This is a genomic window from Streptomyces sp. NPDC007164, assembly GCF_040634135.1.
GTDB lineage: Bacteria > Actinomycetota > Actinomycetes > Streptomycetales > Streptomycetaceae > Streptomyces > Streptomyces sanglieri.
This window is the reverse complement of sequence record NZ_JBEYFB010000043.1, coordinates 1-57,671: the sequence shown is the minus strand read 5'-3', so window position 1 is coordinate 57,671 and position 57,671 is coordinate 1. Positions and strand designations below refer to the sequence as shown.

Sequence of the window (57,671 nt, the reverse complement as noted above, 5' to 3'; positions counted from 1 at the left end):
GGCGAGCCTGCGGACGAGCGGGCCTTCCACGGTCAGCTCGCCCCGTACCGCCACCGCCGCCGCGTAGCCCCGGTCCACCGGTACGTCGAGCAGGGTCCAGCCGGACGGCGGGTACGGGCCCTCGGGGCGTCCCGAGCCGACGTAGTCGAGCGAGGGGTCGCGGCCCAGACCGGTGCCGAGGCCCTTGAGGTAGGCCTCCTTCCGGGTCCACAGCCGGGCCAGGGCCCGGGGCCTGGCCGGCGGGCTCAGCGCCGCCAGTTCGGCCTGCTCGTCCACGTGCAGCATCGCGGCGAGGTCGGCGGTGCCGTCCTCGTCCGGCACCAGTTCCACATCGACCCCGATGGGGGCCGCCGCGGTTCCGACGACGGCGAGATCGCCGCGGTGGGACAGCGAGAAGAACAGCCGGTCGTCGGCGTCGAGCACGGTGGGCCGGCCGTGCGGTCCGCCGCAGCAGGGGCAGGTGTCCCGGCCGAAGTGGACCTCTTCGGGGCGCAGGCTCAGGTACGAGCCGAGCAGCCGGCGAAGGGCGACATGCGCGGCCGTGAACCGGGTCCGGTCGGCTGCGTGCATGAGGGTGGCGGCACGCTGACGCTCGGTCGCGTCGAGTACCTGTTCGTCCAGGATGCCGATGGGGACATCCGAGACCCTCAGGAGCCAGAGGTCGAGCGAGCCAGGGGGTGGCAGCTCACGGACGACCCACGGCAGGGTTTGTTCCACGGGGTCTCTCCTGTTCGTACGAGAGTGACAGGCGAGTCGGGTCTCACGGCGTGGCCGGCGCGACCGGCAGGTCGCGCCTCCGGCGCAGCGGCCCGATCAGCAGGAGCAGCGGGGTCAGGGCGAGTCCCGCGGTGAGCAGCCACAGGGTGGGCCGCAGGCCGAGGGCGGTGCCGAGGATCCCGCCGAGCAGTGAACCGAAGGGAATGGCGCCGAAGTTCGCGACCGAGACGCTGGCCGAGACGCGGCCGAGCAGCTGGGGCGGACAGTAGCGCTGGCGGAACGCCCCCTGGATCACGTTGGCGAGTACGACGCCGAGCGAGAGGACCGCACTGCCGACCACCAGTGCGGACAGGGTCCAGTCCATCCTTGTCAGCGGGATGAGCAGGGCGAACGGGGCGCTGGCGATGGTGGCGACCAGCAGTCCGCGGGCCGATCCGAACCGTGCGATCAGCCGTTTCGCGGTGGTGGCCCCGAGGATCCCGCCGATGCTGCTCGACGCGAGGAGCCAGCCGGTGGCGCCTTCGGGTACCCCGAGCTCACGGATGATGAAGACCGGCAGGATCGCCGCCTCGGCCGTCAGCAGCAGATTGGTGGCGGTGCCGTACAGGGTGAGGACGCGCAGGTAGGGGTCCTTGAAGGTGTAGTGCAGGCCCTCCTTGATGTCCTGTCGCAGCGCCCGGTGCCGCTCGGGTTTCTCCGGGAGCGGTTCCTTGCTCCGGATGCCGAGCAGGCACAGCGCGGAGACGAGGAACGTCACCGAGTTGACGAGGAGACCGGAGGCGGCGCCGAACGCCTGGGCGAGCAGGCCGCCACCGCCGAGCCCCGCGACCTGGGCCACCGACTCGCTGCCCTGGAGTTTGGCGTTGGCCTCCTGGAGGTCCTCGGGTCCGACGATGGAGGGCAGGTAGACCTTGTACGAGATCCCGAAGAACACCGCGGCGAAGCCGTTGATCAGTGCCACGGCCAGCAGTTGGGTCATCGTCAGGACCCCGAGCCAGCCGGCCAGCGGAACGCTTGCGAGCAGCACCAGCGGGACCACGTTGCAGATCAGCATGATCGGCCGGCGCCGCATCCGGTCCACCCAGGCACCGGCGGGCAGGCCGATGAGCAGCCAGGGCAGCCAGGGGGCGGCCGCCAGCACGCTCACCCACAGGGTGCTCGCGTCGAGCGTCACCACGGCCACCAGGGGCATGGCGACCCCGGTGATGTTGATCCCGACGCGGTTGGTCGTCTCGCCGAGCCACAGCAGCCGGAAGTCGTGGTGGCGCACAAGTCCGCTGCGCGGCGGCCGCTCGTCCTCCTTGCCCTGGGCGCGTTCGGTCACTCGGGCCGACATGACGTCACCGCCTCGGCCACGGCGCGTGCCAGCAGCGCGGCTGCGTCGGACCAGCGGGTGCGCCGCTCGGCCGACTCGGCCTTCAGCGCGTCCCGTCGGGCGTTCAGGGCGCGGATCCCGTCGGCCGTGGCGCCGGGTCCGCCGCCGTGGGCACATGCCTCGACGACCCGGTCGGGGGCCAGTCCGCCGTCGTCCACCGCGGCGAAGCGGGCCGCGTCCACCAGCGAGCGGCCGGATTCCAGGGCTCCGAGCACGGTCTCGCCGACCAGATGGTGCGCGGCCCGGAACGGTGTCCCGTCCAGGACGAGCCGCTCCGCCAGGTACGTGGCCGAGGTGAAGCCGTCCACGGCCCGGTCCGTCATGCGTTCGCGTTCCGGTTCGGTGCCCGCCACCACCAGGCTCAGCAGCGTCACCGCGTCGGTGGTGCTGCTCAGTCCGGGCCGGAGGTGCCGTACGGCCTCGGTGCCGACCGCGATGGCGTTGGTGTAGCCGCCGGTGGTCATCGCGGACGCCGCGCCGACGAAGGCGCCGAGGCTCGCGGTGGACCTGCCCTGGATGTGTTCGAGGAGGAACGGGTTGCGCTTCTGCGGCATCATCGAGCTGGAGCCGACGAGGGTGTCGCCCACCCGCAGCAGCCCGAACTCCTCCGAGGTCCAGGTGCTCAGGTCCCGCCCGGCCCGGGCCAGCGTGACGCCGAGGACGGCGGACGCGGACAGCAGGTCCAGTACGAAGTCCCGGGAGGCCACCGCGTCGACCGAGTTGGGGGCGGCGGAGCTGAAGCCGAGCAGTTCGGCGGTGCGGCGGGGGTCGATGGGTACGGAGGTCCCGCCGATCGCGCCGGCGCCCAGCGGGTTGACGTCGAGCTGGCGGCCGGCGTCCAGCAGCGCCTCGTACGCGCGCAGCACCGCGCCGGCGACACCGGCGAGGTAGTGGCCGTAGCTGATCGGCACGGCCGGCTGGCCGTGGGTGTAGGCGGGCATGACCACGTCGCGGTACTCCTCCGCCTTCGTCAGGAGCACCCCCGCGAGCCGGTCGACCGCGTCGAGCAGGGCCAGGTAGGGGCCGCGTGTCTTGAGCCGGGTGGTGGTGGCGTTGAGGTCGTTGCGGGACCGGCCGGTGTGCAGGATGCCGCCGGTCTCGTCGCCCAGCTTCCCGATGAGGTGTCCCTCGTAGGCGAGGTAGACGCCGCGCGGCATCGGGGTGGCCCTGACCGGTGCGAAGTCCTGTGCGCGCAGCTCCTCGACGGCGCTCAGCAGGGCGGCGGCCCGGTCGGCGTCCACGATGCCGCGCTCGGTGAGCATGATCAGGTGGGCGCGGTCGACCTCGCTGATGCGGCGCAGCTCCTCGCCGAGCCCGTCCTCGGTGTCCGGCAGGTACTGGTCGTAGACGATGCGGTGCGCCTCGGCGTCGAGCGCGGCCTTGAGCCGGCCGGTGTCGACGCCGTTCGCGGTCGCTGCGGTCATGCGAATGCCTCCTCTGTGTGCAGATCCGCGTAGGTCACGGCCTCGCCGAGCAGCGCGACGGCACGGTCGGCGGCCTCGGCCGCCCGTACCGAGCGGTCGGCGACGGCGATGGCGTGTCCGACGCGGCCCCGGAAGTCCTCGGCGGGACCGACGGGTTCGCCCGGGGCGCGGTAGAGCACCGCTTCGACGGCGCCCGGGACCGTGCGGGCCCTGGCCATGGCTTCCGTGAGTGCGGCGGAGTGGGCGAGGATGCCGTCCTGTTCCGCGGTGAGGAACCGGATCGAGGCGCGGGCGTAGCCGCCGCGTTCCAGTTCGGGGGCGGTGCCGAGCGCGGCCAGCACCTGGGCGCGGACCAGGTCGATCCCGCAGGCCCTGCGGACCAGTTCGGGGATCATGCCGCCGGCCAGCCGGGGGTTGACCTCGATGACCCGGGCGGTCCGGGGCCCGGTCAGCCGGAGCTCCACATGGGCGGCTCCCCAGCCGAGGCCGAGCGCCCGCACGGCGCGTACCGCCGACTCGCGCAGGGCGATCTCCTGTTCGCCGGGCAGCGCGGCCGGCACGTCGTGGCCGATCTCGACGAAGACCGGCAGCGCGCCGACGTGCTTGGCGACGGTGACGACGGCGTCGGTGCCGAACACCTCGACGGAGTACTCCGGTCCGGTCAGGTACTCCTCGATCAGGATCCGGCTGGGTGCGGCGATGCCCCGTTCGTTCACGGTGGCGGCCAGCAGCGTCCCGGCGTGCTCGGCGACCTCGTCGAGGTCCGTGCAGAGCCGTACGCCCAGGCTCCCCGAGCCCTGCACGGGTTTGACCACCACGGGCAGTCCGATGGAGCGGGCCGCGGCGAGTGCGCCGGTGACTTCGCGGACGACGGCGAAGTCCGGCGATCCGACGCCCGCGTCGGTGAGCATCCGGCGCTGTTCGGCCTTGTCGCGGCAGGCACGTACGGCTTCGGCCGACGGGCCGGGCAGGCCGAGCCGGTAGGCCAGTGCGGCGGCGGTCGGCACGTAGTACTCGGAGCTGGTCAGGACGCCCGCGACGGCGGCCTCGTCCTCCAGTTTCCGCACGGCCGCCCACAGCGCGGCCTCGTCGGAGGTGTCCACGACGACCGTCCGCAGCCGGTCCTCGGCGGCGTACGGGTAGCGGTCCGGGTCCGCGCACAGCAGCACGGGCACCACGCCGAGTTCGGCCGCGCGCGCGGCGAACAGCCGTCCCGTGCCGGTGGTGTTGCTCTCCACCAGGAGCAGCAGGTGCTCGTTCATGAGCCGACCACCGGCATCACCACGTCGTCGAAGCCGCGGCGGGCCCACAGCAGCCGGGACCAGGCGGCGGGGGCGTCCAGCGGGTGCTCGACGGTGAGCGGGCCGTCGACGGCGGGGGCGGGGACGATCCCCTGCTCGTTCAGCCAGCTGTCGTTGTAGACGGTGGACTGGTAGCGGTAGCCCTCGTCGGGGAGCACCATCACGACGGTGCTCCCCGGGTTCTGCTCGGCCCACCAGGAGGCCACCTGGAAGGAGGCGCCGCTGGTCGGGCCCATGAACAGGCCGTGTGCGCGGTAGAGCTCGTGGGTGGCGTGGAACGCCTCGGCGGCGGTGACCCAGTGGACCTCGTCGTACGAGGCGTGCTTGACGTTGCCCGGGTGGATGCTGCTGCCGAGCCCGCGCAGCATGCGCGGTCCGTCCGGGCTGCCGAAGATGATGCTGCCCTGGGTGTCGACGCCGACCAGGTGCAGTGCGGGGCCGGTCTGCCGCAGCGCGGCGGCGAGTCCGCCGGTGGAGCCGCCCGAACCGACCGGGCCCACCAGGCAGTCGACGGCGCCGACGGTGTTGCCGATCAGGTCGGCGACGACGCCGTACGCGCCCGGGTTGTCGGGGTTGTCGTACTGGCCGGGGACGAAGGCGTCCGGGTGCTGCCGGCGCAGCTCGGCCACGCGGGCGAGGCGCGCGCCCTGGATGCCGCCGGGCTGGCCGGTGTGCTCGACGATCTCCACCGTCGTGCCGAGCATTTCGAGCCGGGTGCGCAGGTCCCGGTCGATCGCCGAGTCGCCGACGATGGTCAGCGGGTAGCCGCGCAGCCGGCAGACCATGGCCAGGCCCAGGGCGAAGGTGCCGGAGGAGGTCTCGATGATCCGGGTGCCCGGGGAGATCAGGCCGGCGGCCTCGGCCCGGTCGAGTATGTAGCGGGCGGGCAGCAGCTTCATCAGGCTGAAGGCCGCCGCGTAGAGGTTGTCGGTCACCTTGATGATGCGTGGCAGCTCCGTCGCCTCCACGATCGAGGAGTGAGCCTTGGGCAGAGTCGTCGTCATGTCAGTCACCCGTTGTGTAGTTCCACTGCTCGTGAATTCCGAGCTCTTGCAGGAGGTCCTGGGCCAGGCCGGTCCGCGCCTCGACCTCGGGGTCGTCCCGGTCGAAGAGGAGTCCGGCGATGTCCCCGCTGTGTGCCGCCTGTACGCCGACGGCTCCGGTGGTCCGCGCGATGTCCCGGATGCGGTCGAGGTCCGGGATCGGCAGGTGACGCTGGTTGATCTCCGTGCTGGCCGTGGCCACCGAGCCCAGCAGGGCCACGTCCTTCATCTGGATGGCCTCCCGGAGCATGGCCTGCAGCCGGGTGAAGAGGTCGATCTCGTCCTGCCCGTAGCGGGCCGGTGCGAGGGTGAGTGTGTCCACGCCCCGTCCGCCGCCCTCGGGGCGTGAGCCGAAGCCGAGGACCCGCAGGGCCGGCATCGGGTAGCCGAAGTCCTCGATGACCGTGCCTTCGCGCTGGGCGAAGAGCACGGTGGATTCCTCGAACATGAGGGAGTCGGAGGCGGTTTCCGCACGTACCGCGATCCGGGCGACGTCCTGCGGCGGCAGCGGGCTGACGAACGCGTCCTTCACCGCCCAGATGGCCGCGAGCACATCGCTGGTGGAGGAGCCGAAGCCCCGGCACAGCGGTACGTCGCCGGTGAGGTCGAGGTGCCCGCCCGGCAGCTCGTCGCCCGGCGGCGTCACGGCGCGTACCGCGAGTTCGGCCGCGCGCCTGGCCTTGCCCTTCCAGTCCGGCGTGACGGTGACCTCGGCGCCGGGGGCGGGGATGAAGGTCGCGCGGGTCGCGTGAATGGTGCAGGGAAGTGTGACGAGACCTCGGGTGAGCCCGCCGTCACCGGTGAACACGCCTTGCAGGATCTCGCCGTGGTGGACGGGGGCTGAAGCTACCCCGACACGCCAGCCGGAATGATCAACCATTTCCTTGACTTTCTGTTGCCGGGAGCCGTGGCCTGCGGATGGCTTCACGCTATGCAGGCCGGAACTCTTCGCCCGGCGGCATGAGCGGCAGCCCGCGGGCAATTGGAGGCCCGGGGCGGCGGCGCACGCGAAGGTGCCCGGGTCCGCCGTCGTGGGCGGTCCCGGGCACCGGTGGGTCGAGGGATCAGTGGCGCACTCCGCGCAACTCTTCCGCGAGCACCTTTCCGATCTCGCGGAGCGGTTCGGCCGTGGTCATGTCCCAGTGCTCGCAGTCGATTTCGTGTTCCTCGACCCGGCCCGCGACGTGGGGGGCCCAGGCTTCGGCGCCGCCGGCCGCGGCGGGTGTGCGGGCGGCGTCGAAGAACACCGCGTCGCCGCCGAACCGCCGCCGGGGAACGTACCGGTAGCGCATCTCCAGGTTGCCGGCCGTGGCGGCGACGACCGCCGCGGCCTGGGCCGGTTCCAGGGCGCCCAGGATCGCGTCCTCGGCGCGCAGCACGGCGGCCAGCTCCTCGGTGTCCGGGGCGGTGTCGGCGCAGCGGACGGCGAGTTCGGCGCCGCGGCCGCCGAGCAACGCGGTCAGCACCTCCCGGCCGGTGATGGCAGGTGGCCGGTATCCGTCGGGCAGCGGGTAGGAGTCGAGCAGCGCGAGGAGGGCCACCTGCTCGCCCTGCTCCTCCAGTCGGGCGGCGATCGCGTGGGCCACCAGTCCGCCGAACGACCAGCCGAGCAGGTGGTACGGGCCGTGGGGCTGGACGGAGCGGATCTCGGCCACGTACCCGTCCGCCATCTCCTCGATGCCGGCCGGCCGGTCCGAGGGGCTGGTCAGCTCCTTCGCCTGGAGCCCGATCAGTGGGCGCCGCCCGCCGATGTGCCGGAGCAGACCGGCGTACGACCAGCTCATCCCGGAGATCGCGTGGACGCAGAACAGCGGGGCCTCGGTGTCGGTGGCGGTCGCGGCCCGGATCGGCAGCAGCGTCTCCATCGGGTCGCCGCCCGTGTTCGTGGCGATGTGTTCGGCGAGCAGTACGGGTGTCGGGTACTGGAACAGGTCCCGGATGGTGACGCGGGTGTCCCAGATGGACCGGATCCGGCCGATCAGCCGGGTGGCGAGCAGCGAGTGGCCGCCGAGTTGGAAGAAGTGGTCGTCGATGGTGACCGACGTCAGTCCGAGGACCTCCGCGAAGAGGCCGCACAGCACTTCTTCCGCCGGGGTGCGGGGCTCCCGGCCGCCGGCGGTGTCGGCCTGCGGCGGTTCGGGCAGTGCCCGGCGGTCGAGCTTGCCGTTGACCGTCAGGGGCAGTGCGTCCAGCGGCACGATCGTGGCGGGCACCATGTATTCGGGCAGGGCCGCCACCGCGTGCCGGCGCAGTTCGGGAAGGTCCGGCCGGCTGCCTTCGGTGGGTACCACGTACGCCACCAGCCGTCTGTCTCCGGGCCGGTCCTCGCGGATCAGCACCGCCACCTGGGCGAGGGTGGGGTGCCGCAGCAGCGCCGATTCGATCTCACCCGGCTCGATGCGGAAGCCCCGCAACTTGATCTGCTGGTCGGCCCGGCCGAAATACTCCAGCGCCCCGTCCTGGCTCCAGCGGGCCAGGTCGCCGGTCCGGTACATCCGCGAGCCGGGGGCGCCGTGGGGGTCGGCGACGAACCGTTCGGCGCTGAGTGCGGGCTGTCCGATGTAGCCGTGGGCGAGGCCGTGTCCGGCGACGTAGAGCTCGCCGGGGACACCGGGGGGCACCATCCGGAGGTTCTCGTCGAGGACGTAGGCGTGCTTGCCCGCGATCGGCCGTCCGATCGGGATGGCGGGCGCCGGTCCGGTGAGGGTGTGGGTGGTGGTGAAGCCCATGCTCTCGGCCGGCCCGTAGCCGTTGACGAGGTGGAGGTGGGGGTGGTCGGCCAGTGCCTTGGCGGTGTGGGCGGGCGAGGCCGCCTCACCGGCGGTCATGGCCTCCTTGATCCGGGAGAAGACGGCCGGGTGCTCGTCGAGCATGTGGTTGAACAGGCTCGCCGACATCTGCAGGGTGGTGATGGCGTGCCGTTCCACCAGCTCCGCGATCTGGTGCGGGTCGGTGTGCTGGCCGGGTTGCAGGACGCAGACGCCGCCGTGCAGGAGCGGTCCGAAGACCTCCAGGGCGAAGGCGTCCCAGGACACCGGGGAGCTCTGCAGATAGGTCTGCCCGGGTCCGAAGTCCAGGTAGTCGGGGCCGATGAAGGTGGCGGCCAGCGCCCGGTGCGAGGCCGCGACGCCCTTGGGGGTTCCGGTCGATCCGGAGGTGAACATCACGCAGGCGATGGACTCAGGGTGTCCGCCCGTCTCCACGGGGGTGCCCGGCAGGGTGCTGATCGCGGGTATCTCCGCGGTGAGGTCGATCAGGGTGGCCGGGGTCGACAGGGCTGTCAGGTGGGCCTGGGTGACCAGTGCCGCCGGGTCGGTCTGGCCGAGCACGGTGTTCAGCCGGCCGGCCGGGAACTGCGGGTCGAGCAGGGTGTATCCGGCGCCGGCCTTCAGGGCGGCGAGCAGTGCGGCGATGAGTTGCGGGGACCGCTCCAGGTGGATGGCGACGATACTGCCGGGGGTGACCCCGCGCGCGGTCAGGTGGCGGGCCAGCCGGTTGGACCAGATGTCCAGCTCCTGGTAGGTCACCCGCTGTTCCTCGTGGACCAGCGCCGGCTCGTGCGGGGTGCGGGCGGCCTGCGCCGTGAACAGCGCGTCGAGTCCGAGGCCGGGTGCCGGGGACTGTGCCCCGCTCCACTCCCGTAGCCGGTCCCGCTCCTGCCCGGAGACCGTCTCCAGCTCCGCGAGGGGCAGATCGGGGGTGGCGACGGCACCGGTGAGGAGCCGGACCAGGCGGTCCGCCGTGGCCTCGATGGTGCGTGCGTCGTACAGGTCGGTGGTGTACTCGATCATGATATCGAGGCCGTCGGGCCGGCCGTCGGCGGCGCGGTTCTCGGCGAACGCGAAGGTGAGGTCGAACTTGGCGACGGAGACCGGCGGGATGGCGAACTCGCTGTCCAGCCCTGCGAGTCGGGGCGCGTCGTTGCTGGTGTCGCCGACGGTGAGCATGACCTGGAAGAGGGGGTGCCGGGCGGTGGTGCGCTCGGGGTTGAGCGCTTCGACCAGCCGGTCGAACGGCAGGTCCTGGTGGGCCCAGGCGGCGAGGTCGGTTTCGCGGACCCGGGTGAGCAGTTCGCGGAAGCTGGGGTCGCCGCTGGTGTCGGTGCGCAGGACGAGGGTGTTGACGAAGAAGCCGACGAGGTCGTCGAGCTTCTGGTCGGTGCGGCCCGCGACGGGTGAGCCGAGCGGGATGTCGTGGCCGGCGCCGGAACGGGACAGCAGGGTCGCCACGGCCGCCTGGGCCACCATGAACAGGGTGGTGCCGGTGTCCTGGGCCAGCGACATCAGCGCGGTGTGCAGTCCGGCGGGGCAGTGCACGGCGTGGGTGCGGCCCCGGTTGGAGGCGACGGCGGGGCGGACGTGGTCGGCGGGCAGGGTGGCTTCCTCCGGCAGGTCGGCGAGCACCTCGCGCCAGTGGTCGAGCCGGCGTTCCTCGTCGCGTTCCAGGATCCGCTGCTGCCAGAGGGAGTAGTCGGCGTACTGGACCGGCAGCGGCTCCCACGCGGGGGCGGTGTCCTCGATCCGGGCCTCGTAGGCCATGGCCAGGTCGCGGAAGAGCGGTCCGTTGGACCAGCCGTCGGAGGCGATGTGGTGGATCACCAGCATGAGCACGTGATCCTCGGCGCCGACCTTCAGCAGCTGTGCCCGGTACGGGAGTTCACCCGCCAGGTCGAAGGTCCGCCCGGCCTGGACGGCCAGCCGCCCGGCGAGCTCCTCCTCGGTGGTGTGGATCAGGGGCAGGTCGGCGGTGGCCGGCGGAAGGATGTGCTGGTGGGGGGTGCCCTCGTGGATCGGGAAGACGGTGCGCAGACCTTCGTGACGGGTGGCCACGTCGGTGAGGGCGAGCTGAAGGGCCCGGTGGTCCAGTGCGCCCTTGAGGCGCAGGGCCAGGGGGATGTTGTAGGTGGCGGACGGGCCTTCCATCTGGTCGAGGAACCACAGCCGCTGCTGGGCGGACGACAGTGGCACGATCTCCGGCCGCTCCCCGGCCGTCAGCGCCGGCCTCCGCTCGCCACTGCTCTCGGCGGCGATCCGCTCGGCCAGTTGCGCGACCGTGGCGTACTGGAACAGATCCCGGATGGTGATCTCGGTTTCCCAGACGGACCGGATGCGGCTGATGAGGCGGGTGGCGAGCAGGGAGTGGCCGCCGCGCCGGAAGAAGTGGTCGTCGATGGTGACCGACGGCAGTCCGAGAACGGCCGCGAAGAGGCCGCACAGCACTTCCTCGGCGGGCGTACGGGGCGCGCGCCCGCCGGTGTCGGTGCTCTGCCGGGGTGCGGGCAGGGCGCGTCGGTCGACCTTGCCGTTGGTGGTGAGCGGAATCCCGTCGAGGACGACGAAGGCGGACGGGACCATGTACTCGGGCAGTGCGCCGGAGATCTCCCGGTGCACGGCGTCGGTGTCGATCCGGGCGCCGTCGGCGGCGACGAGGTACGCGGCGAGCCGCTTGTCGCCGGGCCGGTCCTCCCGCACCATTACGGTCGCCTGGCCCACGCTCTCGTGGGCGGTCAACGCGCTCTCGATCTCGCCCAGTTCGATGCGGAAGCCGCGGAGCTTGACCTGCTGGTCGGCGCGGCCGAGATATTCGAGGGAGCCTTCGAGGTTCCAGCGGACCAGGTCACCGGTCCGGTACATCCGCGCACCGGACGGGCCGTACGGGTCCGCGACGAAACGCTCCGCCGTCAGCGAGGCGCGGTTGAGATAGCCCTGCGCCAGGCCGGCTCCCGCGATGTACAGCTCCCCGGGAGCGCCCGGCGGAACCAGCCGCAGGCCGGCGTCGAGCACGTACAGGCGGTGGTTGTCGAGCGGCTCACCGATCGGGATCGCACCCGCGTAGTCCAGTGGCCGGTGAATGCGGTGGGTCGTGGCGAAGGTGGTGGTCTCCGTCGGCCCGTATCCGTTGACGACCGTGATGTCCGGGCAGTTGTCCATGACCCGGCGCACTGCCTCCGGCGGCACCACGTCACCACCGGCCCACACCTCGCGGACTCCGGCGAACGCCCCGGGCGCCTCCTCCGCCATGACCCGGAAGAGTCCCGCGGTCATCCAGAGCGCGGTGACCCGGTGTTCGGTGAGCAGCCGTCGGTAGTCGGCGGGGGCGAGGTGGCCACGCGGTGCGACCACGACCGTGCTGCCGTTGAGCCACGGCACCCAGATCTCGTACGTGGAGGCGTCGAAGGCGGCCGGCGAGTGGAACAGCACGCGTCGGTGGTTGCCGCCCGCGTACATGGTCTGCGCGGCCAGGTCCGCCACGTTGCGGTGGGTGACCGCGACGCCCTTGGGCACGCCCGTCGATCCCGAGGTGAACATCGCGTACACCGGCTGGTCGGGGTGGATGGTGTGGGTGGGAGCGGTGGTGGGCAGCCGGTCGAGGTCGGTGGTGTCGCCGAGGACGATGACCCGCGCGTCGGCGTCCAGGACGACCTGGTGGTCCGAGAGGGCCTGGTCGGTGAGCAGGACCGGTGCCTGTGTGTCGGCCAGGATCTGGACGAGGCGGCTGTCCGGGTCGGTGGTGTTCAGCGGGGCGTACACGGCACCGGCCTTGACCACGGCGAGCAGTGCGGTGAGCAGGTCGGTCGAGCGCTCCATGAGAACGGCGACCACGTCGTGCCGCTCGACTCCGGCGTTGATGAGGTGGTGGGCCAGCCGGTTGGTGGCCTCGTCGAGTTCGGCGAACGTCAGATCGCGGTCCTCGTCCACCAGGGCGATCGCGTCCGGGGTCCGGGCTGCCTGGGCGGCGAACAGCTCCGCCAGGCTCGTCCCGGACGTGCCGGTGTCGGTGCCGCCGCGCTCCTCCAGGAGCAGTCGCCGCTCGTGCTCGCCGAGCAGGTCGAGGACGGAGAGCGGGGTGTCGGGCGAGGTGACCACGGCCTCCAGCAGGCGGTTCAGCCGTGCCATGAGGGCATCGATCGTCCGGGCGTCGTAGAGGTCGGTGGCGTACTCGATGGTGATGTCCAGGCCGTCGGGACGGCCGTCGCGGGTGCGGTGCTCGGCGAAGCCGAAGGTCAGGTCGAACTTGGCGATCTGCAGGGCGCTGTACTCGGTCCGGGCGTCGAGCCCCGGGAACCCGATGACGTCCGAGCCGGCCTCGCCCATGGTGAGCATCACCTGGAAGAGCGGGTGGCGGGAGGCCGAGCGCTCGGGGTTCAGCACCTCGACCAGCCGGTCGAAGGGCAGGTCCTGGTTGTCCCAGGCCGCCAGGTCCGTCCTGCGGACCCGGGAGAGCAGGTCGCGGAAGCTCGGGTCGCCGGTCAGATCGGTGCGCAGGACGAGGGTGTTGACGAAGAAGCCCACCAGGCCGTCGAGTGCCTCGTCGATGCGGCCGGAGACCGGGGAGCCGATCGGGATGTCGAGGCCGGCGCCGGAGCGGGAGAGCGCGGTCGCCACGGCGGCCTGGACCGCCATGAACAGGGTGGCGCCGGACTCCCGCGCGAGGTGGGTGAGACCGATGTGGATGTCGGCGGGCAGATGCACATCGCAGGTGGCGCCGATGTACGAGGCGGAGGCCGGGCGCGGCCGGTCGGCCGGCAGGGTGGCCTCCTCCGGCAGGTCGGCCAACACTCCGCGCCAGAACTCTAGTTGGCGGGATCCCGCACTGTCCGGGTCGTCGCCCTCGCCGAGCAGTTCCTGCTGCCAGAGGGTGTAGTCGGCGTACTGGACCGGCAGCGGCTCCCAGTCGGGCACGACGCCCCGGGCTCGTGCCTCGTAGGCGGTGGCGAGGTCCTGGAGCAGGGGCGCGGTCGAGCCGCCGTCGGACACGATGTGGTGCATCACGATGAGCAGGACGTGCTCCTGCTCGCCGAGGGCGATCAGGCGGGCCCGGACCGGCAGATCGGCCGCGAGGTGGAAGACCTGTGCGGATTCCTCGGCGAGAACGGCCGGCAGCGTCGCGGCGTCGGCCGCGACGACCGGGAGCGGGAGCTCCACGTCCTCCTCGGCGAGGATGTGCTGGTACGGGGTGCCGTCCTGGTCGGGGAAGAGGGTGCGCAGGCTCTCGTGTCTGCCGACCAGGTCCAGGAGGGCCGACCGGAGGGCCGGGCGGTCGAGTTCGCCGTTGAGCCGCACGGCGAGCGGGATGTTGTAGGTGGTCGACGGCCCTTCCATCTGGGCGATGAACCACAGCCGCTGCTGGGCGAAGGACAAGGGAATCACTTGGTCACTCCCATCCGGCGCATCGGCCGAAGTCTGGGCCGCGCGGCCTCGGCGCCGTCGAGCTTCTCGACGAGCGTGGCCACGATCGGGTTTTCGAAGAGGGTCGCCACGGAGAGTTCGACCCCGAGTACGGTGCGGATCCGGCCGGCGAGCCGGGTGGCGAGGAGCGAGTGCCCGCCGAGGTTGAAGAAGTGGTCGTCGATGGTGACCAACGGCACTCCCAGGATCTCGGCGAAGAGGCCGCAGAGGACTTCTTCCTTGGCGGTGCGCGGGGCGCGCCCGGTGGCCTCGTTGGTGAGCCGGGGTGCGGGCAGGGCGCGTCGGTCGACCTTGCCGTTGACGGTGAGCGGGATCTCGTCCAGGACCACGAAGGCGGACGGGACCATGTAGTCGGGCAGCAGCCCGGACACCTGCTTCTGTACGTCCCCGGGTTCGATCCGGGCGCCTTCCTCGGCGGTGAGGTAGGCGACGAGGCGCTTGTCGCCGGGCCGGTCCTCCCGGACGACGACGGTGGCCTGGGCCACGCCCGGCCGGCCGGCGAGGACGGTTTCGATCTCGCCGGGTTCGATGCGGAAGCCGCGGAGTTTGACCTGCTGGTCGGCGCGGCCGAGGTATTCGAGGGAGCCTTCGAGGTTCCAGCGGACCAGGTCACCGGTCCGGTACATCCGGGTACCGGAAGGGCCGTACGGGTCCGCGACGAACCGGTCGGCGGTCAGCGCCGGACGGTCCAGATACCCCTGCGCCAGACCGGCACCCGCGATGTACAACTCGCCCGGCGTACCCGGCGGAACCAGCCGCAGCCCCTCATCCAGCACGTAGAGCCGGTGGTTGTCGAGCGCCTCACCGATCGGAATCGCACCCGCGTAGTCCAACGGACGGTGAATGCGATGGGTGGAGGCGAACGTCGTCGTCTCCGTCGGACCGTAACCATTGACGACCACGACGTCCGGGCAACGGTCCATGACTCGCCGCACCGCCTCCGGCGGCACCACATCACCACCCGCCCACACCTCACGCACCCCGGCGAACGCCTCCGGCACCTCCTCCGCCATCACCCGGAACAGACCGGCCGTCAGCCAGAGCGAGCTGATCCGGTGCTCGGACAGCAACCGCTGATAGTCGGCGGGCGCCAGGTGTCCTGCGGGGGCCACGACGAGGGTGCCCCCGTTCAGCCACGGCACCCACATCTCGTACGTCGAGGCATCGAACGCCATCGCGGAGTGGAACAACACCCGGGAGTGGTTGCCGTTCGCGTACATCGTCTGCGCGGCCAGATCCGCCACATTGCGATGCGTGACCGCAACACCCTTCGGGACCCCGGTGGAGCCCGAGGTGAACATCGCGTACACCGGCTGATCCGGATGCACCGGCACACCAGGATCCGAGGTGTCCGAGGAACCATCCAGCACCGGACCCAGCACCCGAACACCCGCCGGCAGCACCAGCGAACCCGGATCCCGGTCCGTCACCACATGCGTGACACCCGACTCCCCCACGATCAACTCCACCCGATCCGCCGGATACCGCGTATCCAGCGGCACATACACCGCACCCGCCTTCACCACAGCCAACGTCGCGACCACCGCAGCCACCGACCGCTCCAGGAACAGGGCGACCCGACCACCCGGCCGCACACCCTCCAAGATCAACCGACGCGCCACACCATTGGCCAGACCGTCAAGCTCCCGATACGACAGCTCACGCCCCTCACCCACCATCGCAACCGCATCCGGCGTCCGCACCACCTGCGCCCCGAACAACCGCCCAAGACCCTCACCCGGCGAACCGCTCACCGCACCGGCCCACTCCCCCAACAACACCCCACGCTCACCCGCCGACAACAACTCCAACTCACCCACCGGCACATCCGGCGCCGACGCCACAGCACCCAACAACCGCACCAGACGCTCACCCGCCAACTCCACCGAACGCGCGTCATACAGATCCGTCGCAAACTCAATCGTGATGTCCAGCCCACCAGGCCGACCATCCACCGAACGACGCTCCGCGAAGCCGAAGGTCAGATCGAACTTGGCGATCTCCACCTTCGAGAACTCGTACGCCGCTTCCAGCCCCGGGAGTTCGGGGGCATCGGCGGACATGTCGCCGACGGTGAGCATGACCTGGAAGAGGGGGTGCCGGGCGGTGGTGCGCTCGGGGTTGAGCGCTTCGACCAGCCGGTCGAACGGCAGGTCCTGGTGGCTCCAGGCGGCGAGGTCTGTTTCGCGGACCCGGGTGAGCAGTTCGCGGAAGCTGGGGTCGCCGCTGGTGTCGGTGCGCAGGACGAGGGTGTTGACGAAGAAGCCGACGAGATCGTCGAGGGCCGGGTCGGTGCGCCCGGCGACGGGCGAGCCGAGCGGGATGTCGTGGCCGGCGCCGGAGCGGGACAGCAGAGTCGACACCGCGGCCTGGGCCACCATGAAGAGTGTGCTGCCGGTCTCCTGGGCCAGTGAGCTGAGCGACTCGTGCAGGTCGGCCGTGCAGTGCACGGTGTGGGTGGTGCCACGGTTGGATGCGGTGGCCGGCCTGGCCCGGTCCGCAGGGAGTGTCGCTTCCTCCGGAAGGTCCGCCAACGCATTGTGCCAGTAGTCGAGTTGGCGTTCCTCGTCGCTGCCGAGGAGGCGTTGCTGCCAGAGGGAGTAGTCGGCGTACTGGACCGGCAGCGGCTCCCAGGCGGGGGCGCTGCCCTCGATGCGGGCCTCGTAGGCGGTGGCCAGGTCACGGAAGAGCGGTCTGTTGGACCAGCCGTCGGAGGCGATGTGGTGGATGACCACCAGCAGGATGTGCTCCTGCTCGCCGAGCGACAGCAGGTGGGTGCGAACCGGCGACTGGACGGAGAGGTCGAAGGTGGCCGATGAGAGGTCGGCCAGTCGTGCGGTGAGCTCCTCCTCGGTGGTGTGGATCAGGGGGAGGTCCATGGCGGTCGGGGGAAGGATGTGCTGGTGGGGAGTGCCCTCGTGGGTCGGGAAGACGGTTCGCATACCTTCGTGGCGGGTGGTGATGTCGGTGAGGGCGAGCTGAAGGGCCCGGCGGTCGAGCCGGCCCTTGAGACGGAGTGCGAGGGGGATGTTGTAGGTGGCGGACGGGCCTTCCATCTGGTCGAGGAACCACAGCCGCTGCTGGGCGGACGAGAGCGGGACGATCTCCGGCCGCTCCTCGGCCATCAGCGCCGGCCGGGGCAGTTCGCCGCTGCCCGCGGTGACACACTCCGAGAGCGCGACCACCGTGGGATTGCGGAACAGGTCCTTCACTCCGAGCTGGACGCCGAACGCCCGCCGGATGCGGCTGATCAGCCGGGTGCCGAGCACCGAGTGGCCGCCGCGGTGGAAGAAGTGGTCGTCGATGCCGACCGACGGCAGTCCGAGGACGGCGGCGAAGAGGCCGCAGAGCACCTCTTCCTGTGGTGTGCGCGGGGCGCGCCCGCTGGTGGCGTGGGAGACCTGGGGTGCGGGCAGGGCGCGTCGGTCGACCTTGCCGTTGGTGGTGAGGGGGATCTCGTCGAGGACCACGAAGGCGGACGGGACCATGTACTCGGGCAGGGCGTCCGAGGCGTGGCCGCGCAGTTCGGCCACGTCGATCCGGGCGCCGTCGGCGGCGACGAGGTAGGCGACGAGGCGCTTGTCGCCGGGCCGGTCCTCCCGCACCATTACGGTCGCCTGGCCCACGCTCTCGTGGGCGGTCAGCGCGGTCTCGACCTCGCCGGGTTCGATGCGGAAGCCGCGGAGCTTGACCTGCTGGTCGGCGCGGCCGAGATATTCGAGGGAGCCTTCAGGGTTCCAGCGGACCAGGTCACCGGTCCGGTACATCCGTGCACCGGCCGGGCCGTACGGGTCCGCGACGAAGCGCTCCGCCGTCATGCCCGGCCGGCCGAGGTAGCCACGGGCGAGACCGGCACCGGCGATGTGGAGCTCTCCGGGGGTACCCGGCGGGACCAGTCGCAGCCCGTCGTCCAGGACGTAGAGCCGGTGGTTGTCGAGCGGCTCACCGATCGGGATCGCACCCGCGTAGTCAAGCGGACGGTGAATGCGGTGGGTGGAGGCGAACGTCGTCGTCTCCGTCGGACCGTAACCATTGACGACCACGACGTCCGGGCAACGGTCCATGACCCGCCGCACCGCCTCCGGCGGCACCACGTCACCGCCCGCCCACACCTCACGCACCCCGGCGAACGCCTCCGGGACCTCCTCCGCCATCACCCGGAACAGACCGGCCGTCAACCACAACGAGCTGATCCCGCGCTCGGTCAGCAGCCCGCCCAGCGTCCCGGGGTCGAGGTACCCCGGAGGCGCCACCACGACCGTGCCCCCGTTCAGCCACGGCACCCAGATCTCGTGCGTGGCGGCGTCGAAGGTGTGCGGTGAGTGGAAGAGCACCCGGGAGTGGTTGCCGCCCGCGTACATGGTCTGCGCGGCCAGGTCCGCCACATTGCGGTGGGTGACCGCGACGCCCTTCGGCACACCCGTCGAACCGGACGTGAACATCACGTACAGCCACTGATCGGGGTGGGCGTGGGGGGCCGGGGGATTCGAGGGGAGGTGGGCGAATGCGGCGGTCCCGTCGAGCACGACCGTCTCCGCTCCGGTCCGGGCCACGATCGGGTGATCGGCCAGTGCCCGGTCGGTGAGCAGGACGGGCGCCCCGGTCTCCGCGAGGATCCGCAGCAGACGGGTGTCGGGGTCCGCGGTGTTGAGCGGGGCGTAGACGCCTCCGGCCTTGACCACCGCGAGGAGCCCGGTGAGCAGCTCCGCCGACCGCTCCATCAGCACGGCGACGACGCTCTCCGGCCGGATGCCGAGGCCCACGAGGTGGTGGGCGATCCGGTTGGTGTCCTCGTCCAGCTCGGCGTAGGTCAGCTCCCGGTCGCCGTCGACCAGGGCGATCGCGTCCGGGGTGCGCGCGGCCTGCGCGGCGAACAGCTCCGCGAGGCCGGCGTCGGAGGAGCCGGTGACCGCACCGTTCCACTGCTCCAGGATTCGGTGACGCTCGTCCGTGCCGATGAACTCCAGCTCGCCCACGGGGATTTCGGGGCGTTCGACGGCGTCGCCCAGCAGCCGCACCAGTCGGGCGGTGACTGCCTCGACGGTGCCGGCGTCGTACAGGTCGGTGGCGTACTCGACCCTGATGTCCAGCCCACCTGGGCGGCCGTCGGCCGTGCGGTGCTCGTGGAAGGAGAAGGTCAGGTCGAACTTGGAGATGTCCAGTGCCGTGAAGCCCGACTCGGCTGTGATTCCCGGGAGTTCGAGGGTGGGGGTGACGGCCTCCTGGAGGGTGAGAACGACCTGGAAGAGAGGGTGCCGGGCGGTGGAGCGCTCGGGGTTGAGGGTCTCCACCAGCCGGTCGAAGGGCAGGTCCTGGTGGGCCCAGGCCGCCAGGTCGGCGTCCCGGACCCGGGTCAGCAGCTCACGGAAGCTCGGGGCGCCGGCCAGATCGGTGCGCAGCACCAGAGTGTTGACGAAGAAGCCCACCAGGTCGTCGAGGGACTGCTCCGAGCGGCCCGCGATCGGGGCGCCGATCGGAATGTCCTCCCCCGCTCCGGAACGGGACAGTGCGGTGGCGACGGCGGCCTGGGCCACCATGAACAGCGTGCTGCCGGTCTCCCGGGCCAGCCGGGTCAGCCCGTCGTGCAGCTCCGCGGGAACGTGGACGCTATGGGTGTTGCCACGGTAGGTGGCGACCGCCGGGCGCGGGCGGTCGGCCGGCAGGGTGGCCTCGTCGGGGAGCCCGTCCAGTGTGTGGCGCCAGAACTCGGACTGCCGCTCCCCGTCCGCCGCGAGCAGCTCCTGCTGCCAGAGTGTGTAGTCGGCGTACTGCACCGGCAGCGGCTCCCACGCGGGGGCGATGCCCTCGGCACGGGCGGTGTAGGCGGCTGCCAGGTCGCGCAGCAGCGGGGTGGTGGACCAGCCGTCGGAGGCGATGTGGTGCATCACCACCAGCAGTACGTGCTCCTGATCCCCGATCGCGAACAGGGTTGCCCGGACGGGGAGTTCGGATTCCAGGTCGAAACTGCGGGCGGCGTGTCCCGCGAGCTCCGCCTCCAGGTCGGCCCCGGTCACCGTGAGGACCGGCAGTTCCACCCGGACTTCGGCGGCCGGGAGCTGCCATTGGCAGGCGGTGTCGTCGGCCATCCCGAAGAGGGTGCGCAGCGATTCATGCCGCACCACCAGGTCGGTGAGCGCGAGCTGGAGGACGTCCGGGTCGAGCGCTCCCGTGAGGCGCAGGGCCAGCGGGATGTTGTACGTGGCCGACGGACCCTCCAGGTGGTGCAGGAACCAGAGGCGCTGCTGGGCGGAGGAGAGCGGCACCCGATCGGGCCTGACCGCCTCCCGGAGCGCGGGCCGCTGCACGGCGTCGCCGCCCGCTTCGACGTACTCGGCCAGTGCGGCCACCGTGGGGCCCTGGAAGAGGTCCCGGACGGTGATCTGGACGCCGAATGCCTGCCGGATCCGGCTGATGAGGCGGGTGGCGAGGAGCGAGTGCCCGCCGAGGTTGAAGAAGTGGTCGTCGATGGTGACCGAGGGCAGTCCCAGGACCTCCGCGAAGAGGCCGCACAGGACCTCCTCGACCGGTCCCCGGGGCGCGCGCCCGGCGGTGTCGGCGCTCTGCCGGGGTGCGGGCAGGGCGCGTCGGTCGACCTTGCCGTTGACGGTGAGCGGGATCTCGTCCAGGACCACGAAGGCGGACGGGACCATGTACTCCGGGAGCACGCCGACGATCTCGCGGCGCACCGCGTCGGTGTCGATCCGGAATCCGTCGGCGGCGACGAGGTACGCGGCGAGCCGCTTGTCGCCGGGCCGGTCCTCCCGGACGACGACGGTGGCCTGGCCCACCCCCGCCTGTGCGGTCAACGCGGTCTCGATCTCGCCGAGTTCGATGCGGAAGCCGCGGAGCTTGACCTGCTGGTCGGCACGGCCGAGGTATTCGAGGGAGCCTTCGAGATTCCAGCGGACCAGGTCACCGGTCCGGTACATCCGGGTGCCGGAGAGGCCGTACGGGTCGGCCACGAACCGGTCGGCGGTCAGCGCCGGCCGGTCCAGATACCCCTGCGCCAGACCGGCACCCGCGATGTACAACTCGCCCGGCGTACCCGGCGCGACCAGTCGCAGCCCCTCGTCCAGGACATAGAGCCGGTGGTTGTCGAGCGGCTCACCGATCGGAATCGCACCCGCGTAGTCCAGCGGCCGGTGAACGCGATGGGTGGAGGCGAAGGTCGTGGTCTCCGTCGGACCGTAACCATTCACAACGGTCAGCTCCGGGCAGCAGTCCATCACGCGGCGCACCGCCTCCGGCGGCACCACATCACCACCCGCCCACACCTCACGCACCCCGGCGAACGCCTCCGGCACCTCCTCCGCCATGACGCGGAACAGGCCAGCCGTCAACCACAGTGCGGTGATCCCGTGTTCAGCGATCAGGGCCTCGTACGCCGCCGCGTCGAGATGCCCGGCGGGGGCCACGACGAGGGTGCCGCCGTTCAGCCACGGCACCCACATCTCGTACGTCGACGCATCGAACGCCATCGCGGAGTGGAACAACACCCGGGAGTGGTTGCCGTTCGCGTACATCGTCTGCGCGGCCAGATCCGCCACATTCCGGTGCGTGACCGCAACACCCTTGGGGACCCCGGTGGAGCCCGAGGTGAACATCGCGTACACCGGCTGATCCGGATGCACCGGCACACCAGGATCCGACGCCGAGGAATCACCGCCGGACAGCGGGCCCAGCACCCGAACACCCGCCGGCAGCACCAGCGAACCCGGATCCCGGTCCGTCACCACATGCGTGACACCCGACTCCCCCACGATCAACTCCACCCGATCCGCCGGATACCGCGTATCCAACGGCACATACACCGCACCCGCCTTCACCACACCCAACGTCGCAACCACCGCAGCCACCGACCGCTCCAGGAACAACGCCACCCGACTACCCGGCCGCACACCCTCCGCAATCAGCCGACGCGCCACACCATTGGCCAGACCGTCCAACTCCCGGAACGACAGCTCACGCCCCTCACCCACCACCGCAACCGCATCCGGCGTCCGCACCACCTGCGCCCCGAACAACCGCCCAAGACCGCCGTCCGGGGAGCCCGTCACCGCACCGGCCCACTCCCCCAACAACAACCCACGCTCACCCACCGACAACAACTCCAACTCACCCACCGGCACATCCGGCGCACAAGCCGCAGCACCCAACAACCGCACCAACCGCTCACCCGCCAACTCCACCGAACGAGCGTCATACAGATCCGTCGCATACTCGATCGTGATGTCCAACCCACCCGGCCGACCATCCACCGAACGACGCTCCGCGAACGAGAACGTCAGGTCGAACTTGGCGAACCGCAGCCAGGTGAACTCCGACTCGGTGTCCAGCTCTTCGGCGACGAGCGTCGGTGTGGCCGCGTCGGTGAGTGTCAGCATCACCTGGAAGAGCGGGTGCCGGGCAGCGGACCGGTCGGGGTTGAGGGCTTCGACCAGCCGGTCGAACGGCAGGTCCTGGTGGCTCCAGGCCGCGAGGTCGGTCTCCCGGACCCGGGTCAGCAGCTCGCGGAAGCTCGGGTCGCCGCTGGTGTCGGTCCGCAGGACGAGGGTGTTGACGAAGAAGCCTACGAGGTCGTCGAGGGCCTGGTCCGTTCGGCCTGCGATCGGTGATCCGAGCGGGATGTCGTGGCCCGCGCCGGAGCGGGACAGCAGGGTCGACACCGCGGCCTGGGCCACCATGAAGACCGAGACTCCGGACTCTCGTGCCAGTTCCGCGAGTGAGGAGTGGATCTCCTCGGGGCAGTGCACGGTGTGGGTGGCGCCCCGGTAGGAGGCGACGGCCGGCCGCTGCCGGACGGCGGGCAGGGTGACCTCTTCCGGGAGGTCGGCCAAGGTCCGCCGCCAGTAGACGAGTTGGCGGGAGGCGACGCTTTCCGCGTCCGCCGGGTCACCGAGTACGCCGCGGTGCCAGAGGGTGTAGTCGGCGTACTGGGCGGGCAGCGGCTCCCATGCCGGGCGCTCACCGCGTGAGCGGGTCGCGTAGGCGGTGCTCAGGTCGCGCATCAAGGGCTGGTAGGACCAGCCGTCGGACACGATGTGGTGCATGACCACGAGGAGTACGTGGTCGTGCTCGCCGAGGCTGAACAGCCGTGCCCGGAACGGCAGATCGGCCGCCAGGTCGAAGATCCGCTCGGACTCGGCGGTGAGCAGTGCGGCGACCTCCTCCTCGGTCGCCGGGATGACCGGCAGTGCCACGCGGACACTGTCGGCGGGCAGGATCCGCTGGTACGTCTGCCCTTCCGCCTGGCCGAAGACGGTGCGCAGGCTCTCGTGGCGTCCCGCGACATCGGTGAACGCGGACTCCAGGGCGGCGACGTCGAGGTCACCGCGGACCCGGACGGCGAGCGGAATGTTGTAGGTCGCGGAGGGACCCTCCAACTGGTCGAGGAACCAGAGCCGTTGCTGTGCCGCCGAGAGCGGCAGCGGTTCGGGCCGCTCCTGGGCGGTCAGGGCCGGGCGGGCGGACTCCCCGCCGCCGGTTGCGACGTACCCGGCGAGCAGCGCCACGGTCGGGTACTCGAAGAACTGCCGCAGCGTCAACTGGACGTCGAGGACGGTGCGCACCCGGCTCACCAGCCGGGTCGCCAGCAGCGAGTGTCCGCCCACGGTGAAGAAGTCGTCGTCGATGCCGATCGTCGGCAGGCCGAGGGAGTGGGCGAACAGACCGCAGAGGACCTCCTCGACGGGGTTGCGCGGGGCCCGGCCGTCGCCTGCCGCGCCGGCCCGGGGTGCGGGCAGTGCGCGCCGGTCCAGCTTGCCGTTCGGGGTCAGCGGCAGGGTTCCCATCGGGACGACCGCCGAGGGCACCATGTACTCGACGAGCTGCTCCCCCGCGTACCGGAGGAGTTCGGCTCCGTCCAGGACGCCTTCCTCGGCGGGTACGGCGTAGGCGACCAGGCGCTTGTCGCCGGGCCGGTCCTCGCGGACGATGACCGCGGCCTGGGCCACGGAGGGGTGGCGGACCAGCACGGTCTCGATCTCGCCCAGTTCGATGCGGTTGCCGCGCAGCTTGACCTGCTGGTCGGCGCGGCCGAGGAAGACGATCTCACCGTGTTCGTTCCAGGCGGCCAGGTCTCCGGTGCGGTACATGCGGCTGCCGGCCGGTCCGTAGGGGTCGGCGGTGAACCGCTCGGCGGTCAGGCCGGGCAGTCGGGCGTAGCCCTGGGCGAGGTGCGGTCCCGCGACGTAGAGCTCGCCGGTCCCGCCCTCGGCGGTGTGGTGGAGTTCGCCGTCCAGGACGTACATGGCGGTGTTCGCCATCGGGATGCCGAGGTGCAGCCGGTCGAGGGTGCGGACCTCGGGGGTGAACGCCTGGTAGCTGCAGAAGACGGTGGCCTCGGTGGGGCCGTAGACGTGCACGAACGTGGTGTCCGGGCAGTGGTCGAAGGCCCGTTGGAGGGCGGAGGCGGACAGCACGTCGCCGCCGGTCCAGATCTCGCGCAGCTGCCCCAGGGCGTCGATCGCCTCGCTGGCCATGGCGTCGAAGAGGGCGGTGGTGAAGTAGGCGGCGGTGGCCCGGTAGCGGGTGATGGCGTCGGCGAGCTCGCCGATATCGACCTTCGGGGCGGACAGCACGACGGCCAGTCCGCCGCGCAGCAGCGGCACCCACAGTTCGTAGGTGGAGGAGTCGAAGGGCAGCGGCGAGTAGGCGAGCACCCGCTCGTGGGCCGCGGCGCCGAAGCCCGGGTCCAGGGCCAGTTCGACGACGTTGCGGTGGGTGTTCACCACACCCTTGGGGGTGCCGCTGGAGCCGGAGGTGAACATCATGTACAGCGGCTGGTCCGGGTGGACCGTGACCTCGGGTGCGGTGGCTGCCGAGTCGGCCGTGGCGCTCGTGTCGTCGAGCCGCAGGGCGGGCAGGTCTCCGGCGAAGCCGGTCTCCTCGGCCGGGCGGTCGGTCACCAGCAGGCCGGCCCCGGTGTTGCCGAGGATCAGGGCGAGGCGCTCCTCGGGCTGGCGGGGGTCGAGGGGCACGTACACGCCGCCGCTCTTCAGCACGGCGAGGACCGTGATGACATAGGCGAACGAGCGGTCGAAGAGGAGGCCGACGGCGTCGCCGGGCCGTACGCCCTCGGCGACGAGCCGGTGTGCGAGGGCGTTGGCCGCGCCGTCCAGCTCCCGGTAGGTGAGGCTGCGGTCCTCGCGGACGAGTGCGACGGCCTGCGGGGTGCGGGCGGCCTGCGCGGCGAAGAGAGTGTGCAGCGCACCCTCGGGGAGGTTCTCGGCCGTGTCGTTGTACGCGGCGACGTGCGCGGGAACGACGACGCCGAGGGAGAGAGCTGGATCTGCTTGCGGCTGGGACATCTCGACACCTTCTTGGTAGCTCGGATCTCGTGGTCTCGCGGCGTGCCGGGAGACCGACGGAGCCACGGTGGATGACGTGCGGATGGGGCGAAGTGGGGCGGCTGGGCAGTGGTGCGGTGGTGCTGTGAGCGGGGAGTCAGCCGGTACGGGAGGCCTGCGCGGCGTTGTCCGGCAGCAGGACGTCGTCCGCTTCCAGCGCGTTGGCGTGGTACTTGCCTACGGAGCTGATCAGCAGCCGGAGTTCCAGGGCGATGGACTCGGCCAGCCGGACCAGGCCGGCTTCGGCGTCCTCGTCCACGGCGAGCAGTGCGGCCCGGCCGAGGCCGACGGCGCGGGCGCCGAGCGCCAGTGCCTTCGCGGCCCTGCTGCCCTCCCAGATCCGCCCGCTGGCGAGCAGGCAGTGGTCGGTGCGTCCGATGCGGGTGAGGCACTCACCGAGCGGGAGTCCCACCTGGCCGAGGAAGGCGGTCGGCGCCCATGCGGTGCCGCCCTCCGCGCCGTCCACGGTGACGGAGTCCGCGCCGGCCGCCCAGGCGGTGGCCGCGGCGTGGGCGATGTCGCGGCCGGGGTGCAATTTCACCCACACCTTCACGCGGGGGAAGTTGTTCCGCATCAGCCGGATCTGCTGGCGCAGGATCTCCTCGGTGAAGGTGCCGGGGCTGCTGATCCGCAGCACCGATGCGCTGTCGGCGCCGAACACCGGGTCCATGGCGTACTGTTCGGCGACCCTGTCGCCGGCCTCGCGGTCCAGGACGGTGAGCCCGCCGAGCCCCGGTTTGGCACCCTGGCCGACCTTGAGTTCGAAGGCGAGCCGGCCGGTGGCGAGCAGCGGTTCGGACACCGGGTCGCTGTAGACCAGGTTCCACACTTCCGCGTCGGCGTCCTCGGTGGACTGCTGCACCACCACGCCGCCGTGCTCGTCGTCGGCGGCGGCCGTGTAGGCGGCGATCCGGCCGAGCAGCGGGGAGACGCCGGAGTCGGCGGCGGCGCGGAAGCCGTTGACCGGCACCACATTCTCCCCGATGACCATCGGGATGCCGAGCTGTCCGGCCTGCCGCCCGGCCGCCTCGCCCAGGTCGTGGCTGGCGACCTGTGTCGAGCCGAACGCGGACACGTAGAGCGGCAGCCGGGAGGCGAACCCGCCGACCCGTGTGGCGAGTTCGACATCCGTGTACAGCGGCTCGCGGGCCAGGTCGATGAGCTTCTTCAGCCGCTCCGGCATGAACACCGGGGGCACGATCCTGGCCCGCTCCAGCAGGTCGTGCGGGTCCTGGCCGGCCGGGACCGCGCCCAGCAGGCTGCTGCCGTAGGACTCCAGCGCGGGGAAGGCCCCCGCCGCGCCGGTCCTGGCCCGGTGCCGCACCTGTTCCTCGGGGAAGCCGGCGGCGCTCAGTACGGTGCTCATGCCGACACCACTCCGGGGAGCTTCGGGTAGGCGCTGGCCTCCCAGGCGGCGGTGCGGCCGGTGACGTACCGGGTGAAGCGCTCCAGGCCGATGCCGAACCCGGAGCTGGCGGGGATGCCGCGGCGGGCCAGGTCGAGGTACCAGCCGTACTTCGCGGGGTTCTCGCCGGTCTCGCGCATCCGGGTGACCAGGGCCGCGTAGTCGTGCTCGCGCTCGCTGCCGCTGGCCAGTTCGCCGTAGCCCTCGGGGGCGATCAGGTCGAAGTTGCGGAGGATGCCGGGGCGGTCGGTGTCCTCCTGGTCGTAGAAGCCGCGCGAGCCCTTGGGGTAGTCGACGACGAAGAACGGGCGGCTGCTCTTCGCGGAGAGGATCTCCTCGCCCTCCCAGTCGATCTCGGCGCCGGGGTCCTGCGGGTGGCCGAGCGCCACCAGGTCCGCGGTGGCCTCCTTGTGCGTGGTGCGGCCGAACGCCCCCCGGACCACCTCGCGGAAGGCGTCCCGATCGCGGCCGAGGAGCTCCAGGTCTCCCGGCATCTCGCGGACGACCTCGTCGACGACATGGGCGACGAGCCGCTCGGCGAGCTCCATCGCGTCCTCGCGGCGGGCGTCGCGGATCTCCACGTCGATCTGGTGGAACTCGGCGAGATGGCGGTGTGTGACGGCCGTCTCCAGCGGTTCCAGACGGACGTTGGGCGCGATGTAGAAGATCTTGTCGAAGGCCAGCAGCGAGGCCTGCTTGTAGAGGATGGCGCTGGTCATCAGCTTGTACTTGTGGCCGTAGAAGTCGACGTCCACCTGCTTGGAGCCCCGGATGCCGGGGTCGGTGACCGGTCCGATGACCGGCGGCAGCAGCTCCTGGAAGCCCTGCGCGGTCAGGAAGGCGCGGGTCGCCGCGAGCATGCGGCTCTGCACCCGCAGCGTGGCACGGGTCGGCTCGGCGATCAGGTGCTGGTCGGGAGAGGACGGGAACGAGGGCGCGACGCGGCCGTCGGACTCGGCGATCGTGCTGGTCATGGTGCTACCTCCTGGGTGTGCTGCCGATGGGCTGCCGGGCGACGGGTTGCCGGGGGAAGCGGGGAGCGGAATGCGTGCTGGGGAATGACGCGGTCGTGCCGGCGCTGTACGAACGACAGGGCGTCGAACAGCCCGGCGGCGGTGAGCCGCCGGCCGCGGTCGCGGACCGGCCCGAGGGGCATGGCCCCGATCTCGGACCAGGTGAGGCGGCCGGACCCGTCGATGTGGCTCCGGGTGCGGCCCGCGTTGTCGGGGTGCAGGCAGTAGGGGACGTCGAGGTATCCGCGGGCGAAGGCCTTCAGCAGGGCCTGGCCCAGGTCTTCGTCGAGGTTCAGCACCGCGTCGACCAGGGCGCGGGCCTCGGCGTACACGGCGTTGTCCGCCGGGTCGGTGTGCGGGGCGGGGGCGTGCCCGGGGGGTGCGCCGGTCGCGGCGCGGTGCCGGGCGGCGGCCCGGGCGGCGACCCGCAGGGCCTCGACGTTCTCCGCCACGGTCGGGATCCGGTGTGCCTCGGCGGCCGTCTTCACGATCAGCCGGGCCGCCCCGGTCTCCACGGCGAGTTCGGCCGAGCGTTCCAGGAGTTCCAGGGATCCGTGCCGGGTCTGCGGATAGAGCCCCATGTAGGTGTAGAGGACGATGTGCCAGTCGGTGTCCGGCAGGAACTCGCCGGCCAGCCGGTGCAGGGCGTGCATGGCGTCGCGGTCCTGGGCCGCGTTCGTCTGCTGGGCGTAGCTGAGCGAGATGCTGCGCAGCCCCGCCCGGTGGAAGAAGAGCGCCTCCAGCGCGCTGATCGCGACGAGCAGTCCGGGCGGGCAGAGCTGGCCGAGCATGCAGCCGCCGAAGGTCTCCAGATGGGGTTCCGCCCCGGTGGTGCGGAGTCCGGCCAGGACGTCGCAGCTCTCCCGCCAGTTGCGTACGGAGTCCAGGAGCGGGGTGCGTCCGTAGGGCAGGCAGTAGGAGACCGGGCCGCCCTCCGTCGCGTCCAGGCCCAGTTGGGCGAGGGCGGCCACGATGCGCTGGGGGCGTGCCGATCCGTGCCGGATCTGTACCGGGAAGCCGGCGTCGCGGACCCCGTCGAGGACCCAGCGCGAGGTGTGCGGGCTGTAGGAGGTGATGGGGAATCCGTTGAGCGGGACACCGCTGTCCAGCGCACGCGCCGCGGACGCCTCGTCGTTGACCCGGGTGTAGCTGTCGATCGTCATGGTGCCGACGACCGCGTCGGCCGCTCCCTTGGTGGCGAGGAGGCCGGCCCGCATCAGCGCGGGGTCGGAGAAGCCCATGCGGGGCTGGACCACGAGGGTGCCGCGGGCCTGCGCCCGGGCGACGAACCGGCCGAAGGAGAGGGGGCGCCGGTGCACGGTGGCCCGGCTCGTGGGGGCCGCCTCCTGGACCGTCGTGGTCATCGTTCCACCTCCTTGGGCAGCGAGTCGACGTAGGACTCGAAGGCGGCGATGTCGACACCGTCCTGGAAGACCGCGTCGAACCCGGCCCTCATCAGTGCGTCGGCCTCTTCCTCCCCGTTCCCGGACACGCCGAGCTTGCCGCCGATGACGGCGGGCAGGCCGGTCAACTCCCAGCGCGAGCGGATCGCCCCGATCAGCGGCTCGGCGTCGTGGAAGCCGTGCCCGTTGACGCTGCTGACGACCAGCAGGTCGGGCTGGAACTTGCAGCAGGACTCGACAATCTCGTCCCCGGGCACGCAGGAACCCAGATTGACGACCTTGTGCCCGAGGTCTTCGAGCAGCAGTTGGATGTAGATGAGATTCCAGGTGTGCGCATCGGATTGCAGTCCGGTGACAACAACATCCAGCGGCCCGGATCGATGACGAGCCGCCCATTCCGCAGGCTTCATTGTTCGCTTCGTCCACATCATTGGATGACAAGGGGAGAAAGAGGCCCGGGGTTTGCCCGGAACTTCCTTTCGGCCACAACCGTAGATTCGCCACGGCGGCGTTTCCGGCGTGAGCGGCGGCAACTGGGCGGCAGCAGAGCAGCAGTTGGCCGACTGCCCGGTGCCGGGCGGCCGGGGGGACGCGAGACTGGCCGCACTGCACCCGCAGAATTCAGCGCCCGGCCCGTTCCACACCGCCGGCGAACGACCGAGGAGTCATGACATGGCAGAGACCGGCCACAGCGTCCGTGCGGCGGACGTGCTCGCGGACGTGCTGGCGGAGGTACGGGAACGGGTCGACCGGCGGGAGGCGCTGGGCGAGGCCCAGGTCGCCGTGCTCGAAGCCGCGGTGAACATTGTCCGGGCAGGTCAGCCGGGGGGTGAGGTGATGCCGGTGGAGCGTTCGGAGCTGGTGCGCGAGGCGCTCGGTGCGGTGCGCGCGGCCACGGTGGCGACCGGGGTCGCCCTCACGTACGCGCACCGCACGGCCCGGGTGCTCGCCTGACCGCGCGGCCGGTGGTGCCGCCGATCTGCCTGGGCTTCTGCCCGGCGGACCGGTCCGCGGCTCCTAGTCTTTGATGCAGCCGAAAAGCTCAGGCACACCTGACGACTTCACGAATAACTTCGTCCAACCGAGGTGGAAATCATGGCAACCAACCCGTTCGAGGACTCCCAGGGCCGCTATGTAGTGCTGGCCAACGAAGAGGGTCAGTATTCGCTGTGGCCGGCCCGGATCCAGCAGCCGGCGGGCTGGGAACTGGTGAAGGACGAGGGCAGCAAGCAGGAATGCGGCGAATTCATCGAGGCCAACTGGACCGACATGCGGCCGCGTTCCGTGGTTGCGGCCATGGGTGGCTGAACCCACGGGTTCTCCCGTTCCGGAAGGGCGGGTGCGGAGCGCGAGAGGCGCCCGCACCCGCCCTTCCGTACGACGGCCGCCGAAGGAAGCAGAAAGAACTCCCGGCGGACACGGGGCTCGAACCCATGTCTGCCGGGAGCCGGGCGGGGCGGGCGGTCAGCTCTGGACGCCGCGCACACACCACTCCAGTACCGCCGCGGCGGCGGTCATCTTGTGGTGGGCCTGCCGCCAGGCCCGGCTGGACGCACCGTCGAGCACCTCGTCGGTGACCTCCTCGCCCCGGACCGCGGGCAGGTCGTGCAGGAAGACGGTGCGCGGGCCGGAGAAGCGGTCCAGGAACGCGCGGTCGATCCGGAAGCCGTCGAAGTCCTTGAGCCAGTCCGGGTTCTCCTTCGTCACACCCATGGTCTGCCACCGGCTGGTGTACACCGCGTCCACCGGGCCCTCGACCTCGTCGGCCGACACGACCTGGCTCACCAGGGCCTTGCCGTAGCTGAGTTCGGCCGCCAGGTCCAGCGTCGTCTTGGGCACCTCGTAACCCTGCGGGCAGAGCAGGGTGAGGCGCAGGCCGGGGGTGAGGGCGGCGGCGAGGGCCAGGGCCGCGCCCGAGCTGTTGCCCTCGCCGACGGCGAGCAGGTGCAGACCATCGAGCGAGCCGAACTCCTCGGCCAGCGTGGCGAGATCGGCGATGGCCTGGGTCGGGTGCTCGTCCAGGCCCAGCGCGTTGACGACGGCCAGGTTGGAACTGCTGCCGAGCCGGCGGATCTCCTCCGCCTCCCCGTTGGTACGGACGACCAGGGCGTCCAGGTACTGGCCGAGGACCCGGGCGGTGTCCTCGACCGTCTCGCCGGTGCTGAGCTGCAGCTCGTTCGGACCGAAGGTGATCACGTCGGCGCCCAGCCGGGTCGCCGCGCTCCAGAAGGACGTCCGGGTGCGGGTCGAGGACTTGCGGAAGTACAGACCGACCTGCCGTCCGGCCAGCGGCTTCGACAGGATGCCGTCCCGGCCGAACGAGACGGCGCGCCGGACGATGTGGTCCAGCTCGGCGGGTGTGAGGTCGGCGAGGGAGATCAGGTTGCGCATGGGTGGGGTGCCTTTCAGGAGGGCGGGAACGGGGGTGGGTGAGGGGGGTTGCTCACTCGCTCAGGGCGGCGGCGAGAGCGACGGGCGCCGTCTCCCGGTCCGCGTCGAGCACCGCGCGGACCAGGTTGAGCACGGTGAAGCCGACCGGTTCGCCCGCCGTCGTGGGCAGCCGGCGGATCAGGCCGCGGACCAGCAGGGCGTGCACATCGCGGGCGGCCTCGGCCAGCGAGGTGCCGCAGGCGCGCGCGGCACCGTCCACCGTCCAGGGGTCCTCCAGCGTCGCCAGTGTGCGCAGCAGCGCGGCGGCCTTCGGGTCGAGGCCGGTCACGGCGGCGGTGAGCCGCTCGCCCAGGGTGGGGCCGGCGGCGGGATCGGCGGGCGTGACCCCGTCGAGCAGGACCAGCGGTGTGGTGCGGGCGATGTCCAGGAGCTGCTGCGGGGAGTAGAGCAGCAGCCAGGAGGCCGCGGCCTCCAGCGCCTGCGGCATGCCGTCCAGGGCCCGGCAGATGTGGGCGACGGTGGTGACGACGGAGTCGGTGGGGAGGAAGTCGGGCCGCATGTAACTGACGTGGGAGAGCGTCAGCTCGACGGCGTTCCGGTCCGCGACGAGGGAGCCGCCCACCGCTTCGGCGGCGAGATCGGCGGCGGTCGGCACCGGCAGCGGGGCCAGCGGCAGCAGCCGTCCGCCGGGCAGCTGGACCGGCCGGTCGGTGGTGGTGAGTATTTTCAGGCGCTCGCAGGCCCGCAGCAGGCTCAGCAGCCTGGGAGTGACAGATGGTGACGCATCGTGACCATCCAGGACGATCAAGGTGGGCTTCGCCCCTATGAGCGCGGCCAGTTCCTCGAATTCCTCGCCGTCACGGACCAGTGCGCGCACCCACCCGGTCACGGTCGACTGAGGGGTATTGGGGGTCGCTCCGGTGGTCTCCGCCGTTTCGTCCAGGGATACCCACAGCACCGGAACCCGGTCCCGGGCGTGGATCACCGAGGCGGCTTCCTGGGCGAGCCGGGTCTTTCCCACTCCCGGCAGCCCGACGAGGGTCAGCAGGCGTTCGTGGTCGGTGCGCAACCGGGCGGTCAGCGCCTCCAGTTCGGGGCGCCGTCCGATCAGCGGGCGCAGCGGAGGGGGCGGTGTGGCCAGGCCCACCCCGTAGATGTCCTGGAAGACACGCCCCACCGCCTTTGCATCGACGGCGAGTTCGAGTTCGACGCGGCGCGCGTCGCTCAGCCGCATGGCATTGGCGAGGAGCTTCAGCGTTTCCCTGCGCGGGTGCTGGACCCGTCCGAGTTCCAGGTCGCGAATGGCCCGGACGCTCACGGTGGAAAGGCCGGCGAGCTGTTCCTGGGTGAGTCCCGCCCGCCGGCGCGCATTCTGCAGCAGAACGTCGAGCCCGGGTGCGGGCTGGGAATTCATCATTGTCTCCTCGGTCTCCACATGCTCAGAAAACGCAATGGCCGGTTACCCGGCCGCCCAGGAGTGTCCGGAACACACGGCACGGCGCCCGGTCTTTCCGGTCCGCTCACGCTCCGTGCGCTCCGTACTCTCCGTGGCAGCGAAGGCCTGCCGTCGATGAACAGCCTTCATCGAGCCATTCCCGAACTCTTCCCGGTGCGGTACCGCGAGTTCCTCACGGCAGGGGCTACGATCGCCTCGCGCTGGGGAAGCGCTGCGGGTGCGCAGAGCTGAGGGGGAGGATGCGTGTCGTCTACGGAAGAGTTTCGGCTGCGCTTCAACATTCTTGGCCCGATTGAGGGTTGGTCCAACGGGACGCGACTCCGACTGGGCGGAGTCATACAGGAGCGAGTTCTGGCCACACTGCTTCTGGAGCCGGGAAAAGTGCTTCCGGTTTCCCGGTTGGTCGAGGCGGCATGGGACGAGGAACCGCCCACCACGGCACCCCACCAAGTACGCAAGGCAGTTGCGGATCTCCGAAGACGGATACCCGGCGGAGCCGAGGTCCTGCTCACCGACGGGCCCGGCTATCGCATCGCCCATGAACAATGCGAAATCGACGTGGCTGAATTTGGCCTACTGATACGCAAAGCGAAGATCGCGGCGTCCGAAGGCCGTACGGCCGAAGCCGCGGAGTTATTGCGCAGCGCCCTCGCCCTCTGGCGGGGGCCTGTTCTGTCGGGCAGCGGCGGCCCGGTCATCGAGGCGGCGTCGACCTCCATCGAGGAGCGCCGGCTGACCGCGGCGGAGCAGCTCTTCGAACTCCACCTCGCACTCGGCGAGTCCGCCGAACTCGTCGTCGAACTGCGGGAACTGGTCCAGCAGCATCCCCTGCGCGAGTCGCTGCGCGGTCAGTTGATGATCGCCCTGTACCGGTCCGGGCGGCAGGCCGAGGCCCTGGACGAGTACGGCAGGGTACGCGAACTCCTCGCCGAGGAACTCGGCATCGACCCCGGCCCCAACCTCACCAAGCTGTACGAGGGGATCCTGCGGGAGAGCCCCGAACTGGCCGGCCCCGAGCCGGCCGCCGCCCCGGTGGTGGCCGTGGCACTGCCCGCGGAACCGCCGAGCACCCTCCCGTACGACCTCGCGGACTTCACCGGCCGGGACCGGGAACTGGCCGAGATCCTCCGCGGCGCCGAGGCCGGCGGGGAGCAGGGCCCGCAGATCGTGGCCATCGACGGCATGGGCGGCTGCGGCAAGACCTCGCTCGCGGTACGGGCCGCGCACCGGCTCGCGCCGGAGTACCCGGACGGTCAACTCCACATAGATCTGCGCGGATACACGCCGGGCGACCAGCCGGTGACCGCGGGCATCGCGCTCGACAGCCTGCTGCGGGCGGTCGGCGTCCCCGGCAACCTCATCCCCGACGACGTGCCCGCCCGCACCGCGCTCTGGCGCGCCACCCTGGTCGGCAAGCGGCTGCTGATCCTCTTCGACAACGCGGCCGACGCCGCCGCCATCCGGCCGCTGCTGCCGGTCTCCCCCGGCAGCCTCGTCATGGTCACCAGCCGGGCCCGGCTGGTCGATCTGGACGGCGCCCGGTGGATCTCCATCGGGGTGATGCCGCCCGAGGACAGTGCGATGCTGGTGGCCGAGACCCTCGGAGCCCAGCGGGTCGCCGCCGAGCCCGAGGCGGCCGCCGAGATCGCCCGGCTCTGCGGCCATCTCCCCCTCGCGCTGCGGATCGCCACCGCCCGGCTGCGCAATCGCCCGCGCTGGACCCTCCAGTACCTGGCGGAGCGGCTGCGCGACGAGACCCGAAGGCTCGACGAGCTCAGCTCGGGCGCGCGCAGCGTCTCCGCCACCCTTCGGCTGTCCTACCAGGCCCTGGACGAGGAGTGCCGCAACGCGTTCTCGACGCTGGCCCTGCACCCGGGCAGCGACATGGACATCCATGCCGCTGGTGCGCTGCTCGGCTCGGGTGCCCGGGACGCGGAGGATCTGCTGGAGATGCTGCTCGACGTGCACCTCGTGCAGCAGCCGGAGATCGGCCTCTACACCTTCCACGACCTGGTCCGCAGCTTCGCGCACAGCCTGCTCGGCGAGTCCCCCGAGGACTCCGTGGCGGTGGAGCGGCTGCTGGGCTACTACCTGACCGCCACCGAGGTGGCGTGCGATCTCCTCTACTCCGGGCGGCGCCGGCGCAACACCGGCATCGAGCCCTCCAAGGCCGAACTGCCCGCCCTCGGCACCCCCGAGACGGCGCGGAAGTGGTTCCTGCGCGAGCAGAGTTCGCTCCTCGCGGCGGTCACGCTCGCCGAGCGCCGGGGGCACGACCGCTATGTGGTGTGCCTGGCCCGCAATCTCGTCTTCCAGCTCAACGACCTCGGGCTCCTGGAGGAGTTCGGTGAGCTGAGCCGGGTCGCGGTGGCCGCCGCCGGCCGGCTCCAGGACCTGGCGCTGCTGGGGGTGAGCCTGTCCAACCTGGGTGTCGCCTGCTGGAAGCTCGGCCGCCTCACCGAGGGGCTCGAAGCCGCCCGGGAGAGCCGGGACGTCGCGGTCCGGCTCGGCGATCTGCACACCCAGGCCCACAGCGAGAGCATCCTCGGCCAGTTCAACAGCCTGCTCGGCGACTTCTCCGCGGCTCTGGGCCACATGGAGACGGCGATCGCGCACGAACGCGACCTGGACATGCCGCGCGCGGAGGCCGAGAGCCTGACGATGCTCAGCACCCTGTACGAGCAGTGGGGACGGTACGAGGAAGCGCGGGACGCGGCGCGGCGCTCGGCCGAACTGAGCAGGCAGCTGGGGCAGCACGAGGGACTTCCCGGCGCCATCACCGACCTGGCCTTCGCCCATGTCGGCCTGGGCGCGTACGAGGAGGCCGACCGCTGTCTGGCGGAGGCCCGCACGCTGTACGGGGACGCCGGCAACGAGGTGAACCTCGCCCTGACCCTGGCGCTGTCCGCCGATGTGGAACACCGGCTGGGCATGGCGCCGCGCGACCCGGACCAGGCCGAGCTCGCCCTCGACATGATGCGGACCAACCCCTCGCCGCTGCGCCGGGCCAAGGTGGAGAACATCGTGGGCCGGCTGCGCCGCCGGCAGGGCGATGCGGCGGCGGCGCTCTCGCTGCACACCCATGCCCACCGGCTCGCCTCGGCCCTCAGCTACCGCATCGAGCAGGCCTACGCCCTGGCGGGCATGGCCGAAGCCCTGGGCGAGACGCCCGAGGCGGCCCGGTACCGGGCGGAGGCCGAGCAGCTCTTCGACGGGATGGGCGTGCCGCCGGACCACCGCCGCAGCTGACGGCCGCCGGCGCCGCCGGCCCGTCCCCGTGTCCCGGGACGGACAGCGACGAGCCCCGCACCGTGGTCCGGTGCGGGGCTCAGGTGTCGAGGCGGTGGGATCACATGACGGGGGACGTGGGGCCCTTGTCGTCGTCGGTGCCGGTGGTACCGGCGAGCGTGGGGCCCTTGTCGTCGTCGGTGCCCGTGGTACCGGCGACGGTCGGACCCTTGTCGTCTTCGGTACCGGTGGTGCCGATCACCGTCGGGCCCTTGTCGTCCGTGATCGTCCGGGCGATGACGGTCGGACCCTTGTCGTCGGCGACCAGGCGGGTGCCGGCGACGGTCGGGCCCTTGTCGTCGTCGGTGCCCGTGGTGCCGATCACGGTCGGGCCCTTGTCGTCGGCGAGAACCTGCTGAATGCTCCGGGCGTCGTGCGACTGTCCCGCCTCGACCACCGTGCCGATGCCGAAGGCCAGCGTCGCCGCGATGATCCCGAAGAGCCCAGCAAGCTTGCGTCCCATGTCCCGCCCCTAAGTGGTGTTTGTGAGGTTCTGCGGTGTTCCGCTTCCCGACACCACTGATGTTGCTGATCGGCGTTCCCGGTCCGTTCCTGCCCCGATACCGCCTCCAGGAACTGCCGCGGGAACGGACCGGCGACCACCTACTCCGCGTCCAGCCGGCAGGCGGCGACGCGGGGGCCGAGCGGGGTGAGGACCACGCGCGTACGGGCCGTTCCCGACTCGTGGCCGGCCAGGTCGAGCAGCGATCTCACGAGGGAACGGAGCACCGCGCGCTCCGACTCGTCCAGGACCGCCGGACCGGCGCCGTCACCGGGCGGCCACGTCACGATCCCGGCCACCGTGTGCATGCCGTTCTCGGTTCTCGTCTCGACGCTGAGCTGGGGTCCCTCCCAGGACTCCGGCGCGGTGTACGGATGGGACTGGACACCGGACGCCACACGCTCGGCCCACCGCTCCACGGTGGACAGGTCCTGGAGGGCCTTGCGCAGTTCCGTCCCGTCGGGCGAACGATCCCTGGGGTCCTTCACTGAGTACTCCTTCTGCAGACAACTACGCAACGACCCTTGCCTTCTCTGCTCCCGAATCCCTCCCGAACCGTTCCCGCTTCCTTCCCGTTCCCGCGTTCGCGAAGGGAACGCAGCGGTAATCGGTCGCCGCATGATGACGCCGTTCGATTCAGACAGGGATCCGTGGTGATCCGCAGAGGACGCGACATCGTGGGGGATTGAGGCGTGGCAACCAAACCATTCGACGGCTCCGGCACCGTGTGCCGGATGTCGGTGCACAAGGGATCCGGGTCCTGATGGGCACCCGGATATCAACGGATATTCCCGGCCGATTCTCGGGAATGGGGCCCTTTCTCCTGGTCTGGTCCGGACAGGCGGTGTCCCTGGCGGGAAGCGCGGCGGTCCGGTTCGCCTTCATCGTCGAGGTCTGGTCGGCCGGCGGGAAGGCCACCTCCGTCACCATCCTCTCGCTGTGCGCCATGCTGCCGCAGGCCGTGTTCAGTCCCGTTGCGGGCGCAATCGTCGACCGTATACCCAAGCGCACCGCGCTCCGGATAGCCGATGCCGGCGGGCTCCTCGTCGTGGGCGCGCTGGCCCTGCTCCACTACGCCGGCGCCTTCCAGGCCTGGCAGGTCTATCCGGCCACCGTCCTGCTCGGCGTCTGTGCCGCCTTCCAGTTCCCGGCCCTGTCCTCGGCCGTTCCCCTGCTGGTCCGCAAGGACCAGCTGGACCGCACCAACGGGCTGTTGGCCGGTGCGAAGAGCGCCGCCGGGATCGGCGGTCCCGCGCTGGGCGGTCTGCTCGTCGCGCTCTTCGGGATCGGGCCGACGCTCCTGGTCGACGTGGCCAGCTACGCGTTCGCCCTGATCGGCATCCAGATCGTGCGCTTCAACGGCGACCGGGTGACGAAGAACCCCGACGCACCGCGCAAGCGGATCACCGCGGATGCCGTCGAAGGGCTGCGCTACCTGTTCCGGATCCCCGGCCTGCGCGAGCTGATCGTCAACTTCTGTGTCGTCAACCTCGTGATGGTCTTCGGTTTCGCCCTCATCTCGCCGATGGTGCTGCTCCGGGCCGGCAACGGCGCGCTCGCCGCGGTCAACACCTCCGTCGGCATCGGCGGAGTGGCCGGTGCCCTGCTCATGGCGGCCTGGGGCGGTCCCGCGAACCGGGGCCGGGGCATGATGCTCGGCGTGGTCGGCATGTGCCTGTCCGCCCTGGTGGTGATGGGCCTGGTGGGCAGTGTGACCGGCTGGTGCCTGGCCATCCTGATCGGCGCCCTGCTCATGACCACGGTCAACGCCTCGATGCAGACGATCGTGCAGACCAAGGTCCCGCACGAATGGCAGGGCCGGGTCTTCGGCGCGGTGATGTTCCTGTCACAGATCTCCGTGCCCCTGGCGATGGCGGTCTCCGGGCCGCTCGCCGACCACGTCTTCGAACCGATGGCCGCCGGGGGTTCCGGGCTCTTCACCGTGCTCGGCCCCCTCGTCGGCGACGGTCCGGGCAGCGGCATGGCGGCCATGCTGCTCCTCGCCGGCATCGGCGGCACCGCGGTCGCCCTCTGGGGCCTGGCCAGCCGCTCGATCAGGGAAATCGACACCCTGCTGCCCGACCTCGACGCACCGCGGGATCCGGCCGAGCAGAGCGAGAGCCGGGGAGGTGACCGCGATGAGGTGCGTGCATGAGCTGTTCGAGGAGCAGGCGGCGCGGACGCCCGGCGCGACGGCCCTGATCGACGGCGGCGAACGGACCGACTACGCCGGTCTCGACGACCGGGCCGACCGGCTGGCGGGTCTGCTGGCCGCGCGGGGCATCCGGCCCGGCGACACGGTCGGCGTGTACCTGGAGCGCTCCACCGCGCTCGTCGTGACGATCCTCGGCATCCTCAAGGCCGGGGCGGGCTACGTGATGCTGGACCCCGCCTTCCCCGCCGAACGGCTGCGCGCGATGGCCGAGGACGCGGGAACCTCCGTGGTCGTCACGGCCCGCGACACCGCGCCCGGGGCGCTCGACCTGGCCCGGGTGCACATCGAGGACGCCGCCGGGGCGCGGCCGCTGCCGCGCGGCGGCGTCCCGGTCCGGCCCGACGACATCGCCTGCGTGATGTTCACCTCCGGATCGACCGGGCGGCCGAAGGGCATCGCCGCATCGCACCACGCGATCACCGCCACCCTCACCGGACAGAGCTTCGCGTCCTTCGGCCCCGGCGCGGTCTGGCTCCAGTGCGCGCCGCTGTCCTGGGACGCGTTCGCCCTGGAACTGTGGGGGCCGCTCATGAACGGCGGGACCTGTGTCCTGCACCCCGGACAGCGCCCCGAACCCTTCCTGATGGCCCGGCTCGTCGCCGAGCACACCATCACCTCCATGTACCTCTCGGCGTCCCTGTTCAATGTCGTCGTCGACGAGTACCCGCAGGTGATCGACGGGCTGCGGGAGCTCGTGGTGGGCGGCGAGGCCATGTCCGCGCCGCACGCGGCCCGCGCCCTGGAGCGCCGGCCGCGGCTGCGGCTGAGCAACGGCTACGGCCCCGTCGAGTGCATGATCTTCCTGACCGTCCACCCGGTGAGCGCCGCCGAGCTCGGCCCGGGCCCGGTGCCGATCGGCCGGGCGCTGGCGGGCAAGCGGCTGTACGTCCTCGACGAGGAGCTCCGTCCGGTGCCGGACGGGCGGAGCGGCGAGATCTACGCCGCCGGGGCGGGCCTCGCCCGCGACTACCGCGGACGGCCCGCGCTGACCGCCGAACGCTTCGTCGCATCCCCGTCCGGTGAGCGCGTCTACCGCACCGGTGACCTCGGTCGGCGCCGCCCCGACGGCGTCCTCGAATATCTGGGCCGCGCCGACAGCCAGGTGAAGATCCGGGGCTTCCGGGTGGAGCCGGGCGAGGTCGAGAGCGTACTGACCCGGCACCCCGGCATCGACCGGGCCGCGGTCGTCGCCCATGAGCATCCGGCGGGCGACCGCCGGCTCACCGCGTACGTCGTCCCGAGCGGCGGTGCCCGGCAGGGCTTCCGGGAGGCGGAGTTGCGCGCCTACGCCCGTGGTGTGCTGGCCGACTACCTGGTCCCGGCGGCCTTCGTGGCGCTGGACGAGCTGCCACTGACGGCCGGCGGAAAGCTGGACCGGGCCGCCCTGCCGGAGCCCGGAACCACGACGGCCCTCGTCGGCCGGGCGGCGGTGAGCGGCACCGTGGCCACCCTGTGCGAGCTGTTCGCCCAGGTGCTGCACACGGACCGGGTCGGCCCCGACGACGACTTCTTCGCCCTCGGCGGCCACTCCCTGCTCGCCGCCCGGCTGCTGGGCCGGATCCGTACCGTGCTCGGCGCCGAGATCGACATCCGCGGGCTCTTCGAGGCACCCACCGCGGCGCTGCTCGCCCCGTTCGTCGACACCGCTCCCCCGGTGCGCCCGGCACCGGCCGCCGCGCCCGGTGACTCCTCCGGGACGCTCCCGGTGTCGCACGCACAGCACCGGCTGTGGTTCCTGGACCGGATCGGGGCCGGTGCCGCGTACAACCTGCCGATGCTGGTCCGGCTGCGGGGCGCGGTCGACGTGGCCGCGCTGGACGACGCGCTGGCCCGGGTCGCCGAACGCCACGAAGTGCTCCGCACCGTCTTCGAGGAGTGCGACGGCTCCCCCGTACGCCGGGTGCTGAGCGGGGCGGCCGCACGGCCTCCGTTCCGGCACCTGCGGACGGCCGGGGACTCGCTGGACCGGGAGATCGAGCGGGAGGCCCGCCACCGCTTCGACCTGCGCGCCGAACTCCCCGTACGCGCGACCCTGTTCACCTCCCGGGAGCGACCGGGCGAGCACGCGCTGCTGGTGCTGGTGCACCACATCGCCGGGGACGGGTGGTCGCTGCGGCCGCTCTTCCGCGATCTGTCCCGCGCCTACCGGGCACGGGTCGACGGCGCGGACACGGCCGGGCTGCCCCCGCTCACCGTCCAGTACGCGGAGCACGCCCGTCACCAGCTCGACCGGCTCGGCTCACCGTCCGATCCGCATGCCCTCGCCGCCCGCCAGCTCACGTACTGGCGCAAGGAGCTGGACGGGCTGGCGGCCGACGGTCCGCTGCTGCCCCGCCGCGCCGGGCGTCCCCCCGTACCCGGTCCGGCCGCGCGGGTCGTGGTGCGCCGGCTCGACGCGGCGGCGCACGCCCGGGTGGTCGAATCGGCCCGTACCCGGGGCGCCACCCTCTTCATGGCCCTGCACGCCGCCCTGGCCACCGTGCTGGTACGGGCCGGGGCGGGCGAGGACCTGGCGATCGGCGCGCCGGTGGCCGGACGCGCCGGGGACGGCGGCGTCGAGGACGTCGTCGGGTTCTTCGTCAACATGCTGGTGCTGCGCACCGATCTGTCCGGCGACCCCACCTCCGCCGAAGTGCTCGCCCGGGTGCGGGAGACGGACCTCGCCGCGTTCAGCCACCAGGACGTGCCGTTCGAGGACGTGGTCGGCGCGCTCAACCCGCCGCGCTCCCCCGGCCGTCAGCCGTTCACCGATGTGGTCCTGGCCCTCCAGAACAACGCACGGGCCGAGGTCGCACTGCCCGGTGCCGAGGACGGCGTGGAGGTGGTACGCACCGGCGCCGCCCGGTTCGAACTCCTGGTGGACGTCACGGACTCCACCTCGGCCGAGGGCGCACCGGACGGGCTGACGCTGACGTTCGAGTACCGCGGGCAGGCGCTGGACGCGGAGTTCGTCCAGTGGCTCGCGGACGCCCTCCCGCAGGCCCTGGAGGAGGCCGCGGCCGCCCCCGGCACGCCCCTGTCGCGGCTGGCCCTCGCCGCACCGCCGCGGCGGGCCGGCCGGAGCGACCGGATCGCTCCACCGGTCCGGCGACAGACAGCCGCCGAGCGCCCGATGACCGCGCTGGAACGGGAGATCGCCGCCGTGTGGTGCGAGGTCCTCGGTGTGCCGAGCGCCGGCCCGGACGACGACTTCTTCGCCCTCGGCGGCAACTCGCTGCGCGCGGTGCGCGCCGTGGCCCGGCTCGGCGCCGGACGGCGGGCGACGGTGACGCAGCTGTTCGCCGCGCCCACGGTCGCCGCCTTCGCCGCCGAACTGGAACGGGCGGTCGAACTGCCCGCCCCCGCCGACGCTTCCCCCATCCCGCGCCGCCCCCGGGTGCCGCGCCGCCCGGAACCCCAGACCCAGACCGGCAGAAAGCAGGAGGAGTGGCAGTGGACCTCAGTGTGATGTTCTTCGGTGCGGACAGCACCACCGCCGGCGAGGCCCGGCACACCGAGACGTACGAGGACATCCTCGCCGTGGCCCGGACCGCCGACCGGCTGGGGTTCCACGCCGTCTGGACCCCCGAGCGCCACTTCCAGCAGGTGGGACAGGTCTTCCCGAGCCCGCCGGTGCTCAGCGCGGCGCTCGCCGTCGCCACCGAGCGGATCGGGATCCGCGCGGGCAGCGTCGTCCTGCCGCTGCACCATCCGCTGCGGGTGGCGGAGGACTGGGCCGTCGTGGACAACCTCTCGCACGGGCGGGTCGGCCTCTCCGTCGCCACCGGCTGGCACTCCAAGGACTTCACGCTGGCCCCCGAGCAGTACGCGGACCGCCGGCGGACCGCCCTGGAGACGATCCCCCGGCTGCGGGCGCTGTGGGCGGGCGAGCCCGCCGAGTACCCCGACGGCACGGGCGACCCGGTCTCCGTCACGCCCCAGCCCCGGCCCGTGCAGGACACCCTGCCGCTGTGGGTCACCACGTCCGGCAACCCGGAGACCTGGGAGGCGGCCGGAAGGCTGCGCGCCGGGGTGCTCGGCGCGACCGTCGGGCAGAGCCGGGACGAGCTGGCCGAGAAGATCGCCCGCTACCGCACCGCCTGCGCCGGGGCCCCCGACCAGCGGGGCACCGACGCGCACGGCCGGGTCACGCTGATGGCCCACACCTACGTCGGCACCGACGACGCGGAGGTCCGCCGGATGGCGGGCGCCCCCCTGAAGACCTATCTCGCCTCGTACGTGCGACAGACCGCGGCCAACCGTTCCGCGGACGCCACGACCGCGGCCCTCACCGAGGAACAGACCGCGATGCTCGCCGACTTCGCGTTCGAGCGCTATCTGAGCTGGGGCAGCCTGCTCGGCTCCCCGGGCCACTGCGCCAAGATGCTCGCCGATCTGGCGGAGCTGGGCGTCGACGAGGTCGCCTGCTTCATCGACTTCGGCATCGGACGGGACGACGTACTGGCCGGGCTGCACCGGTTGGCCGAACTGAAAGAGAACCTGTGATGAGCGCCCCCACCGTTTCGCGCACCGTCCCGGTCGCGGCATCCCCCTCCATGGCCGACCGGTTCGTCGCACTCGGCCGGGAACAACGGGTCCGGCTGCTGCGCCGCCTCCTGGAGGCGGGCCGGGCCCGCGAGATCCCCGCCGTCATCCCGCCCCGCGACCCGGCCCGCCGGGTGCCGCTCAGCCCCGCGCAGCACGACCTGTGGGTGTACGACTCGCTGTATCCCGGCACCCCGGCGCTCAACCTGTGCGCCGCCTACCACTTCGAGCGGCCCGTCGACCCGGCGCATCTGGAGGAGGCGCTGACCTTGATCCAGCGTCACCACGACATCCTGCGGACCCGGATCGTGACGGATCCGTCGGGCGAGCTGCATGTCGAGTTCCCCGACGACGGGCGCTTCGACCTGGAGCGCGAGGAGCTGCGGGGCACCGGCCGGACGATCGACGAGGCCTTCGAGACCTTCCGCAGCCGTCCCTTCGACCTCGGCCGGGACAAGCTGATCCGGGCCCGGTTCGTCCGGGTCGACGAGCGGCGTTCCACACTGATGCTGAGTCTGCACCACACCATCAGCGACTGGTGGTCCTTCGACGTGCTGCAGAACGAGTTCGCGCGGGCGTACGGCGCGCTGCGCGACGGTCTGGAGCCGCCGCTGGCCCGGCCGGCCGTGCAGTACGCCGATTTCTCCTCCTGGCAGAGCGAGTTGGCGGAGTCCGGGGTCTTCGCGAGCCGGCTCGACTTCTGGCGGCGCTATCTCGCCGACCCGCCCGGTCCGCTGACGGTGCCGGGCGGCAACGGCGGTGCCGGCGGGGGCGAGGGCATCGCGCAGGTGCCCTTCCACATCGACGCGCCGACCACCGCCGCCGTGCGGGCGCTGGCCCGGGAGCGCGGCGCCTCGGTGTACGTCGTCCTCATGGCGGCGTTCGCCGTCCTGGCGCACCGGGTCAGCGGCGCCGACGACCTGGTGATCGGCACCCCCATCGCCAACCGCGCGGCCAAGGGGCTCGACCAGGTCATCGGGTACGTCATGAATGCCGTGCCGACCCGGTGGAAGGTTGCTCCGGACCGGTCCTTCGCCGAGCTGCTCGCCGGTTTCGCGGTCGACTTCCCGGATCTGATGGCCAACGCGGACGTGCCGGTGGGCCGGATCGTGTCGGCCGCCGCACCCGAGCGCAGCGCGGGCCGGGCCCCGCTGTACCAGTGGGTGTTCATGCACCTGACGCAGCAGCCGAGCGTCTCGGTGATGAAGGAGTTCGCGGAGCCCGAGCGGATCCACACCGGCGGCGAGCACGACCTGGTCGGCGTGGTGAAGGACAGCGGTGACGGCATGGAGGGCAGCTTCGGGCTGCGCACCGATGTCTTCGGCCCCGCGACGGTGGCCCGCTGGACGCAGTGTTACGTCGAGCTCCTGAAGCGGATCACCGTCGACCCGGACGCGCTCATCGGCGACATCGACATGGTGCCGTCGGCGATGCGCGGCGAGCTGCTCGCCGGTTCGGCCGGGCCCGTCGCCCCCGCTCCCGTGCCGCTGCCCCAGTTGGTGACCCGGCAGGCGGCCCGCACGCCGGACGCGCCGGCCGTCGAGTCTCCCGGGCACATCCTGAGCTATGCCCAACTGGACGACCGGGTGGCCCGGCTGGCCGGCCATCTGGTGAGACGTGGTGCCGGTCCCGGGCGGATCGTGGCCCTCGCGCTCGCCCGCGGCAGCGACTGGCCGGTGGCGGCGCTGGCCGTGCAGCGGGCCGGCGCCGCCTATCTGCCGGTCGACCCCGCCCACCCGGCCGAGCGCATCCGCCGGGTCCTCGCCGACGCCGCTCCGGTGCTCCTGGTCACCGGACCCGGCGCCGCGCCCCTGGACACCGGTCTGCCGACCCTGGTTCTCGACGAGGACGCCTGGGCCGGGGAGCCGCTGCCGCCGGGCGGCCCGGAACCCCACGACGCCGCCCATGTCATCCACACTTCCGGCTCCACCGGCGCCCCCAAGGGCGTGGTGGTCAGCCATGCCGGGGTGGCGGCGCTCACCCGGAGTCTGGTGGAGGGCCTCGCACTGGACACGGACAGCCGGGTGCTCCAGCTCGGGCCGCCCTCCTTCGACATCTCGGTCGGTGAGCTGTGCATGGCCTTCGGCTCCGGCGGAACGCTGGTGCTGCCGGAGCCGGGTCCCCTGGTGGGCGAGGACCTCGGGGCGGTGCTGACCGGGCGGCGGATCTCCTGCGCGTTCGTCCCGCCGTCGGTGCTGGCGACCGTGCCTGGCGCACCATACCCGGAGCTGCGCGCCCTCGTCGTCGGCGCGGAGGCCTGCCCGCCGGAGCTGGTGGCCCGCTGGGCCGTCGCCGGCCGGCGTTTCCACAACGCCTACGGGCCCACCGAATCCACCGTCGTCTCCACCGTCTCCGGACCGCTGGACGCCGACGGAACGGCGCCGCCGATCGGCACACCGGTGGCGGGCACCACCGCCTACCTCCTCGACGAACTGCTCCGGCCGGTCCCCGCCGGGGCGGGCGGTGAGCTGTACCTGGCGGGTGGCGCGCTCGCCCGCGGCTACCTGGGCCGGGCCGCGCTCACCGCCGAGCGGTTCGTCGCCGATCCCTACGGTCCGCCCGGCAGCCGCATGTACCGCACCGGCGACCTCGCCCACCGCGACGACCACGGGAACACGTACTACCTGGGGCGCGGCGACGAGCAGGTGAAGCTGCGCGGGCTGCGCATCGAGCCCGGTGAGATCGCCGCCGCGCTCGCCGAACACCCCACGGTGGAACGGGCGGTGGCCGTCGTACGGCACGACCGGGCCGACTCCGCACAGCTGGTGGCGTACGTGGTGCCCGCGCCGGGAGCGTCGGTCGACGAGGACGCGCTGCTGCTGCACGCCTCCGGGCGGCTGCCGGCAGCCATGGTCCCGGCCGCGGTGGTGGCGCTGGACGCGCTGCCGCTGTCGTCGCACGGCAAGCTCGACCGGGCCGCGCTGCCCGCGCCCGCCGTCCGTACCGCGGGCACCGTCCGGCTTCCCGGGTCGGCGCGCGAGGAGGTCCTGTGCGGGCTGTTCGCGGAGCTGCTGGACGTCGAACAGGCCGGTGCGGACGACGACTTCTTCCGCCTCGGCGGCGACAGCATCATGGCGATCCAGCTGGCCGCGCGGGCCCGGGCGGCCGGTCTGGTGCTCTCGCCGCACGACGTGTTCACCGTACGTACCCCGGCCCGGCTGGCCGTGCTGGCCCGTACGCCCGAGGGCGACGCCCCGGAGGAGGAGGACAACGGGACCGGGCGGCTGCCCCTCACCCCGGTGATGCACTGGTGGCGCGAACAGGTCCGGGACACCGCCACGTTCACCCAGTCCATGCTGTTCCCCCTCGCAGCCGGCACCGGACTCGCCGCGATCGAGGAGGCCGTCCGCGTACTGACCGAGCGGCACGCCGCGCTGCGGATGCGCCTGGTGTGCGAGGACGACACCGGCTGGGAACTCCACGTGCCCGAGGAGAGCGCGCCCTCGGCCGCGCGGGCCGTCCGGGTGGCCGTTCCGGCGGACGCCGATCTGCACTCCCGGGCGACGGAGCTGGCGCGCGCCGTCACCCTGCGCCCCGAGGACGGCGAGATGGTGCGGGCGGTGTGGCTCGACCCCGGCTCCGGCCGGCCCGGTGCCCTGCTGCTCACCGTGCACCATCTGGCCGTGGACGGGTTCTCCTGGCGGGTGCTCGGGCAGGAGCTCGGCGCGGCGCTGGACGGCCGCTCCGCGGACGACGCCGTGCCCGCGAGAACGGCCTCGTTCACCCTGTGGTCCCGGCTGCTCTCCCGGGAGGCCGTGCTGCGGCTCGATGAACTCCCCTGGTGGAAAAGTCAGTTGGCGGACGAAACGGCCCGCCTCACCGATCTCCCGGAGTCGGGTGGCCGGCGGGAGACCCTCACCTTCGATCTGGACCCCGGCCTCTCCCGCAGTGTGCTCCTCACGCTGCCGGGCGCCTTCAACTGCCGCCCCGACGCGGTGATGCTGACCGCCCTGACCGCGGCGGCCGTGCAGCGGCGGGGCAGCGGATCCTCGCTGGTCGTCCACCTGGAGGGCCATGGCCGCGAGGCGCTGTCCGCCCCCGTCGATGTGTCCGCAACCGTCGGCTGGTTCACCACCCAGTACCCGGTCCGCCTGGACCTCGGTGCGGCGTCGGTGGTGCCCGGCGGACGGCCGGGCGAGGCCCTGAAGTGCGTCAAGGAGCAGCTGCTCGCGGTGCCCTCCGGCGGGCTCGGCTGGGGTCTGCTGCGCCATCTCCACCCGGAGACCGGCCCGGCGCTCGCCGCGCTCCCCGCGCCCGATGTCCGCTTCAACTATCTGGGCCGGTTCGCCGCGACCGACGCGGCGGGCGGGCGGCTGCTCGAACCGGGCCCGGACGCCGTGCCGCTGGCGCACACCCTGGAGGTGGATGTGCTGGCCCGGGAGGAGAACGGCGAGCCCGTGCTGGAGGCGAGCTTCTCCTACCCGTCCGGGGTGTTCACCGAGGACGGGATGCGTGCCCTGGCCGGGGCGTGGTCCGAGGCGCTCCGGATCCTCGCGGAGCACTGCGGACCGGACGGCGCGGCCGTCCACGCCCCGTCCGACTTCCCGCTCGTAGACCTGACCGGGGACCAGCTCGAACTGCTCACGCAGGAGATGGACTTCGGTGACCTCGACGCCGCCGACGAGGAGGACCACCGATGAACGCGCGCATCGCGGACGTACTGCCGCTCTCCCCGCTCCAGGAGGGCCTGCTGTTCCACGCCGCCCGGCAGACCGAGGGCCCGGACCCCTATCTGGTGCAGGCCCGGTTCGTGATCGGCCCCGCGATCGGCGGGGACACGGTACGGGCCTCGGTCGCCGCGCTCCTGGACCGGCATCCCAATCTGCGCGCCTGCTTCCGGCACGAGGGCCTGGACCGGCCGGTGCAGGTCGTGCCGAAGGCGGTCAAGGTGCCGTGGACGAATGTGGACCTGAGGGGGCTCACCCCGGACGAAGCGGATGTGCGCACCGAAGAGGTGCTGCGCAAGGACGCGGCGCTCCGCTTCGACGTGGCCCGCCCGCCCCTGATCCGTGCCACGTTCCTGCGGCACGACACCGGTGCCGAACTGATCGTGTCCTTCCACCACATCCTGCTGGACGGCTGGTCGATGCCGGTGGTCGAGCGGGACCTCGCCGCCCTCGTGGCGGGCCGGCCGCTGCCGCCCGCCGCGCCCTACCGGGACTATCTGGTGTGGCTGGGCGCTCAGGACCGGAGCAAGGCCGAAACCGCGTGGTGCGAGTCGCTGGAGGGTCTGGAGCGGCCGGCGCTGCTGGCCCCGGCCGGACCGGACACGGCACCGGACCGTTCGCGGCTGTGGCTGCCCACCGGCCTCACCGAGCGGCTGGTCCGGCGGGCCGCGACGGCGGGCGTCACCCTCAACACCCTGGTCCAGGTCTCCTGGGCGCTGGTCCTGGCCAGGCTGACCGGCTCCCGCGATCAGGTCTTCGGCGCGGTCGTCTCGGGGCGCCCGCACGATCTGCCCGGCGTCGAGTCGATGGTGGGCCTGTTCATCAACACCCTGCCGGTACGGGTCCGGCTGCGGGACGACGAGCGGCTCGACGAGCTGCTCCGCCGCGTCCAGGACGAGCAGTCGCGGCTGCTGGAGCACCACCACGCCCGCGCCGCCGAGGTGCAGCGCGCCGTGGGGGCCGGTGAGCTCTTCGACTCGATCCTCGCCTTCGAGAACTTCCCGCGCGGTTCCGGGAGCGACGACGGTCCCGGCACGGTCCGCCTGGCGAAGGTGGCGGACGCGACGCACTACCCGGTCACGATCGCGGCGGTGGCCGAGGACCGGCTGCTGCTGTCGGTGAGCTGCCGCCGGGGCATCTCGGCGTCAGCGGTCACCGAGCGCCTGGCACACGTACTGGAACAGCTGGCCGACTCGCCGCAGCTGCCGGTGGCGGACGTCGACGCGCTGCCCGCGGCGGAGCGGCGCCGGCTGCTGGCCCTGGCGGACGGCCCGGCCCGCACGTCCGCCGGACCCGCCACCCCGGCCGGGCGGTTCGCCGCCCAGGTGGCCCGCACCCCGGACGCACCGGCTGTCGATACGGACGGCGAGACGCTCAGCTACGCCGGGCTCGACGCGGCTTCGGACCGGCTGGCCGGCCGCCTCGTGCGGGCCGGTGTGGCGCCGGGGCACACCGTGGCCCTGCTGCTGCCCCGTTCGGCGTTCCTGGTCGTGGCCCAGCTCGCGGTGCTCAAGGCGGGCGCCTGCTGGCTCCCCCTGGATCCGGCGCACCCGGCGGAGCGGCTGGCCCGGCTGATGGCGGCGGCGGGACCCGCCCTGGTCCTCACCGAGGGGACGGACCCGGGTGCCGCACGGCTGCCCGCGGGGGTCGCGGTGCTGGACGTCACCGAGGCGTCCGGGCCCGTGCCCTTCGACCGGGTCGAGACCCATCCCGGGTCCGCCGCCTGTGTGATCCACACCTCCGGCTCCACCGGGGAGCCCAAGGGGGTGGTCGTCCCGCAGCGGGCGATCACCGAACTCGCCGCCGACGGCCGCTTCGCGGGCGGTGCCCACGACCGGGTGCTGCTGCACAACCCGTACACCTTCGACGCCTCCACCTACGAGGTGTGGATCCCCCTGCTGAACGGCGGGACCGTGGTGGTGGCCCCCGCCGAGGCGGTCACCCCGGAGCTGCTGGAGCGGGTGGTGCGGGAACGGCGGGTCACCGCGCTCATGCTCACTCCCGAACTGCTGCGCACCGTCGCGGAGATCGCCCCCGGTTCGCTGTCCGGGCTCCGTGAGGTGTGGTCCGGCGGCGACGTCCTGGCACCCGACACCGTGCGCCGGATCCGGGAGCACTGCCCGGACACGGTGGTCGTCAACGGCTACGGCCCCACCGAGACGACGGTGTTCGCCACCGCCCACACCGCAGGCGGGCAGAGCGCCGGCCGTACGGGGGCCGTTCCCATCGGGCGCCCCCTGGACAACACCCGCGCCCAGGTCCTGGACGACCGGCTGCGCCCGGTCCCGGCGGGTGCCACCGGTGAGCTCTACCTCGGCGGCAGCGGTCTCGCCCAGAGCTACCTCGGCCGGCCGGCCGCCACCTCGGAACGGTTCGTGGCCGATCCGTACGGGCCGCCGGGCAGCCGCATGTACCGCACCGGGGACCTGGCCCGCTGGACGCCGGACGGTGTCCTGGAGTTCGCCGGCCGGGCCGACGACCAGGTCAAGGTGCGCGGCTTCCGCGTGGAGCCCGCCGAGGTCGAGGCCGTGCTCTCCGGCTGCCCCGGTGTGTCGCGGGCCGTGGTCGGTGCCCGGCGGGACGCGGCGGGCGGCAAGCTGCTGGCGGCCTGGCTGGTGCCGGAGCAGGGCGCGGACGAGGGTTCCGGCGACCCGGAGGAGCAGTGGCACCGCACCCTCGCCCGGGTGCGGGCCCATGCCACCGAGCAGCTGCCCGCGCACCTGGTGCCGTCCCTGTGGGCCCGGATCGACGATGTGCCGCTCACCCGCCACGGGAAGGCCGACCGGGCCGCCCTCCCCGACCCCGGGCCCACCGGGGAACCGGCGGCCCACCGGGCGCCGCGCACCCCGCGCGAGCGGGAGCTCTGTGCCCTGTTCGGGACGGTGCTCGGGGTCCCCGCGGTCGGGCCCGACACCGACTTCTTCCGGGCGGGCGGCCATTCACTGACCGCGCTGCGCCTGAAGTCGAAGATCGAGACGGTGCTCGGGGTACGGATCCCGGTCTCCGCCCTGTTCGACGCGCCGACCCCGGCCGGTCTCGCCGCCGTGCTCGACACGCCGCCCTCCGGCAACGGCCGCGCCGCGCGGATACCACTGCGGCCCGCCCGCGATCACGCCGGATCCGCGACCGTGCCGGACGAACCGCACCACAACAGCCTGGAGCATGTGCTCACCCTGCGGACCGGCGGCGACCGCACCCCGCTCATCTGCGTGCACCCGGGGCTCGGTCTCAGCTGGTCGTACGTGAGCCTGCTGCCGCACCTGGCACCGGACCGCCCGGTGCACACCCTGCAGAGCCCGGCGCTGCTGAGCGGTGTCGGCGGGCTCCCGGCCACCATGGACGAGATGGCGGACCTGTATCTGCGCAGCGTCCGCGAACTCCGGCCGCGGGGACCGTATCTGCTGCTCGGCCGGTCCTTCGGCGGCCCGCTCGCCCATGAACTGGCGGTGCGGCTGCGCCGGGCCGGCGAGGAGGTCCGGATGCTCGCCGTGGTGGACGCCATGCCGATGCCGGAGCGGATCAGGGGCACCCCGCTGGACCCCGCCGCCGTCGAGGACGAGATGCTGCGCATCCTGCTCCACTCCCACGCACCGGAACTACCTTTGCCGGCCTGTCCGTTGGAGCGGTCCGCGCTCTTCTCCCAGGCCCGCGGGGGCAGCTTCGACGGCCTCTCCGAGGACCGGTTGCACACCCTCGTCGATGCCGGGGCACATCACACCCGGCTCGTACGGGACTGGCACCCGTCCCACTACGACGGCGCGACGACGCTCTTCTCCGCGACGCACGACGACTGGCCGACCACGGCCGAGAAGACCGAGGCCTGGCAGCGCGTGACCGCCGCGCTCGATGTGCACGAACTGGACTGCGGTCACAGCGACGTACTCACCCGGGGCCCGGCGGCCATGATCGCCGCGGTCCTCGAAACCGCCCTCCGAGGGGACTGAGAACCATGACCGTCGACGCCGTCGAGCTCATCGACCTCTACGCCGGGGAGGGCGACGGGAACGAGGAGTACGAGTTCCCCGCCTCCGACGCCCAGAGCCGCCTGCTGGTCCTGGACCAGCTGAATCCGGGCTCCCCCCAGTACAACGTGCCGGTCGCCTTCGCGGTGCACGGACCCTTCGACACCGAAGCGTTCGGCCGCGCGCTGGACGCGCTGGTCGCCCGGCACGAGGCGCTGCGCACCGTCTTCCGGACCGCCGACGACGGCACCCCGGCGCAGCGCGTCTCGGCCGTCGGGCGGGTACGGCTCGCGGTCCGGCGGACCGTACCGGCCGACGGTGCGGACGCCCTGGTGCGCGCCGAGGCCGCCCTTCCCTTCGACACCGCCGCGGGGCCGCTGCTGCGCTGCACCGTGTACGCCGTCGACGACGGCAGCCACCGGGTGCTGCTCGTCGCCCATCACCTGGTCTGCGACGGCTGGTCGCTCGGCCTGATACTGGACGAGCTGTCCGAGGGGTACCGGCAGGAGGCCCGAGGTCTGACGTACCGTCCGGCCGAACTCACCCTCCAGTTCCCCGACTACGCGGCCTGGCAGCGCGAGCGCGCGGCGGACGGCGCGTTCGAGGCGTCCGTGGAGCACTGGGCCGGCCTGCTGCGCGGCGCGCCCACCGCCATGGAACTGCCGCTGGACCGCCCGCGCCCACCGGTCCGCACCGCTTCGGGCGGCACCGAGTTCTTCCTGCTCGGCGCCGAGGTCAGGGAACGCCTGGCCGAGGTCGCGGCGGCCTCGGGCGCCACCCCGTTCATGACGATGTTCGCCGCGTACGCCGCTTTCCTCTGCCGGCTCTCGGGCGGCGAGGACCTGGTCGTCGGCTATCCGTCGTCGGGCCGCGAGCGGCCCGAACTCCAGGAGATGGTCGGGATGCTGACCAACACCCTGGCGATGCGGGTGGACCTGAGCGGCGACCCGTCCCTCGACGAGCTGACCCGACGCGTCCGGGCCTCGATGCTGGCGGCACAGCCCTACCAGGACGCGCCGTTCGAGGCGGTGGTCGACACCCTGGCCCCGGTCCGCGAGACCAGCCACGACCCGGTGGTGCAGGTGGCGCTCAGCTACGAGGACGAGGCCACGCCGGAGCTGAGGCTGACCGGCGCCGCCACCGAACGGCTCGCGCTGACACTGGACACCGCGAAGTTCGACTTCCATCTGTTCGTGGAGCGGTGGGACGCCGGGCTCGCCGCCCAGTTCATCTACCGCAGCGACCTGTTCGACGCGGCGACGGTCCGCCGCTGGACGGACAACTTCCGCACCCTGCTGGCCGGACTCCTCGCGGACCCGTCCGCACCGATGTCCGCCGTGGAGCTGGTGCCGGCCGACGAGCGCGCCCGCACCATCGCCGGTGCCGACCGGCTCGCGGAGGCGGCGCCGCCGGACCGCCTGGTGCCCGATCTGATCGCCGACCGGGCGGCCGAACACCCCGACGCCACCGCCCTGGTCTGCGGCGGCCTCCGGCTGAGCTACGCAGAACTGCTCGACCGGGCCGACGCGCTGGCCGCCCGGCTGCGCGCCGCCGGGGTACGGCCCGGCTTCCGCGTCGGTCTGCTCCTGCCCCGCTCGGCCGACCAGGGCATCGCGGCCCTCGCCGTGCTGCGCGCGGGCGGCGCGTACGTACCGCTGGACCAGGCCCACCCGGAGGCCAGGCTCCGCCACATGGTGGACAGTTCGGGCACCGGGCTCCTGATCACCTCTCAGGAGACCGCGCCGAAGGCGGCGGGCCTGGAGGTGCCGTGCATCCGGGTCGACCGCCCGGCCGTCACGGACCCCGTCGCACCGGCCCCGCCCGCGCCGGACGGCACCGCACCGGCCCCCGAGGACCTCGCCTACGTCCTGTTCACCTCGGGCTCCACCGGCATCCCCAAGGGGGTCGCCATCGAGCACCGGGCGCTGGTCAACCTCACCCGGGCGGTCCGGCACTCCTTCCCCGTCGAGGCCGGGGACCGGGTGCTGCAGTTCGTGTCGTTCGGCTTCGACGTCGCCGTGTCCGACCTCTTCTTCCCCTGGGTGGCCGGTGCGGAGCTGCACATCCCGCAGGAGGACGAGCGGATCGGCGAGGCACTGCTCGACCGGCTGCGGGACTCCCGCATCACCTATGTGTTCCTGCCGCCGTCCGCCGCGATGCTGCTGCCCGACCTGACCGGACAGCTGCCCGAGCTGCGAACCGTCGCGGTCGGCGGCGAGGCGTGCCCGGCCGAGCTGGTCGGACGGCTCAGCGCGCCCGGACGGCGTGTCGTGAACGCGTACGGCCCCAGCGAGGTGACCGTCTACGCGACCACCGGGGACCTCTCCCCCGGTGAGCCCGTGGTGCTCGGCGGCGCCGTGCCGGGCGCCCGGGTCTATGTGCTCGACGAGCGGCTCCGGCCGGTCCCCGCCGGGGTCGCCGGGGAGATCTACGTGACCGGTGCCTCGCTGGGGCGCGGCTACATCGGCCGGCCCGCCCTGACCGCCGAACGGTTCGTCGCCGACCCGCACGGCGCACCGGGCACCCGGATGTACCGCACCGGCGACCTCGGCCGGATCGACGCCCAGGGGCTCATCCACTACCTCGGGCGCTCCGACCTCCAGGTCAAGCTGCGCGGCGTACGCATCGAACTCGGCGAGATCGAGACCCTGCTGGCGGGTGCGCCGGGCGTCGCGCTGGCGGCGGCCACCGTCCGCGGCACGGGGACGGCACAGCGGCTCGTGGCGTATGTCGTGAGCCGGGACGGGGCGGCCCCCGCCGACGCCGAGCTGCGCGCCCACCTCGCCCGGCGGCTGCCCGGGTCCATGGTGCCCGAGGTGTTCGTCCGCCTGGACGAGATGCCGCTCAGCAGCAACGGCAAGCTCGACCGGGCCCGGCTGCCGGAGCCCGCCACGGTGCGGTGCCGGCCGGACGGCTCGACCACCGTCGCGGGCACCGCGACCGAGCAGCTGGTGGCCGGGCTGTGGGCCCGGGTGCTCAATCTCGAACTCGTCTCCGTCACCGACCACTTCTTCGAGCTGGGCGGCAATTCGATCCGGCTGCTGAGCGTCCTGTCCGCCCTGCGCGAGCTGGGCACGTACGGCGAACTCAGCCTGGTCGACCTGTTCCGCCACCCCACCGTCAACGCCCTCGCCGCCCATCTCGACCGGGCGGCCCTCGGGGCCGCCGGGTCCCCCGAAACCGCTCCTCCCGCCGACACGGCCGCCGCGCGCGGCGGTGACCGGCACGCACGACGCACCGCCGCCGCCCGACGACTCAGCCACCGGAAAGGCTCCACACGATGACCGAGAACGCAAGCGCCGCCGAGCCCCTCGCAGCCGACTCCGCGATCGCGGTCGTCGGGATGAGCGGCCGCTTCCCCGGCGCCCCCGACCTGGACACCTACTGGGAGAACCTGCTCGGCGGGCTCTGCTCGGTGACCGACTTCACCGAGGAGGAACTGATCGCCGACGGCGCCGACCCGCAGGAGGTGCGCGGCCGCGACCACGTACCGGCCAAGGGCCATCTCGCGGACGCGGACCGTTTCGACGCGGAGCTGTTCGGCTTCAACCGCACCGAGGCCGCGGCCCTGGACCCCCAGCACCGGCTGCTCCTCCAGACGGCCTGGTCCGCGCTGGAGGACGCCGGCCGCAGCCCGCTGGGCGGGTCCGCCCGTACCGGCGTGTACGTCGGCGGCGGCCCCACCGAGCACATGCTGGCCGCGCAGACCGACCCGCGGCTCGCCGCGTCCATCGGGGCACTCCAGGTGCGCATCCTCACCGACCGCGAGTTCCTCGCCCCCTGGGTCTCCTACCGGCTGGGCCTGGAGGGCCCGAGCCTGACGGTGCAGACGGCCTGCTCGACATCGCTGACGGCGGTGCACCTCGCGGTGCAGTCCCTGCTGCTCGGCGAGTGCGACACGGCGCTGGCCGGCGGCGTCGCCGTGGACACGGTGCGCAAACGGGGCTACGTCCACCAGCAGGGCGGCATCTACTCCCCGGACGGCCGCTGCCGGCCCTTCGACGAGCGGGCCGGCGGCACGGTGCCCGGCAACGGGGTGGGCGTGGTGGTGCTGCGCCGGCTGTCCGACGCGCTCGCCGACAACGACCCGGTCAGGGCCGTCATCCGGGGCAGCGCCGTCACCAACGACGGGGCCACCAAGGTCGGGTTCACCGCGCCCGGCGTCGACCAGCAGACCGCGGCGATCGTGGAGGCCTGGGCGGCGGCCGGTCTCGACCCGGCCGACGCCCAGTACCTGGAGGCGCACGGTACGGCCACCGCGCTCGGCGACCGCATCGAGGCTGCGGCGGCGACCGCGGCGTTCAAGGGGGCGCTGGGCACCGGTCGGATCGGGATCGGGTCGGTGAAGTCGAACATCGGCCACCTGGACGCCGCGGCGGGCGTGGCCGCGCTGATCAAGTCGGTACTCATGCTGGAGCACGCGACACTGGTGCCGAACGCCGACGCCGGCCGCCCGCACCTCGAACTGGGCTTCGACGACTCGCCGTTCCACCTGGTCGGGCGGGCGGCCGCCTGGCCGGAGCCGGAGCACGGCCCCAGGCGGTCCGGGGTGAGCTCGGTCGGGATCGGCGGCACGAACGTGCATGTGGTCCTGGAGGAGGCACCCCGGCGCGGCGATGCCGGGCGGCCGGAGGCCGAGGGCGCGACGGAGGTCCTGCTGCTGTCCGCCCGCACACGGGAGGGCCTGGCCGCGGTGGCCGGCCGGCTGGCCGGGGCGCTGCGCGCCCCCGGGGCTCCGTCCCTCGCCGACACCGCGCACACGCTCGGCGTGGGCCGTGCTCCGTTGGCCGTACGCGGCTATGTGCGGGCCGGGAGCCGTGCGGAGGCGGCGGATCTGCTCGCCGGGCTGGCCTCGGGCGGTGCGGCGGGGCTCGGCGGGCCCGACCCGCTCGGCGAGGCCTGGCTGGCGGGCGACCCGGTGGTGCGGGAGGGGGCCGGCCGGCGGGTCGCGCTGCCGACGTACCCGTTCGCCGGTGAGAGCCACGGCGCGTACCGCCTCGTCCCGGTCGCGCCGGCCGCGCCGGACGTTGCGCAGCCGGAGCAGGGCGGCCGTTCCGCCGACCTGGAGCGGGACGTCCGCGCGCTGATCGCCGAGGCCCTCGGACTGGAGGACGCCGACGACCCGGAGATGACGTACTTCGCGGCCGGCGGCGACTCGCTGACCGCCGTCCACCTGGTCGGCTGCCTCCGGGACGACTTCGGCCTCGATGTCCCGATCACCCTGTTCCTGGAGCAGCTGACGCTGCACGAGATGGCCCGCCGGATCGTCGCGGCACAGGACGGCGACAACTCCCTCGACGCCCTGCTGTCGGAGTTCGAGACGGAGTGACGGACGGCGCACAGGGCTTGGGCATGACATGGCACGAATGACCCGCGCCGCCTACGCGTCGCTCTACGGCCCCACCACCGGCGACCGCGTCCGCCTCGCCGACACCGACCTCTGGATCG

27 protein-coding genes (1 of these 27 running past the window's edge) are annotated in these 57,671 nt (G+C 72.4%); 11 read left to right on the top strand and 16 right to left on the bottom strand.

The genetic code is table 11. The features are described from left to right. The 12 genes from ABZ622_RS33900 to ABZ622_RS33845 all read right to left on the bottom strand — a co-directional run. Positions 1-717: the 5' portion of a 4'-phosphopantetheinyl transferase superfamily protein gene (locus tag ABZ622_RS33900; RefSeq protein WP_360549881.1), read on the bottom strand. The gene continues 60 nt to the left of window position 1, outside the view; the window shows 717 of its 777 coding nt (coding positions 1-717); it begins with the start codon at positions 715-717; its stop codon lies beyond the left edge, outside the window. Positions 718-760: 43 nt separating this feature from the next. After that, on the bottom strand, positions 761-2,053 hold the full coding sequence (locus ABZ622_RS33895; RefSeq protein WP_360549879.1) for an MFS transporter: 1,293 nt from the start codon (positions 2,051-2,053) through the stop codon (positions 761-763). Beyond that, complete coding sequence (locus ABZ622_RS33890) at positions 2,038-3,516, bottom strand: argininosuccinate lyase (RefSeq protein ID WP_360549877.1); 1,479 nt, start codon at positions 3,514-3,516, stop codon at positions 2,038-2,040. The genes ABZ622_RS33895 and ABZ622_RS33890 overlap by 16 nt, the downstream gene beginning before the upstream one ends. Continuing rightward, positions 3,513-4,778: an ATP-grasp domain-containing protein gene (locus tag ABZ622_RS33885; RefSeq protein ID WP_360549875.1), complete on the bottom strand. Its 1,266-nt coding sequence runs from the start codon at positions 4,776-4,778 to the stop codon at positions 3,513-3,515. The genes ABZ622_RS33890 and ABZ622_RS33885 overlap by 4 nt, the downstream gene beginning before the upstream one ends. Continuing rightward, positions 4,775-5,821: a cysteine synthase family protein gene (locus ABZ622_RS33880; RefSeq protein WP_360549873.1), complete on the bottom strand. Its 1,047-nt coding sequence runs from the start codon at positions 5,819-5,821 to the stop codon at positions 4,775-4,777. Before ABZ622_RS33880 ends, ABZ622_RS33885 begins: the two co-directional genes overlap by 4 nt. Position 5,822: 1 nt before the next feature. Next, positions 5,823-6,740, bottom strand: a complete 918-nt coding sequence (locus ABZ622_RS33875; RefSeq protein WP_124719047.1) for a kinase — start codon at positions 6,738-6,740, stop codon at positions 5,823-5,825. Between the two features lie 184 nt (positions 6,741-6,924). Continuing rightward, positions 6,925-14,010 (bottom strand): amino acid adenylation domain-containing protein, encoded by a 7,086-nt coding sequence (locus ABZ622_RS33870; RefSeq protein WP_360549871.1) that lies wholly within the window; start codon positions 14,008-14,010, stop codon positions 6,925-6,927. After that, complete coding sequence (locus tag ABZ622_RS33865; protein WP_360549869.1) at positions 14,007-25,358, bottom strand: amino acid adenylation domain-containing protein; 11,352 nt, start codon at positions 25,356-25,358, stop codon at positions 14,007-14,009. Before ABZ622_RS33865 ends, ABZ622_RS33870 begins: the two co-directional genes overlap by 4 nt. Positions 25,359-25,494: 136 nt before the next feature. Further along, positions 25,495-26,763, bottom strand: a complete 1,269-nt coding sequence (locus ABZ622_RS33860; RefSeq protein WP_360549867.1) for a glutamate synthase-related protein — start codon at positions 26,761-26,763, stop codon at positions 25,495-25,497. After that, positions 26,760-27,776 (bottom strand): asparagine synthetase A, encoded by a 1,017-nt coding sequence (locus ABZ622_RS33855; protein WP_360549865.1) that lies wholly within the window; start codon positions 27,774-27,776, stop codon positions 26,760-26,762. The genes ABZ622_RS33860 and ABZ622_RS33855 overlap by 4 nt, the downstream gene beginning before the upstream one ends. Further along, the gene (locus ABZ622_RS33850) at positions 27,773-29,179 is read right to left on the bottom strand and encodes a methylaspartate mutase (protein ID WP_360549863.1); all 1,407 of its coding nucleotides are present in this window, start codon (positions 29,177-29,179) and stop codon (positions 27,773-27,775) included. Before ABZ622_RS33850 ends, ABZ622_RS33855 begins: the two co-directional genes overlap by 4 nt. Beyond that, complete coding sequence (locus ABZ622_RS33845; RefSeq protein WP_360549861.1) at positions 29,176-29,628, bottom strand: cobalamin-dependent protein; 453 nt, start codon at positions 29,626-29,628, stop codon at positions 29,176-29,178. Before ABZ622_RS33845 ends, ABZ622_RS33850 begins: the two co-directional genes overlap by 4 nt. Positions 29,629-29,890: 262 nt before the next feature. On the opposite strand from ABZ622_RS33845, the gene ABZ622_RS33840 reads away from it, so the two are divergent. Next, positions 29,891-30,172 carry a hypothetical protein gene (locus ABZ622_RS33840; protein WP_360549859.1) on the top strand — a complete coding sequence of 94 codons (282 nt, stop codon included), beginning with the start codon at positions 29,891-29,893 and terminating at the stop codon, positions 30,170-30,172. Between the two features lie 141 nt (positions 30,173-30,313). After that, complete coding sequence (locus ABZ622_RS33835) at positions 30,314-30,526, top strand: MbtH family NRPS accessory protein (RefSeq protein ID WP_093549323.1); 213 nt, start codon at positions 30,314-30,316, stop codon at positions 30,524-30,526. Positions 30,527-30,682: 156 nt separating this feature from the next. On the opposite strand, the gene ABZ622_RS33830 is transcribed toward ABZ622_RS33835, so the two are convergent. Beyond that, positions 30,683-31,609, bottom strand: coding sequence for an ornithine carbamoyltransferase (locus ABZ622_RS33830; RefSeq protein ID WP_360549857.1), 927 nt, complete (start codon positions 31,607-31,609; stop codon positions 30,683-30,685). Between the two features lie 52 nt (positions 31,610-31,661). Beyond that, complete coding sequence (locus ABZ622_RS33825) at positions 31,662-33,026, bottom strand: AAA family ATPase (RefSeq protein WP_360549855.1); 1,365 nt, start codon at positions 33,024-33,026, stop codon at positions 31,662-31,664. 597 nt (positions 33,027-33,623) lie between these two features. Here ABZ622_RS33825 and ABZ622_RS33820 point away from each other — a divergent pair. Continuing rightward, on the top strand, positions 33,624-36,314 hold the full coding sequence (locus tag ABZ622_RS33820; RefSeq protein WP_360549853.1) for a BTAD domain-containing putative transcriptional regulator: 2,691 nt from the start codon (positions 33,624-33,626) through the stop codon (positions 36,312-36,314). A gap of 100 nt (positions 36,315-36,414) precedes the next feature. Here the strand turns inward: ABZ622_RS33820 and ABZ622_RS33815 are convergent, their stop codons facing one another. Together ABZ622_RS33815 and ABZ622_RS33810 are read right to left on the bottom strand one after the other, a co-directional pair. Continuing rightward, positions 36,415-36,816: a hypothetical protein gene (locus tag ABZ622_RS33815; protein WP_360549851.1), complete on the bottom strand. Its 402-nt coding sequence runs from the start codon at positions 36,814-36,816 to the stop codon at positions 36,415-36,417. A 140-nt stretch (positions 36,817-36,956) separates the two neighbouring features. Next, complete coding sequence (locus ABZ622_RS33810) at positions 36,957-37,343, bottom strand: hypothetical protein (RefSeq protein WP_360549849.1); 387 nt, start codon at positions 37,341-37,343, stop codon at positions 36,957-36,959. 320 nt (positions 37,344-37,663) lie between these two features. On the opposite strand from ABZ622_RS33810, the gene ABZ622_RS33805 reads away from it, so the two are divergent. The 8 genes from ABZ622_RS33805 to ABZ622_RS33770 all read left to right on the top strand — a co-directional run. Further along, the gene (locus ABZ622_RS33805) at positions 37,664-39,010 is read left to right on the top strand and encodes an MFS transporter (protein ID WP_360549847.1); all 1,347 of its coding nucleotides are present in this window, start codon (positions 37,664-37,666) and stop codon (positions 39,008-39,010) included. After that, positions 38,994-42,518, top strand: a complete 3,525-nt coding sequence (locus tag ABZ622_RS33800; RefSeq protein WP_360549845.1) for an amino acid adenylation domain-containing protein — start codon at positions 38,994-38,996, stop codon at positions 42,516-42,518. Before ABZ622_RS33805 ends, ABZ622_RS33800 begins: the two co-directional genes overlap by 17 nt. Next, the gene (locus ABZ622_RS33795) at positions 42,503-43,555 is read left to right on the top strand and encodes a MupA/Atu3671 family FMN-dependent luciferase-like monooxygenase (RefSeq protein WP_360549843.1); all 1,053 of its coding nucleotides are present in this window, start codon (positions 42,503-42,505) and stop codon (positions 43,553-43,555) included. Before ABZ622_RS33800 ends, ABZ622_RS33795 begins: the two co-directional genes overlap by 16 nt. Beyond that, positions 43,555-48,234 (top strand): amino acid adenylation domain-containing protein, encoded by a 4,680-nt coding sequence (locus ABZ622_RS33790; RefSeq protein WP_360549841.1) that lies wholly within the window; start codon positions 43,555-43,557, stop codon positions 48,232-48,234. The genes ABZ622_RS33795 and ABZ622_RS33790 overlap by 1 nt, the downstream gene beginning before the upstream one ends. Further along, a complete protein-coding gene (locus tag ABZ622_RS33785) occupies positions 48,231-52,205 on the top strand; it encodes an amino acid adenylation domain-containing protein (protein ID WP_360549839.1) in 3,975 nt (1,324 codons plus the stop codon). The genes ABZ622_RS33790 and ABZ622_RS33785 overlap by 4 nt, the downstream gene beginning before the upstream one ends. 5 nt (positions 52,206-52,210) lie before the next feature. After that, positions 52,211-55,507, top strand: coding sequence for an amino acid adenylation domain-containing protein (locus ABZ622_RS33780; RefSeq protein ID WP_360549837.1), 3,297 nt, complete (start codon positions 52,211-52,213; stop codon positions 55,505-55,507). After that, a complete protein-coding gene (locus tag ABZ622_RS33775) occupies positions 55,504-57,552 on the top strand; it encodes a beta-ketoacyl synthase N-terminal-like domain-containing protein (protein WP_360549835.1) in 2,049 nt (682 codons plus the stop codon). The genes ABZ622_RS33780 and ABZ622_RS33775 overlap by 4 nt, the downstream gene beginning before the upstream one ends. Positions 57,553-57,580: 28 nt before the next feature. Further along, positions 57,581-57,671: hypothetical protein (locus ABZ622_RS33770; RefSeq protein WP_360549889.1), on the top strand; the 91-nt coding region annotated here is incomplete at its 3' end.

Coding starts and splice junctions, on each gene's coding strand:
- ABZ622_RS33875 (WP_124719047.1), bottom strand. CDS start 6,740: ATGGTTGATCATTCCGGCTGGCGTGTCGGGGTAGCTTCAGCCCCCGTC.
- ABZ622_RS33885 (WP_360549875.1), bottom strand. CDS start 4,778: ATGAACGAGCACCTGCTGCTCCTGGTGGAGAGCAACACCACCGGCACG.
- ABZ622_RS33895 (WP_360549879.1), bottom strand. CDS start 2,053: ATGTCGGCCCGAGTGACCGAACGCGCCCAGGGCAAGGAGGACGAGCGG.
- ABZ622_RS33880 (WP_360549873.1), bottom strand. CDS start 5,821: ATGACGACGACTCTGCCCAAGGCTCACTCCTCGATCGTGGAGGCGACG.
- ABZ622_RS33855 (WP_360549865.1), bottom strand. CDS start 27,776: ATGACCAGCACGATCGCCGAGTCCGACGGCCGCGTCGCGCCCTCGTTC.
- ABZ622_RS33785 (WP_360549839.1), top strand. CDS start 48,231: ATGAACGCGCGCATCGCGGACGTACTGCCGCTCTCCCCGCTCCAGGAG.
- ABZ622_RS33805 (WP_360549847.1), top strand. CDS start 37,664: ATGGGGCCCTTTCTCCTGGTCTGGTCCGGACAGGCGGTGTCCCTGGCG.
- ABZ622_RS33790 (WP_360549841.1), top strand. CDS start 43,555: ATGAGCGCCCCCACCGTTTCGCGCACCGTCCCGGTCGCGGCATCCCCC.
- ABZ622_RS33850 (WP_360549863.1), bottom strand. CDS start 29,179: ATGACCACGACGGTCCAGGAGGCGGCCCCCACGAGCCGGGCCACCGTG.
- ABZ622_RS33890 (WP_360549877.1), bottom strand. CDS start 3,516: ATGACCGCAGCGACCGCGAACGGCGTCGACACCGGCCGGCTCAAGGCC.
- ABZ622_RS33840 (WP_360549859.1), top strand. CDS start 29,891: ATGGCAGAGACCGGCCACAGCGTCCGTGCGGCGGACGTGCTCGCGGAC.
- ABZ622_RS33825 (WP_360549855.1), bottom strand. CDS start 33,026: ATGATGAATTCCCAGCCCGCACCCGGGCTCGACGTTCTGCTGCAGAAT.
- ABZ622_RS33865 (WP_360549869.1), bottom strand. CDS start 25,358: ATGTCCCAGCCGCAAGCAGATCCAGCTCTCTCCCTCGGCGTCGTCGTT.
- ABZ622_RS33815 (WP_360549851.1), bottom strand. CDS start 36,816: ATGGGACGCAAGCTTGCTGGGCTCTTCGGGATCATCGCGGCGACGCTG.
- ABZ622_RS33780 (WP_360549837.1), top strand. CDS start 52,211: ATGACCGTCGACGCCGTCGAGCTCATCGACCTCTACGCCGGGGAGGGC.
- ABZ622_RS33860 (WP_360549867.1), bottom strand. CDS start 26,763: ATGAGCACCGTACTGAGCGCCGCCGGCTTCCCCGAGGAACAGGTGCGG.
- ABZ622_RS33845 (WP_360549861.1), bottom strand. CDS start 29,628: ATGAAGCCTGCGGAATGGGCGGCTCGTCATCGATCCGGGCCGCTGGAT.
- ABZ622_RS33800 (WP_360549845.1), top strand. CDS start 38,994: ATGAGGTGCGTGCATGAGCTGTTCGAGGAGCAGGCGGCGCGGACGCCC.
- ABZ622_RS33835 (WP_093549323.1), top strand. CDS start 30,314: ATGGCAACCAACCCGTTCGAGGACTCCCAGGGCCGCTATGTAGTGCTG.
- ABZ622_RS33830 (WP_360549857.1), bottom strand. CDS start 31,609: ATGCGCAACCTGATCTCCCTCGCCGACCTCACACCCGCCGAGCTGGAC.
- ABZ622_RS33775 (WP_360549835.1), top strand. CDS start 55,504: ATGACCGAGAACGCAAGCGCCGCCGAGCCCCTCGCAGCCGACTCCGCG.